This window comes from Mycobacterium bulgaricum (genome assembly GCF_041287165.2).
Taxonomy (GTDB): Bacteria; Actinomycetota; Actinomycetes; order Mycobacteriales; family Mycobacteriaceae; genus Mycobacterium; species Mycobacterium bulgaricum.
This window is the reverse complement of record NZ_JBGGKV020000004.1, coordinates 172,269-229,131: the sequence shown is the minus strand read 5'-3', so window position 1 is coordinate 229,131 and position 56,863 is coordinate 172,269. Positions and strand designations below refer to the sequence as shown.

The window sequence follows — 56,863 nt, the reverse complement described above, 5'->3', positions numbered from 1 at the left end:
CGGGACTGTGGATCCTGCTGCTGGCCAAGGGCGGCGGGGACACCGCCGTCAGCGCCGAGCCGTGGGTGCCGCGGTCGCGCAGCCACGTCGTCACCTTCCCGCAGGACCTGACCGACCGCGCCGACATGAATTCGGCCGTGGTCGATCTGGCGCGGCGCACGCTCGCGGAGGTGGTGGAGCAGCGGCGTATCGTCACCCGTGTCGCAGTCACCGTGCGTACGAAGACGTTCTACACCCGAACCAAGATTCGCAAGTTGACGACACCGACCACCGATCTCGGCCCGATCGTGGAGACTGCGCTGGATCTCCTCGGCCATTTCGAGCTAGATCGTCCGATCCGCCTGCTCGGGGTGCGTCTGGAGCTCGCCATGGACGACGTCGCAAGCCCTGTTGTCGCCGCGGGCGGCTAGCGTCGGGTCCATGCTGCAGACAGTCGCGATCCGCGGATACCGCTCACTGCGCGACCTGGTCTTGCCGTTGCGCGGGCTCACCGTCATCACCGGCGCCAACGGCACCGGCAAATCGTCGCTCTACCGCGCGCTTCGACTGCTCGCCGACTGCGGCAGCGGCGAGGTGATCGCGTCGTTCGCCCGTGAGGGCGGCGTCGAATCGGCGAGGTGGGCAGGTCCCGAGCACCTCAAGGGCGCACGACGCACAGGGGCCGCGCAGGGCGGGCCGCGCACCAGATCGGTGTCGATTGAACTTGGTTATGCCTCAGACGATTTCGGTTATCTGATCGACCTCGGCCTGCCGCAGGCGCGAGAGACCGCGTTCGCCCGCGACCCCGAAGTCAAGCGGGAACTGGTGTTCGCGGGCCCGGTCGCCCGCCCCGCGACCACGCTGGTGCGCCGGGTACGTGGACTGGTCGAGGTCGCCGCCCAGTCCGGACGTGGTTTCGACGAACTCGCCCGCAACCTGCCGGCGCACCGCAGCGTCCTCACCGACTGGGCCGGTGCCGCACCGGAACTCGTGATGGTCCGAGAACGCTTGCGGGACTGGCGATTCTACGACGGCTTCCGCGCCGACAGTCACGCACCTGCCCGCCTCCCGCAGGTCGGAACTCGTACGCCGGTGTTGGCTGACGACGGGGCCGACCTGGCCGCCGCGGTCCAGACGATTCTGGAGACCGGGACAGACGACCTCGCCCGGGCTGTCGCCGCGGCGTTCGACGGCGCGACGGTTTCGGTGTCGATCACCGACGGCCTGTTCGACCTCCAGCTGCACCAACGTGGCATGCTGCGCCCGCTGCGCAGTGCCGAGATTTCTGACGGCACACTACGTTTTCTGCTCTGGGCAGCCGCCTTGCTGAGCCCTCAGCCACCGTCGCTGATGGTGCTCAACGAACCGGAAACTTCGCTGCACCCGGACCTGGTGCCTCCGCTGGCCGAGCTGATCAATGCGGCGGCCAACCGAACGCAGGTCGTTGTGGTCACGCACTCCGCGCCGCTGCGGGAACGACTCGGCGCCGAACCGATCGGATCCGACGGCGACGCCTGGGAGATCGAGCTCTACAAGGACTGGGGTGAGACCAAGGTCGCAGATCAGGGGTTGCTGACGACGCCACAGTGGGACTGGGGTAAGCGGTAACCTCAGCCGCGCTTGGCTTTTGGCCGCAGCACGCGTGTGAAGATCGGGTTCACCTGCTTCATCGCCACGCTGTAGGGACCCCACATCGTGCGCTTGAACAGATACAGCGCGCGGATGTCGGAAGACGTGTAGATCAGGTAGCGGTTCTTCGCGACGCCCTGCAGGATCTTCTCGGCGGCGAAGTCCGGTGACACCGCATGTCCCGAGAAACGGCCGATCCACTTCTGCACTCCCGGATCTTCGCGGTCGACGCCGGCGATGTGGACCGTGTCCACCAGCGGGGTCCGCACCGCTCCGGGCACCACCACCGACACTCCGATCCGGTACCGGGCGAGGTCGAATCGCAGAACTTCGGAAAGTCCGCGCAGACCGTACTTGCTCGCGCTGTAGGCAGCGTGCCACGGCAGCGCCACGATGCCGGCGGCCGAGGACACGTTGACGAGGTGGCCGCCGCGGCGAGCCTTCATCATCGGCGGGATGAACGCCTCGATGACGTGGATCGGGCCCATCAGGTTGATGTCGATGAGCGATTTCCAGTCCCGGTGGGTCAGCGTGTCCACGGTGCCCCATGCCGAGATGCCGGCGATGTTCATCACCAGATCCATCGCCGGATGCGCCGCGTGGATGTCGTCGGCGAACGCGACCACCGCGTCATAGTCCGAGATGTCGAGCGTCCGATGTTCGGCCACCACACCGCCGAGGGCCCGCGCATCGGCGACCGTCAGCGCGAGACCCTCGGCGTCCCGGTCGGTCAAATAGAGCTCGGCGCCCTGGGCGGCGAGCTTCAGCGCCGTCGCACGCCCGATCCCACTGGCGGCCCCGGTCAGGAAGCACCGCTTGCCGGTAAAACCGTCAGATCCGTTCCGCTGCGCCATATGAGGTGACACTACCGTCGCGACGTCGGCGTCCAATGAAGCCCGACGGCAGGCGCGCACGCAATACGATTCGGAGATGATCAAGAACGGCACCAGATTGCAGAGCCAAGTCTGCGATACGCAGGTCATCGTGGTCCGCAGCGCCGACAGCCTCGACGATCTGCGTGCCGGTGGCGCTGCGATGATCGCCCTCGATGCCGAGAAGGACGCGTCGCTGTCGCTGGATCCGGAACTGTCCGGCGGCAACGCGATGGGGAAGCGTTACGTCGACGACGGCGGCGCCGAAGTCCTGGTGACCAAGGCCGGCGCGGGGACGCTGACGGTCGGATCGACTCCGCTGTCACTCAAGGAGGCGAAGCCGCTGCCGGCGAGCGACTAACCCACCGACGAGCGCTTGCGCGAGGAGCGACTAACCCGACGAGCGCTTGCGCGAGGAGCGACTAGACCTCAGGGCGCAGATTGTCCCCGCCCCACAGACTGCTCAACCAGAGGCGCTCGACGATCTCGACGGCACGCGAGGGGTCGTCGCGACCCACGAACGCGCTGTCGTGCGACAGCGACATCGACGTCACCGCGGTGAGGGTCCGAACCAGTGCGGTGAGGTCCGAAGAGATCGGCCGCGCCCCGCTGTCCTGCTCCACCAGTCCGACGATCTTCTCGACGACCGACTCCTGGAAGTCGTCCATGATCTCGCGAATCTGAGCATCGGTGCTGCGGGCGAGATTGCAGGCGCTCATGATCGGGTCGTTCAGCGCGAAAACGGTCGCGGCGTAGCCCACCATGCGCTTGGCGAAGTCCGACGGAGACTCCCCTGCCTCGCGCGGGGTGTAGTGGTGGGTCAGCTGGTCCAGTTCGGCCATCGCCTCGGCGACTATGACGGCAAGCACGGCGTACTTCGAGTCGAAGTAGAAGTAGAAGCCCGAGCGGGCCACGCCGGCGCGCTCGCTGATGGTGCTCACCGACAGATCGGCGAACGACTTCTCCTGCAGGAGTTCGCGGACCGCGGTGACGATGGCATCCCGCTGCCTGTCACCCCTGCTGCGGCGAAGGTCGGTCGGTTCGGCCGTCATGGCTGTCAACCTTGGCATCGCAGCACCTCCGACACAAACTCGTCGAAACTTGACAGGCGTCAAGTGCGTCTACCAGGATATGACGAAAGTGACATCGACCACAGCCCTTAGTTTTAGGAGTGCTCGGATGCCGGCGATCTCGACGGTGGATTATCTGCTCGACCAGGCGAAACGGCGTCTCAAGCCGACGCCGGTGACCATCCCGGGGATGGGCGCGATCGAAAAGCGCCTGCTCGACAAGCAGTGGGACGAGATCATCCTCGCCGAGCCGCCCGCGGGCAGCGGCCTCAAGGCGGTCAAGGGCGACAACGGACTCCCGGTCGTGGCGCACATGATCGAGATGTTCCGAGGTGGACCGGACTTCATCCTGCACCAGTACCGCAAGTACGGACCCATCTACTACTCGGGCTCGCAGGTGCTGCCTGCCGTGGGCGCGCTGGGCCCGGACGCGACCCAGGCGGTGTTCTCCAACCGCAACAAGGACTTCTCGCAGCGCGCGTGGGACCCCGTGATCGGACCGTTCTTCGAAGGCGGCCTCATGCTGCGCGACTTCGAGGACCACATGTACCACCGCCGGATCATGCAGGAGGCGTTCACCCGCAGCCGGCTCACCGGGTACGTGGAGCACATCGATCAGGTCGCCTCGTCGGTGATCGCGCACGACTGGGTCGCCAACGACCGCCGCTTCCTGTTCTATCCGGCGGTCAAGGAGCTGACGCTCGACATCGCCTCCGTCGTGTTCATGGGCCACAAGGCCGGCACCGACAAGCAGCTCGTGACGACGGTCAACGAGGCGTTCACCACCACCACCCGCGCGGGCAATGCGATCGTGCGCAAGCCGGTGCCGCCGCTGAGCTGGTGGAGAGGCATCCGCGCCCGCAAGACGCTGGAGGACTACTTCAACGCCGGGATCGCCGAGAAGCGGCGCTCGGAAAGCACCGACATGTTCAGCGTGCTGTGCCATGCGCAGGACGAGGACGGCCAGAGCTTCACCGACCAGGACGTCGTGAGCCACATGATCTTCCTGATGATGGCGGCCCACGATACGTCGACGTCGACCCTGACGACGATGGCATACCACCTCGCAGCCAACCCGGAGTGGCAGGACCGCTGCCGCGAAGAGTCCGAGCGGATCGGTGACGGTCCGCTGGACATCGAGGCGCTCGAGAAGCTCGAGACGTACGACCTGGTGATCAACGAGGCCCTCCGCATGGTGACCCCGCTGCCCTTCAATTTCCGTCAGGCCGTACGTGATACGGAGCTGCTGGGCTACTTCATCCCGGCCGGCACCGCGATCATGACGTGGCCTGCGCTGAATCACCGGCTTCCCGAGCTCTGGACGGATCCGGAGAAGTTCGATCCGGCACGCTTCGCCGAGCCCCGCAGCGAGCACAAGAAGCACCGGTATGCGTTCGCGCCGTTCGGCGGCGGAGCGCACAAGTGCATCGGCATGGTGTTCGGCCAGCTGGAGATCAAGACGGTCATGCACCGGTTGCTCCGCAAGTACCGGCTGGAGCTTCCGCACGCCGGCTACACCCCGCTCTACGACCACGGCGGCATGGCCGTGCCCGTCGACGGGATGCCGATCGTCCTGCGTCCGCTGCACTGACCGCATGACCGAACATCGCGATCGAGTCGCCGACACCGGCGTCGTAGCGCTGGCCGCGATGCGGATCGGCATCGGCGCGCTGGCCTGGGCGCGACCGGAGGTGACCGCCAAGCTGTTCGGGTTCTCGGACCCGGACGGGCAGGCACGCTACGTGTGGCGGCTCTTCGGCGTGCGCGACGTGTTGGTCGGGCTGGGCACGGTGACCTCTTCGGGACCGACGCGGCGCACCTGGGCGCGGGTGGGTCTGCTCTGCGATGTCGCCGACGGCGCGGCAGGCGCGCTGGGTCGCGACGACGTCAAGCCGGTGAGCGCCGCCGCGATGATCGGGGTGCCCGCCGCCGCCGTGGCGTTCGGCTCGTGGGCGCTGGGGCGCCGCGGCTGACCAGTCGCCGAAGGTGTGCGATCGCTAGTGCCGGCGCTGTCTCAGCGCGGCGAGCAATCGGTGCTCGGCGTCTTCTCCCGGCGCGACGCCGGTGGGGATACGGAAGAGGAAGAACAGACCGAGCACCCACCAGGCCGCGAACAGCACCCAGGGTTGGATGGCGAGGAATGCCGGCATCCCTGGCAGGTACAGGCTCAGCAACCCGATACAGAGCACGACCGCCGCGCCCCCGATCAGTAGGCCTCCGTTGCCTTTTCCGCCGACCCGCAGCGGCCGGTCCATCGCCGGCTCCCGGCGCCGCAGGATCAGGAAGACGACCGCAACCAGCAGGTAGGCGATCACGATGCTCGGCGAGCCCGAGTCGACGAGCCACCCGAGCATCGCCTCCCCCAAGAACGGTGCGACGAAGGACAACCCGCCGATGAACAACAGTGCGTTGACGGGCGTCCGGAACCTCGGGTGCAGCTTGCCGAACCACGCGGGCAGCATGCCGGACCGCGCCATCGAGTACATCAGGCGAGACGCGCCGAGGAGCAACGAGTTCCACGACGTCAGGATTCCGGCGATACCCCCCGCGATCAGGATCTTGGCCATGAAATCGCTGCCGAACAGGTCACCGAACGCGTCGGCGGTGACGATGTCGGCCTCGGCGAGCTGACTCGCAGGCATCGCCGACGAGGTGGTCGCGATGACGATCAGGTAGAAGATCGTCGCCAGGATCACCGCGACGACCACCAGGCGCCCGATCTGTCGGGCCGGCACGTTCACTTCCTCCGCGGACTGCGGGATGACGTCGAATCCGACGAACAGGAAGGGCACCACGACGAGGACAGCGAAGAAGCCGGCCGCACCACCGGTGAAGAGAGGCTGCATGTCGGCGGCGGACCCTCCGGTGAACGCGCCGACGATCAGTAGCAGGGCGATGACCAGAAGCAGCAGCACCACGAAGGTCTGGGCGACGCTGGCCGGTTTGACGCCGAGGATGTTGACGGTCGTGATGGCGACCGCCGCGATTGCGCCGACCAGTGCCCACGTGAGATGGACCTCGCTGCCGGCGACCTCCCACAGCCGAATGTGGTTCAGCTCGGGGAACAGGTACAGCGCCGTTCTGGGCAGAGCGACCGCCTCGAAAGCCACGATGGTCACATAGCCGCCGACGATGCCCCAGGAGCCGATGAACGACCACCGGGGGCCCATGCCGCGGAGCAGAAAATTGTGTTCACCGCCCGCTTTGGGCATCGCGGCGGTGAGTTCGGCGTAGGTCAGACCGACCACAGCCATGATCACACCGCCGGCGGTCATCGCGAGCACAGCACCCAACGTGCCGGCCGAACCGATCCAGTCGCCGGTGAGTACTACCCAGCCGAAACCGATCATGGCTCCGAAGCCAAGGGCGAGCACGTCCCAGTTGCCGAGCACTTTCAGCAAGGACGTATCCGCGGGCGGCTCGGCCTGTTTCGTCTCCATCGCACGACGCCTTTCCTGGTTCGTCCTGGCTGCCGCTCGGGGCTGAATTCACGCTAAGCCCTCCCGTGCAAGCCCGTGGCCCAAACAGCGGTGCTTCGGTGAGAGACCCACCGTCAAGGTCGCGCATCCGGATGCTCTCGGTGGACGCAGCGCCGCATATCGCCGGAAGCACCTGTTCGGTGTCACCGGACGTGGTGTCTAGGCAGCCAGCAATCGGTTGGCGCAGGCGATAACCGCCCGCAGGGCCGAGTCGGTGGGGTCGGCTGACCATCCCATCGCCCACTGATCGCTGCCGTCGCGGCTGCCGCGGATGAAGGTTGCGGTGTGCTCGCCCGCGGGCAGTTGGTGGAACGCGATCATCTCGACGGCAATCCCTCGTGCGTGGAGCATCTCGGTCAACGCCGCCACGGGCCCGCATGCCGCCGCCCGCGAGGTCCCGATGGTGTCACCTAATGCCAGCGTCGCCTGGTAATTGCGGGCCTGCGGGCCGAGTCGGCTCGACGGACGCTCGCCGTCGGTGCAGTCCCACTGCCCCAGCCTCAACGGACCCGCCGACGGCGCGTACTCGTCGACGAACTCGTCGAAGGTCTTCGCCTCGGCCGACTCGCGCAGGGCGCGCGGCAGCCTGCCGTTCACGTGGGCCGCGAAAGAGGGCGGTGGAGTGGTGGCGACTGGAGAGTTCATGTGCCGGCCTTCTGATCCGAAGAGAAGCGACCGACGGTGTAGCGACGACCCACAGCGGGGGGTCGGTCAGGATCAGACCCCGCTGCGGGTTGCTACTACGAGTCGCCTCGGCACGTCAGCGATGCTAGACCGCACTGCGGGCGCATGCAAATAGTTATGCACGCGCGTTGCGCGCGGCAGCCTTGTTTCAGTGAGAAACCTCCTTTTTGCCCCGCTCCGGGCGCATGTCAGCGCAGCAAACTCGCGCTTTGGGCTGTCAAGATCGCCAACTGCTCGTACGGTACGCAACCCCCACGACGGTCCGGAAAACGATCACGGAGTCCGCTGTGCGAGAACATGTTTGGCCACAATGCGGTTGTATGGTCTGAAAACGCTGGTAGAACATCGCTTCTCACGAGCGCGGGACGCGAGTTTCGCCAAAGTTTGGCAAATAAGGTTTAGCCGTATCCCTGCGGGCTATCGATTGCTCGCGGAAGCAGACGCTCCGCACTACGGGAGGAAAACATGCATAAACCATTCATCATCGGCACGGCAGCCCTGGCCCTGCTGTTCGGCGGCACCGGCATCGCGAGCGCCACGGATACGGCCGTCCCGGCCGCGACCACGACCGTCGTCGCCCAGGAGGTCGAGCAGGAGGACGGTGACAACACCGGCCTGTGGGGCCTCGCCGGGCTGCTCGGACTCGTCGGGCTCGCCGGCCTGAAGCGTCGCAGGGACACCGACGTCCGCGTGAACCCGAACGCCGGCACCGTCAACCCGCCGCGCGTCTAGCCGCTGTCGCGCCAACCCCGTCGGTCCGCGCCGGCGGGGTTCGCGCGGTCTGCCCGCCGCACCTCGGCGAGCACGGGGGTGCAGACTGTGCCGGGTGTCTTGGTCGCAAGCGGTGCTGCTGTTCGCGGCCGGAATCCTCGGTGGGCTCTGCGGCAGCATCGCGGGTCTGGCTTCGGTGGCGACGTACCCGGCTCTGCTGCTGACGGGCCTGCCGCCGGTGACCGCCAACATCACCAACACCGTGTCGCTGGTCTTCACCGGGGTCGGGTCGATTTGGGGGTCGCGGCCCGAACTTCGCGGGCAGGGAACGTTTCTGAAGCGGATCCTGCCGTTCGCGGCCGTCGGCGGAATCGCGGGGGCGGTTCTGCTGCTGTCCACCCCTGACGAGGGATTCGAGAAGGTCGTTCCGGCGCTGTTGGCGTTCGCATCGATGGCCATCGTCCTCCCCGTGCGGCCCCGCCGGGACGGACGCGTAGAGCGGCCGCGCCTCGCGCTCGCCGTGCAGGGCATCGCGGTGTTCGCCGTCTGCATCTACGGCGGTTACTTCGGCGCCGCGGCCGGCGTGCTGTTGCTTGCGCTGTTCCTTCGCATCGGGGGCGAGACTCTGGCACATGCCAACGCCGCGAAGAACGTCGTGCTCGGTACCGCCAACGGCGTTGCGGCGCTGATCTTCGTCGTCGTCGCCCCCGTCCAGTGGCATGCCGTCATCGCGCTCGGGCTCGGCTGCCTGCTGGGCGGCAGGCTCGGCCCGGTGGTCGTGCGGCATACGCCCGACAAACCGATGCGGATCGCCGTCGGGATCGCGGGCATCGCGCTCGCCGTCAAGCTCGGCTACGACACCTATCTGCATTGAGGATCGGGCTCCGGTCACACAAAAGGGTTGTCGCCCTTCGACACTCGCGTTCCGAGTTCGATGAGATTCTCCGCTGATGCGTGTAGGCGCTCCCCCGCTTCGGCACTGGCCTGTCCGGCGAGGTAGCGCGACCACGTGCCCTCGATGACGATCGCGAGTTTGAAGCAGGCCATCGCGATGTACCAGTCGAGTCGCGACGTGCGGCGACCGTCGGCGGCCAGGTAGGCATCGATGAGCTCCGACCGTGTCGCGAGCCCACCCAGCGCGGCCAGTTCCGACCCTGCATCGATCGGGTTGGGTCCGTCGGGCCAGCAGACCAACATCCATCCCACATCGAGAAGCGGATCACCGACCGTGCACATCTCCCAGTCGATGAAGGCCGCCAACTCCGGGACGTCGCGCCGCAGCAGCACATTGTTCAGATGGCAGTCCCCGTGCATGATTGCCGGCTCGGTGTCGTCGGGCCGCTGCGTGTCGAGCCATTCGCCCAGCACGTGCACCGACGGGAACGATTCGGGCGCGTAGTTCTCGTGCCGGTAACTCTCGAGGAGGCGCATGAACTGCGGAACCTGGCGCGCGAGAAAGGATCCCGGCCGCTTGATGGCCGCCAGCGGACTGCCTTCCCACGGCACTCTGCCGAGGGCGGCGAGGCTCGCCGCGTAGGAGGCTCCGACGCGGCGGCGCATCCCTGCGTCGCGTACGTAGGCCTGGTCGACCTCGGTGCCCGGATTGAAACCGTCGATCGCCTCCATCAGGTAGAAGACCACCCCCAGCACGTCGAGGTCGTCGCACCCGGCAATCAGTCGCGGATGGGGCACGTCGGTGCCTTTCAGCGTTTGCAGCACCGCGATCTCGCGTCGCATGGTGTTGTCGCTCGTCGGCCGGGGGTGGGGCGGCGGACGACGCAGCACCATCGGATTCCCGTCTACGTTCAGGCGCACGACGATGTTCTGCGAACCGCCCGTCAGGGGCTCGATGTCCGTGACCGACGTCCCGATCCGGATTCGGCGAACCCAATCCTGCAGCGCATCCTGTTCGGTATCCGACAGCGTCACCTCCACTGGCATACCGCCATCGTGTCAGGTTCTGCGACCGGCCGTTCGCAAATTACGTCGCGACAACGCCGAACGAATCGGGCGCGCTTGCGGACGCTGCGCGTCGCTCAGCGCGCCCGATTCCCCTGACTACTTGGGGGCGAAGCGCTGCCCGGCGTCCAGCCTCAGGCACTGGCCGTTGAGCATCGGGTTCTCGACGATGGCGAGCGCCAGCTTGGCGTACTCCTCCGGCTTGCCGAGACGCTTCGGGAACGCCGCATCCTTGGTGAGCACCGACGCGAACTCATCGGGAATCCCCTCGGTGAGACCGGTCGCGAACAGACTCGGCGCGATGGCGAGTGCGCGGATGCCCAGGCTGCCCAGATCGCGCGCCATCGTCAGGCACATGCCTGCGACCGCGGCCTTCGTCGCGGTGTAGGCCACCTGCCCGATCTGGCCTTCGAAGGCCGCGATCGAGGACGTGTTGATGATGACGCCGCGCTCTTCGGCCTCGTCGTCGACGGGATCGTTCTTCGACATGTGCCATGCGGCGAGGCGGCTGACGTTGAAGGTGCCGATCAGGTTGAGGTCCACGGTCTTGCGGAAGGAGTCCAGGCTGTGCGGGCCGTCTTTCTTGATGGTTCGTTCGCCGACGCCGCCACCGGCCGTGGTCACCGCGATGTGCAACCCCCCGAGGGCTTCGACCGCCGAGTTGATCACCGATTCGGTGCCGTCGAAGTCGGTCACGTCCACCTCGTGGAACGTGCCGCCGATCTGATCGGCGACTTCCTTGCCCTTGGACTGCGGGCGATCCAGAATCGCCACGCTCGCACCGCGCTTGGCAAACGCCTCCGCGGTCGCCCGCCCGAAGCCCGACGCACCGCCGACGACGATGGCCTTCTTGCCCTCGATCTCCATCTGCTCCCTTTCGCCAACTTTCCAATACACGGATGATCTGTAAAGCTCATCTGCAACCTAGCCGATGACACCTTTCGGTAAGGATTTCGGGTTCGCCGCGGCGGTAATTTGGCAGCATGACCTCGCTGGGCGCCAGAGCAATGGGCGGCATCGCCGCCGCGACAGTCGCGGTCGGCGTTGCCCAGCTGGTCGGGGCCGCATTCGGCCCCACCGCCGACGTGCGCACCGCCGTCGGCTCCTCGGTCATCGAGCTGACCCCCGGCCCCGTCAAAGAGTGGGCCATCGACACGTTCGGCACCGCGGACAAGCTTTTCCTCTCCGTCATGGTGCTGGTGACGATCGCCGTCCTGGCCGCGTTCGCCGGGATGGCGGAGTCACGGCGCAGACCGATCGGCAGCACGGTGATCGTGGCGGCCGCCGGCCTCGGCTGCGCCGCGGTGCTCTCCCGCGCGGGCGCCACACTCGTCGACGTGGTTCCGACCCTCGTCGGCGCCGCGTGCGGGGTGGCGGTCCTGCGTCTGCTGGTGTCGGGACGATTCGACGACGCCCGCGACGAGGCCGGCACGGACCGGGGCAGGCGGCTCTCGTTGGTGACGCTCGGGCTGCTCGGCGCCGGCGTGGCCAGTGGGGTGGCCGGCGTGGTGATCAGCCGGCTGACGTCGTCGGTGGCAGGCGACCGCGATGCGTTCGCACTACCGCGGGTCGACAGGGCGGCACCGCCCATTCCGGAAACCGTGCAGCCGCAAGGGGTTACGCTGCCGTCGTTCGTCACGAGCAACGACGCGTTCTACCGTATCGACACCGCGCTGTCGGTACCCCAGCTCAGCCGCACCGACTGGCAGTTGCGGATCCACGGCATGGTCGATCGCGAGGTCACCCTGCGCTACGAGGACCTGGACCGGTTCGAGGTCGTCGAGAAGGTGGTGACGCTGACGTGTGTCTCCAATCCCGTTGGGGGTGAGCTGATCTCGACCGCGACCTGGACCGGGTACCGCGTGAAGGACATCCTGGCCGAGGCAGGTGTGCAGTCCGACGCCGACATGGTGCTGTCGATGTCGGTCGACGGGTGGACGGCCGGAACTCCGGTCGAGGCGCTCACCGGCGAGGACGCCCTGCTGGCGATCGGCATGAACGGCGAGCCCCTGCCGGTCGAGCACGGCTACCCCGCCCGGCTGGTGGTGCCCGGGTTGTACGGGTATGTCTCGGCGACGAAATGGGTGACCGACCTCGAGGTGACCCGTTTCGACCGTGCGGAGGCGTACTGGACGCGGCTGGGCTGGTCCCCGCGCGGTCCGATCAAGACGGAGTCGCGCATCGACGTCCCCCGCAGCGGCGAGGACGTCGCTGTCGGACCGGTGACGTTCGGTGGCGTCGCCTGGGCGCAGAACCGCGGGGTGCGCAACGTCGAGGTGCAGATCGACGACGGTCCCTGGGAGCAGGCGTTGCTGGGTGACAGCTACTCCGGAGACACCTGGCGACTATGGAGCTTTCCCTGGGAGGCGCGGGAGACGGGATTCCACAAGATCACCGTTCGCGCCACCGACAACTCCGGTTACACGCAGACCTCCGAACGGGTCGACCCGGTACCCGACGGAGCGACCGGCTGGCATTCCATCACCTTCGCCGTCAAGTGACGTGTCGGTGGCCCATGCCAGGGTGGTGAGGTGCTGCTGATCGATGTCGCCCGCGCTTCCTCGGAGGTTGCAGCGACGTCCGCGCGTCTGGCGAAGATCGCCAGGATCGCCGACCTATTGCGATTGGCCGACGACCCGGACGATGTCCGCGTCGTGGTGTCATGGCTTTCCGGCGAGCTCACGCAACGCCAGATCGGGGTCGGCTGGGCATCGCTGCGCTCCGTACCGGACGCCGCCGCCGAACCGTCGCTGGCGGTTGCCGACGTCGATGCGACGTTCGGCGAGATCGGCAGCATCGCGGGCAAGGGTTCGCAGGCACGGCGTACGGAACTACTCGCCGCGCTGTTCGCCTCGGCGACCGACGTCGAACAGACTTTTCTCCGTCGGCTGCTCACCGGGGAGCTGCGCCAGGGCGCGCTCATCGGCGTCATGGTCGACGCCGTCGCCAAGTCCGCCGAGCTACCCGCCGCCGCGGTCCGCAGGGCCGCCATGCTGGGCGGCGATCTGCCCGCGGTCGCGGCTGCTGGGCTCGCCGGAGGGGAGGACGCCCTCGAGCAGTTCACCCTGCAGGCAGGTAAACCGGTCGGACCGATGTTGGCACAGACCGCGACCGGTGTCGCCGACGCAGTCGAACGTCTCGGCGGCACCGCGATGTTCGAGGCGAAGCTGGACGGGGCCCGAGTGCAGATCCATCGCCGCGGCGATACGGTATCGGTCTTCACGCGCAGCCTCGACGACGTCACCGCACGCCTGCCCGAGGTGGTCGAGGCGACACTGGCTCTTCCGGTCACCGATCTGATCGCCGACGCCGAGGCGATCGCGCTGCGGGCGGACGGACGTCCACACCGCTTCCAGATCACCGCGAGTCGATTCGGACGCCGGGGCGGAAATGCCTCAGAACACAGCCAGAAATTGTCGGTGTTCTTCTTCGACATCCTGCACGTCGACGGGGTCGACCTGCTCGATCTGCCTGCCGCGGACCGTATCGCCAAACTCGACGCGATCGTGCCGGCCACCCAGCGCGTCGACCGCGTGGTCACGTCGGATCCCGGGACCGCGCAGGACTTCCTCGACAGGACCCTGGCCGCAGGCCACGAAGGGGTCATGGCGAAATCCCCCACAGCACCGTACGAGGCCGGCCGGCGCGGTGCCGGTTGGCTCAAGGTGAAACCCGTTCACACCTTCGACCTCGTGGTGCTGGCCGTGGAGTGGGGTTCGGGCCGGCGGACCGGCAAGCTCTCTAACATCCACCTCGGCGCCCGCGACCCCGAGACGGGCGGTTTCGTCATGCTCGGCAAGACATTCAAGGGCATGACGGACGAGATGCTGGCGTGGCAGACCGACCGATTCCTCGAGATCGCCGACGGCTCGACCGACGGTTATGTCGTCAAGGTGCGGCCCGAGCAGGTCGTCGAGATCGCGTTCGACGGCTTGCAGACCTCGACGCGTTATCCAGGCGGTATGGCGCTGCGCTTCGCCAGGGTCCTGCGCTACCGCGACGACAAGACGGCTGCCGAGGCCGACACCATCGACACCGTGCGCGCCCACTACGAACGCGCCAACTGACCCTTAGTACGGGGTTTCTGCACATCCTGTGAACGACCGGTGACAGTATCGGTCAAGGCAGAAAACACAGTCGAGCCGACGAGGGAGAGACTGAGCGATCATGGCCACACCCACCGCCGCGTCATCGGAACGATTCGAAGAGGTCGACGGCGACGTCACCTATATCCGGACGGACAAAGAGCTTCCGCCGGTCGCGATCATCGACCGCTCACCGATCACCACGAAGCACAAGATCATTTTTGCGATCATCGCCGTGTTCGGTGCGATCGCGTGGGCGATGATCGCGTTGTTCCGCGGTGAGACTGTCAACGCCGTCTGGTTCGTCATCGCAGCCATCTGCACCTATGTGATCGGCTTCCGGTTCTACGCCCGGCTGATCGAGATGAAGGTCGTCAAGCCGCGCGACGACAATGCCACGCCGGCAGAGGTTTTCGAGAACGGCACCGACTACATGCCCACCGACAGAAGGGTGCTCTTCGGGCATCACTTCGCCGCGATCGCCGGGGCAGGGCCGCTCGTCGGCCCGGTACTGGCGACCCAGATGGGATACCTGCCCGGTGCCATCTGGATCATCATCGGCGCGGTCGTCGCCGGCTGTGTACAGGACTACCTCGTGCTGTCGATCTCGGTGCGGCGCCGGGGCCGGTCGCTGGGACAGATGGCGCGTGACGAGCTCGGTGTCGTCGGCGGCGTGGCGGCGATCGTCGGCGTGCTGGTGATCATGGTGATCCTGCTCGCCGTGCTCGCGCTGGTCGTCGTCAACGCACTCTCGGAAAGCCCCTGGGGAGTTTTCTCGATCGCGATGACGATCCCGATCGCGATCTTCATGGGACTTTATCTGCGATTCCTGCGTCCGGGCCGCGTCTCGGAGGTCTCGCTGATCGGCGTCGTGCTGCTGCTGCTCGCCGTCGTGGCGGGCGGATGGGTGGCCGAAACGTCGTGGGGCACGGAGTGGTTCACGCTGTCGAAAGTGGCCCTGTCGTGGTGCATCATCATCTACGGCCTCGCGGCGTCGGTGCTGCCGGTGTGGCTCCTGCTCGCTCCGCGCGATTACCTGTCGACGTTCATGAAGGTCGGCACCATCGCGCTGCTAGCGGTAGGCATCCTGCTGGCCCGTCCCGTGATGGAGGCACCGGCGATCTCGACGTTCGCCGGCAGCGGCACGGGACCGGTCTTCGCCGGATCCCTGTTCCCCTTCCTGTTCATCACGATCGCATGCGGTGCGCTGTCGGGTTTCCACGCGCTGATCTCATCGGGCACCACCCCGAAGCTGCTCGAAAAAGAAAGCCAGATGCGGCTGATCGGCTACGGCGGCATGCTGACCGAGTCCTTCGTCGCGATCATGGCGCTGATCACCGCGGCCATCCTCAACCAGCATCTGTATTTCGCGATGAACGCCCCGGCGGCGTCGACCGGGACCACCGCTCAGACCGCCGCCGACTACGTCAACGGACTCGGCCTCTCGGGTGACCCGATCACCGCGCAGGAGATCGACGATGCCGCAAGGAGCGTCGGCGAGAGTTCCATCGTGTCCCGCACCGGTGGTGCTCCGACGCTGGCCTTCGGCATGTCGGAGGTGCTGCACAAGGTGTTCGGGGGCGAAGCTCTCAAAGCGTTCTGGTACCACTTCGCGATCATGTTCGAGGCCCTGTTCATCCTGACCACCGTCGATGCAGGCACCCGCGTCGCGCGCTTCATGCTCTCCGACGGGCTCGGCAATCTCGGCGGACCACTCAAGAAATTGCAGAATCCCAGTTGGCGCGTCGGCGCGTGGATCTGCAGCGTGATCGTCGTCGCCGCGTGGGGGTCCATCCTGCTGATGGGCGTCACCGACCCGCTCGGCGGCATCAACACCCTCTTCCCGTTGTTCGGCATCGCCAACCAGTTGCTGGCCGCCATCGCGCTGACGGTGGTGACCGTGGTGATCATCAAACGCGGTCTGTTGAAATGGGCGTGGATACCGGGGATTCCGCTGCTGTGGGATCTCACCGTGACGATGACGGCGTCATGGCAGAAGATCTTCTCCGGAGATCCGAAGGTCGGGTACTGGACCCAGCACTTCCAGTACCGCAACGCCAAGGACGCGGGACAGACCAGCTTCGGGGCGGCCAAGGATGCGGGCCAGCTCGACGCCGTCATCCGCAACACCTTCATTCAAGGCACGCTGTCGATCATCTTTGCCGTACTCGTTGTCATCGTGTTCGTGGCCGGGGTGATCGTGGCGCTCAAAGCCATTCGAGGCACCGGCAATCCGCTCAGCGAAGACGCCCCGGTGCCGTCACGTATGTTCGCCCCGTCGGGCATGGTGATGACCAAGGCGGAGAAGGAGGTGCAGAGACAATGGGACGCACGACCGGACGCGCACGCCAGGCCCTCGGTCAGATCGGGTGGTACTGGAAGTCATTGATGGGCGACAACCACTATCAGCGCTACCTCGAGCACCACGCCAGGACCCACGCCGACGGAGAGGCGATGTCGGAGCGCGAGTACTGGCGGCACCGTCATGCCGCAGCCGACGCCAATCCGGGCGCCCGCTGCTGCTGATCGCCGCGCGTATACTGTCGGCCATACGGTAAGCACCCATAGAACGGGACGGCGATGAACAAAGACGACATGATCCTGATCAGCGTGGACGACCATGTCGTCGAACCGCCCGACATGTTCAAGAACCACCTTCCCAAGAAATACCTCGACGAGGCCCCCCGGCTGGTGCACAACGAAGACGGCTCGGACACATGGCAATTCCGCGACGTCGTCATCCCCAATGTGGCCCTGAACGCGGTGGCCGGACGGCCCAAAGAGGAGTACGGCCTCGAACCCCAGGGCCTCGATGAGATCCGCCCCGGCTGCTGGAAGGTCGACGAGCGGGTCAAGGACATGAACGCCGGCGGCATCCTCGGTTCGGTGTGCTTCCCGTCGTTCCCCGGTTTCGCCGGCCGACTGTTCGCGACCGAGGACCCGGACTTCTCGCTGGCCCTTCTGCAGGCCTACAACGACTGGCACGTCGAGGAGTGGTGCGGCGCGTATCCGGCGCGCTTCATCCCGATGACGCTCCCGGTCATCTGGGATGCCGAGGCGTGCGCAAAGGAGATCCGCCGCAACGCAGAGCGCGGCGTACACGCATTGACCTTCAGCGAGAATCCGGCAGCGATGGGCTACCCGAGTTTCCACGACGACTACTGGACTCCGGTGTGGGAAGCTCTCGTCGACACCGACACCGTCATGAACGTCCACATCGGCTCGTCGGGTCGGCTCGCGATCACCGCGCCGGACGCACCGATGGACGTGATGATCACGCTGCAGCCCATGAACATCGTGCAGGCGGCGGCAGATCTGCTGTGGTCCAAGCCGATCAAGAAGTATCCCGACCTCAAGATCGCGCTGTCCGAGGGCGGCACGGGCTGGATCCCGTACTTCCTGGAACGGGCCGATCGCACCTATGAGATGCACTCGACATGGACGGGCCAGGACTTCGGAGGGAAGCTCCCCAGCGAGGTGTTCCGAGACCACTTCCTGACCTGCTTCATCTCCGATCCCGTCGGTGTCGCGCTACGCAACGAGATCGGAATCGACAACATCTGCTGGGAAGCCGACTACCCCCACAGCGATTCGATGTGGCCGGAGGCGCCCGAACAACTCGACGAGGTGCTCAAAGCCCACAACGTGCCCGACGTCGAGATCAACAAGATGACCTACGAGAACGCCATGCGCTGGTACCACTGGGATCCGTTCACCCATATCTCAAAGGAACAGGCCACCGTCGGCGCACTACGCAAGGCCGCCGAGGGGCACGATGTCTCGATCCAGGCGCTGTCGCACCACAAGGAAGGTGAACGCGGAGGCGGCGCCGGGCATTTCGACGCACTGCAGGCCGCGGCCAGGGGCAATTCCGGCGACTGAGAGCTAGCCCGACACCGAGTACCTGATGGGCAGGTGCTTGAGGCCGCCGACGAAGATCGTCGCGGTGTGCGCGGGCGTGCCTGCCAACTCCACCGACTTCAGCCGGGGCAACAGCTCCGCGTAGAAGCTGTTGATCTCCATGCGTGCCAGCGCCGCTCCCAGGCAGAAATGCACACCGTAGCCGAACGCGACGTGCTTGTTCGGATCTCGGCCGACGTCGAAGCGGAACGGGTCGACGAAGATGTCCTCGTCGCGATTCCCCGACGGGTAGGACAGCAGCACCGACTCCCCCGCCGCGATCGGTACACCGCGAACAACGGTGTCGTGCTGGGCCGTTCGCATGAACTCCTTCACGGGGGTGACCCAGCGGATCATCTCCTCGACCGCCAGCGGGAGCAGTTCGGGATTCTGCTGCAGCCGCTGCAACTGCTCGGGGTTCTCACACAGCGCCTGGAGCCCACCCGAGATGGTCGCGCTGGTGGTGTCGTGCCCGGCCGTCGCCACGATCAGGTAGTAGGACACCGTGTCGATGTCGGACAGCGGTTCGCCGTCGACGCGGGCGTTGGCGATCGCCGACGCAAGGTCTTCGGTGGGCTGTGCGCGCCGCGAGGCGGTGATGTCGTTGAAGTAGGTGAACATGTCGAACAGCGCGAGCCCGCGCTCCTCCATGGTCACCCCGCGCTGCAGTTCGGCATCGTCGTTGCCGAACAGTTCCTGGGTGTAGGTCAGCATGCGGGGAAAGTCGGATTCTGGGATGCCGAGCAGCGACATGATGACGTAGAGCGGGAAGTTGACGGCGACCTCTTGCACGAAATCGCATTCACCGCCGCGGTCGGCCATCTGGTCGACGAACGACTTGGCCAGCTCGTCGACGCGAACCTTCAACGCGCGCATGGCCTTCGGACGGAACCAGTCAGCCCCGATCGCCCGGATCTTGCGGTGCTGCGGATCGTCCATGTGGATCAGCGTGCTGATCGCCATGGCCGCGTGCTGCGCGTCACCCTCGGCTGTGGTGAGCACCGGCCTCGGCGAGTTCGTGAAGGTCGCGTTGTCGCGTTCTATGGCCATGATGTCGGCGTGCTTGGTGATCGCCCAGAACGGGTTGTACCCCTCCGCGTCGACCCATGACACGGGAGCGTGTGCCCGCAGGTGGGTCATGGCCGCGTGCAGCCGTGCCTCGTCGGCGTAGGCTGTCGGGTCGGCGGAGACCTTGCCCGCCTCGTCCGCAATTCTCACGGTCATATTGACTCCTCACCCAGCTCACTTACCAGCGCCGTCACCGCCGCCTCGTCGAGAGACGGCGGAAATCCCACCAGGACACGGTCGATCAGACCGTCGCACCGGTCCCGGATCGTGCGCACCACGTCGTCGAGCGGCGCGACGACGGCGAACTCCGCGAGCATCGTGTCGTCGATCAGCGAGCCCATCGCATCCCATTCACCCTCACGTGAGAGCCGGTGCAATTCGGTCTGCAGGTCGCCCCAGCCGTGCAGTTCGAGCACTCGGCGGTACGCCGGGGTCGACGCGTAGAAGGCGATCTGCTTGCGGGTCGGGACCGAGTTCTGCATCAGCTCGGTCTCGTCGCGGCCCGTCACCACGAACAGCGGGCTGGCCACCTCGATGTCCTGCCGTTGCCTGCCGGCCCGTTCGATCCCGCGCGTCAGCGTCGGGAGCGTCACCTCACGGAAGTACCGCTGCGTCGAGAAGGCATGCGCGATAAGCCCATCGGCGACCTCACCGCACATCTCGGTCATCCGGTCGCCCACCGCGGCGACGAAAACCCGGGGGTCGCCGTGGGAATGCGGCTGCGGGACGAACATCGGCGTCATCAGAGTGTGGCTGTAGAACTCGCCGTCGAACGCCAGTCGCGTACCGTCACGCCAACACGCCCAGATCGCGTGCAGCGCGGCCACGAACTCTCGCATCCGGGCGACGGGCTTACCCCACGGCATGCTGAACCGCTTCTCGATGTGCGGCTTGATCTGAGAACCCAGCCCCAGCATGAGGCGGCCTTGGGAGAAGTCCTGCAGGTCCCAGCCGATCTGCGCGACGGTCATGGGGTTGCGGGCGAAGGCGACGGCGATGCTGGTGCCCAGCTCGATGCGGCGGGTGTGCTCTGCGGCCAGTGTCAGCGGCAGGAAGGGGTCGTGATTGATCTCCGCCGTCCAGCAACCGTCGTAGCCCCGGCGTTCGAGCGTTTCCGCGGCGGCGGGGACGTGGGACAGTTGACTGACGACGGCAGCGTCGACCTTGAGGCCGCCTCCCGCACCCATGCTGAATGAAGCTACAGTAAGCAATTCAGTAAGGTCAACGTTGCGACGTGTCGCACGCCGAACACAACGTCGCGCGTCGTCGAGGACAGGAGTCTGACATGGCCAAAGCCGAGGACTGGGCGGAAACACTCGACGAGTTGAACCGGCGCCGTGACCATTCCCGCGGTATGGGTGGCGACGAACGGCTCGCCAGGCATCACGGCAAGGGCAAACTCGACGCCCGCGGCCGGATCGCCCATCTCCTGGACAAGGGCTCTTTCCGCGAGTTCGGGACCCTCGTCGGCGGCGACATCGCGGCCGACGGGATCGTCGCCGGTTCGGGGCTCGTCGACGGCAGGCCGGTGATGATCGGCGCGGAGGACTTCACGACCCTCGCGGGCAGCATCGGTCCGGGCGGCAACGCCAAGCGCTACCGGCTCGCCGAACTGGCCCTGCGCGACCGCGTCCCGATGGTGATGTTGCTGGAGGGGGCGGGGTTCCGGCCCAGCGGCGAGCACTACGGCCGCACGCCCACCGATCTGCTGGCGCAGGCCCAGTGTTCGGGCAAGGTCCCGACCGTGAGCGGGCTGTTCGGACCGTCCGCCGGGCACGGTGCGCTGGTCGCACCGGTCTGCGACTGGACGATCATGACGACCCAGGGTGCGATCTTCACCGCGGGCCCGCCCGTGGTGAAAGAGTCCACCGGCGAGGAGATTTCGAAGGAGGACCTCGGTGGGCCGTCCGTCGCGCTGGCCAGCGGCGTGATCCACAACCTCGGCGAGGACGACGCAGCGGTGCTCGACGACATCCGCCGCTACCTGTCGTACTTTCCGTCGAGCGCCTGGTCGTATCCGGCGTCGGCGCCGGCCAGCGAGTCGACCGGACGCCGCTCGACGCCGGAGCTGCTCGAGATCGTGCCGCGGGGCAACCGTCAGGTGTACGACATGCGCGCGGTCCTCGACGTCGTGTTCGACGACACCGACTGGTTCGAGGTGCAGCCGAAGTTCGGCAAGGCCATGATCACCGCGCTGGCCCACCTGGGTGGGCACCCCGTCGCGGTGGTGGCCAACCAGCCCAAGGTGCTCGCGGGCTCTATCGACGCCGATGCCGCCGACAAGGCAGCGCATTTCATCATGGTCGCCGACGCGTTCCATCTGCCGATCGTGTTCCTCGCCGACAACCCCGGGATGCTGCCGGGCAGCCGATCCGAGAAGACCGGCGTATTGCGCAGCGGTGCAAGGATGTTCGCGGCCCAGACCGCGGCGACGACACTGAAACTGCACGTGACGCTGCGCAAGGCGTACGGCTTCGGGTCGATGGTGATGTCGCTGCTCGGATTCGACAATCAGAGCGCGACGTTCGCCTACCCGGGCGCGACGATGGGCGCGATGAGCGCGGCCGCGCTGAGCAAGGCCTCGCACGCCACGGAGGACATCGAGGCCAAGCTGCGTCAGGCCGAGGTGGACGCGTCGTTCCGGTCGGCAGGCCACCTCGGCTTCGACGACCTCATCCACCCGGAGGAGACCCGCGACGTGCTCCTCGATGCGCTGGAGCGCGGACTGTTCAGCCGCCAGGCCGCGGCGCAGCCGGTCACCCGCACGACCATCACCCCCTAGGCCCCTTTGCGATTTCGGCGCGGAAAACGTCGCTGAGCGGCGAAAAGCGCGCCGAAATCACTCGACGCTGGCGCGGTAGGCCGTGACGATCGGTTCGAGTTCGTCGGGTGTGGCGCCGTGCATGATGACCGCGTCGGCGCCGTAGTCGAACTCCTTGCGGACGCGGTCCACGCATTGCTGCGCCGACCCGGTCGCCGACGGCTCCAGCCACTCGTCGGGGATCAGCGTGGCGATGTGCTCGATCTGCTCGGCGGTCGCTTTGTGGTCGATACCACCGGGAACCGACTGCACGACGGGGTCATCGCGGAACCGTTGCAGCACAGCAGGATCCCAGCCGTTGGTATTCACCAGCAACTCGCCGTAGCCCTGCAGGTAGGTGGCAAGCCGCGCGACGGTCTTCTTCAGCCGCAACTCTTCGGGAAGATGATCGCCAACCGTTGCGAAGCACGACCACACCCGGACCGATGCCGGGTCGCGGCCCGCCTGCTCGGCGGCGTCCTTGACGATCTTCACCGCGCGCTGCAACGTCTCCGGTGTGAAGTAAGTGTGCAGGATGACGTCGTCGAACTCCCGCCCGCCCAGGGCCAGCGTCTGCGGACCGAACGCGACGAGCGCGAGCCGAATGTCTTCGCGGAACTCAGGATCGAGGAACAGCACCTGGTACTTGCCGATCGGCCCGTCGTGGTTGAAGATCAGCTCTCCGTGCCAGAGCTTGCGCATCACCTGCGCGAAGTCCTCCATCTGCGCGGTGGTCACCGCGGGCACGCCGAAGGCGTTGTACATCGCCGCGATTCCGCGGCCGAGCCCCAGCGTGAACCGGCCGCCGGAGAGCCGGTGCATCGTCGTCGCCCAGGATCCGGTGATCAAGGGGTGCCGGGTGTTGTGATTGGTCGCTGCGGTCGCGATCTGCATTCGGCTGGTCACCGCGAGCGCCGCGCCGGTCAGTGACGACGCCTCCTTGACGTTCCACCGTTCGGAGATGAAGCCGGTGCCGAAACCGAGTTCCTCGCCGCGGCGGGCCTCGTCCATGAGCGTGGCCGGCCCCTCACCCCCGGCGCCGGCCAGCAGGTAGTAGCCGAGTTCGTCCAACGTCCGTGTCATGACCAGATCCCTTGCTTGTAGCCGCAATTCCAGACTTCGGTGATCCTGCCATCGACCACCCGGAAGATCTCCATGCTCGCGACCGTGGCCTCGGTGCCGTCCTTGAGCTTCATCGGCGACTGGTACACGATCGCGACGTGTTCACCGTCCTCGCCGGCGACCACGAGGTTGAGGTCGAAGCGGATGGTCTCGAACATGTCCCAGTGGTCGACCACGCGGGCGACGGCCTGTTCGTGGGTCAGCGTGGTGGACTCCCCCACGTCGTGGCGGATCACGGTTTCGCCGAGCAGCTCCTCGGCGAGGGGGAAGTCACGCTCGTTCCACACCACCAGGTTGTAAAGCTCCACCACCTCGCGGGCCGAACGGGTCACCTTCGACCTCCCTCGCTTATTTGACGGCGCGCAACTAAGTTAGCCCTCGGGCATCTAACATGCAACGATGCCCTCCCCGACCAGGGGCTTGACCCAGCCCCAGCGCCTCGAGATCTCCGGCCGCAGGCTGCTGGAGGCCGCTGTGCAGCTGATCGGCGAAAAAGGCTGGGATGCAACGACAGCTGCGGAGATCGGCCGCCGCGCGGGTTACAGCCGCGCGATGGTGCACGCCCGCTTCGGCAGCAAGGACGCGGTCCTGGACACGCTGTTCGCGACCGAATACGAGAGGAAGCTGGCCCCGGCGCCCGACCCCGCATCGAGCGGCATGGCTCGGGCCCTCGCGCACGTCGACCGCATCGCGGTGCTGTACTCCGAGGACCGCGATCTGCTACGCGCGATCTTCGTGCTGACCTTCGAGGCCGCCACGGCCACATCACAGGCACGTCCCTATATCCAGATGTGGCTGCGGCGGGCGGCGCAGACCGTAGAGACCGGTCTGCGCGCGGGCGTCGCTGACGATTCAGTGCGGCGCGACATCGACATCGACCGTACTGTCCACGATTTCGGCGCGGCGGTGCTGGGCACGGCGTACCAGTGGATCATGGCCGCGTACCCGTACGACATGGCCACCGAGCTCGAGTTCGTGCGCGCGAGGCTCATCCGCGACTACGGATCGATTCCGGATCGACCGATCTGAGCAGGCGCTCCGAGGCTCGCTGCACACCCGGGGCAAAGAGATGCCCCACGTGGCTGCCGCGGTGCCAATGCAATTCGCCTCCCCAGCGTTCGTGGAGCACCTCCGCGGGTTCGCGGCCCGCCATCTGGTCGTGCGACGCACCGACGATCAGTCGTCGTTCCGGCGGCGCCGTCGGTTCGACCGACTGGTAGTCGACCGCAGACATCACCTGTTCGACGACATCGGAGCGCAACAGCGCGATGGTGTCGTCGACCGACGGACCCCAGCGACCCAGGTGCGCGGCGATCATCGCGTTCAGACCGAAGATCGGGGTGAACACCGCGACGGCATCGACCGGCTCGAGGTGCGAAACCAGCCCGGCGACAGGGCTTCCCATCGACACCCCGGCCACGGCGATCGCCGTGGCCTGTGGCCGCAGCCACCGTAGGAGCGCCCGCACTTCCGAGACGACGCGCATCATGCCGGCGACATTGGCCAACGGGTCCATCGTGGGATATGAGGGCCATGCGTTGCCGCGGACCCCGCACCCCGGTTGCACCGGCAGGGCGACGTTGAATCCGAGGTCTTCCTGGATTCGCCGCGCACGGGAGAACAGCAGGTCGATGGGCTGGCCCTGCCCCGCACCGTGTATCCAGACCAGCCAGGGCCGACGGTCGTCACCGGCCCGGCACAGGTGCACGACGGCGGTCGCCGGACCTCCGAACCCGGCGCGCACCAGTGAATCCGGGAGATCGGGGTCGTGGTCGAACGTCATCTGTTCGTAACTGCGGCGGCCGAACCGGCGCCGTTCCAGCGATTTCACTTGCACGGGGTCCGGCGCGGTATTCGCGCCCACCACCCCGAGTGCGGCGACCTCGGATGCTGCCGGGGCACACGAGCCCGCCGAACGCTCCAGCATCGGCGGTGGCGCCGTCAGCGTCATACCCGTCAGCGCCAGTTCGTCGAGCGTGACCTCGCCGAGCCGGCGGACATCCCGCCACGACAACGGATTGAAGTCACCAGACGCGGTGACGGCACGGTGCGCCCGCGGCAGCACCCCGGCGAAATCGGCGCCGATCCGCAAGACTCGTTCTGTGGTCTTCACGCGAGCTTGAACCCCGTGTAGCCGCCCGCGGCGATCTCGTCGCAACGCCGCCGGTACTCGGGGATCCCCGCGGTATAGCCCATGTACATCCGCTTCTTGCCGGGCACGTTGCCGCCGTTGTACCAGGAGTTGCACGACGGATGGACCAGCACTGTCGGAGCCACCAGCGCGGTGGCCTGCTCGATCCATTCGTGCTGCGCCTCCGGGAGCGCTTCGATGGTCCGGTAGTGGTGCCGGCGGAGATGGTCGATGCAGACGCCGATCCATTCCACGTTCTGCTCCAGTGCAGCGACGAAATTCGAGGCAGCAGAGGGGCTTCCGGGTCCCTGGATGGTGAACAGATTCGGAAAACCCGCCACGGCCAGCCCGAGGTAGCTCAATGGTCCCTCCTCGGCCCAGAAGTGCCGCAGCGACGCACCGTTGCGACCGCGAATATCGATGCGGCTCAGCGCGCCGGTCATCGCGTCGAAGCCCGTGGCGTAGACGATCGCGTCGAGCTCATGCACGCCGCTCTGCGTCTCGATGCCCGCGGGCCGTACCGAGACGATCGGGTCGGTACGCAGATCGACCAGGCTCACATTGTCGCGGTTGTAGGTCTCGTAGTACCCCTGGTCGATGATCGGCCGCTTGCACGCGAACGGGTGACTCGGTGTCAGTGCCTTTGCCGTGTCGGGGTTTTCGACGATCCGTGCGATCGCCTCGCCGTAGAGCTCGGCCGCCATCCGGTTGGCCTCGATGTCGAAGAACAGGTCGCCCCAATTGAGGGCTCCCATGATGCCGCCCTCCTCGACGGCGCGGCTGCGCTCTTCGCGCGAGGCAGACTTCAGCGGCGGTTTGACGAGCATCTCCAGCAGGACAGAGAACGCACTCAGCCGTGCCGCGCCGACGGGATGCTCGCGCTGCGCGGCGCGGATCTCCGGATAGCGGGCTTTGAGTTCGTCGAGCTCCCCCGGTGCGAACGGCCGCACTTTCCACGGCAACGTGTAGGCCGGCGACCGCTGGAAGACGCTGAGGTGCGCAGCTTCCCGGGCGACCACCGGGATCAGCTGGACGCCGGTGGACCCCGTACCGATCACCCCGACCCGTCTGCCGGTCAGGTCGACACCGCCGACGGGCCAGCGGCTGGTGAACAGCGATGTGCCGGTGAAGGTGTCCATACCCGGGATCGTGGGTTCCAACGGAACCGACAGGATTCCGGTCGCCGCGATGACGAACGGCGCCACGAACGACCCGCCGGACTCCGTCGTGACCGTCCATTCGCACGCGTCCCCGTCGAAGGTCATCGCGACGACATTCATGTCGAACGAGATGTCGCGGCGCAGGTCCAGTCGGTCGGCGACGAAGTTGAGGTACGCCTCGATCTCGGGCTGCGCAGGCATCGTCTCGGTCCACACCCACTCCTGCTGGATGTCGTCGGAGAAGCTGTACGAGTACTCGATGCTCTCGATGTCACACCGTGCGCCCGGATAGCGGTTGAACAGCCACGTCCCCCCGACGTCGTGCGCCTTCTCCAACACCAGGACGCTCAGCCCGAGTTCGCGGAGGTGATGTAGCGCGTAGAGCCCGGAGAAGCCGGCACCGACGACGATCGCGTCATAGCGCATGGGGTCACGTTCGATCGTCACTGTTCCTCCGGGCTCGCGATACTGTCGCTGTTACAGTATCGGTGTCCACAGGACTGTGTGGGCGGATCTGAGGAGACGTCATGAAAGTTCCGTTCACCTGGAAGGTCACCGGCTGGTTCATGATCGGGTGGTCGGCGGAGTTCGAGGTCGGCGACGTGAAGGCGCTGAAGTACCTCGGGGAGGACCTCGCCGCCTACCGCGATGAATCGGGTGAGCTCCACGTCCTGGAAGCCCACTGCAAACACCTCGGCGCCCACATCGGCCACGGCGGCACCGTCGTCGGCGACTGCGTCGAGTGCCCGTTCCACGGATGGCGGTGGGGCCCCGACGGCTCCAACACCTACATCCCTTATCAACCCGATCGCCCCAACCGCGGCCTGAAGCTGCGGTCCTACCCGGTCAAAGAGCAATACGGCTGCATCTTCATGTGGTACCAGCCCGCAGGCAAGGAACCGCAGTGGGAGTTGCCGGACATCTTCGGTAAGTTCCCCCAGTTCGAAACCGACGCGGGCGCCTACTACCGGCCCTACCCCGAGTTCTCCAGCCGCGCCGACGCCATCCCGGTACACCCGCAGATCGTCGCTGAAAACGGCCCTGACAGCTCACATTTCCGCTACGTGCACGGCGCATCGGTGACGCCGGTCTGCCTGCACTGGGAGAACGTCGACGAGGAATGGCGATTCCTGACCGGCTGGCCCGACGCCCGCAGCGACGACCCCGACAAAATGGCGCTGCGCATCCACAGCCACTTCTCCGGACTCGGTTTCGCGATGAGCGCCTTCGAAGGATCGTCGAACCACCGCCTGATCTTTGCGTGCACACCCGTCGACGACGAGGTGTCCGACATGTTCTATTCGATCTGGTGGCCGAAGCTGCCTGGCGAGACCTCCGACGTACCACCGCCCGAGGTCATCGAGAAAGTGGAACGGCAGTTCCTCAAGACCGTCTGGGAGGACTGCGACATCTGGCGCTACCAGAAGTACATCGAACATCCGGCGCTGGCGAAGATCGACGCCAAGCCCTACATGGCGTTGCGCAAGTGGGCTCAGCAATTCTACGAGGTGCCGCCGGTCGGCGAACCCGTCCAGACATGACAATCCCGCTCGCCGAACTGGTCGCCCCGGGGCACACCGCGGTGGTGACCCAGGAGTGCCAGGGCGCGGTCGTCGGCCCCGACGCGGGGCTGGCGGCGCTGGCCGACGAGGCGCGCCGGGAGGCCCTGCCGAACATCGCCAGGCTGCTCCCGGTCGCGCGCGAGAAGGGCGTGGACGTCGTGCACTGCCTCGTGCAGCGGCGCGCCGACGGACGGGGCGCCAACCACAACGCGAAACTGTTCGCCGTTGGGGCCTCCGGCGTGGACATCACTCCGGGCAGCGCAGGCACGCAGCTGGTCGCTGAGATAGAGCAGCAGCCAAGCGATCTCGTGCTCTACCGGTGGCACGGCCTCGGGCCGATGGGCGGCACCGATCTGGATGCGATCCTGCGCAACCTCGGCGTGACGACGATCGTCGCCGTCGGCGTGTCGGTCAACGTCGCGATCCCCAACCTCGTCATGGACGCCGTCAACGCCGGCTACCGGGTCGTCGTGCCCCGCGACGCGGTGGCCGGAATCCCCGCGGACTATGCAGCGGCCGTCATCGACAACACGCTGACGCTGCTCGCGACGATCACCACCACCGACGACCTGATCACGGCATGGAATGACAACCATGAGTAGACAACTTTCGCCCAACTGTCCACCCATGCAAGCGGCCCGTCTAGAGTCCATCGCATGACCGAGTCGATTCAGTTCACCGTCCCGGCCGCCGCCGATGCCGTCGCAGCGGTCATCGGCGATCGCGAGTTCATCGTCCAGGGCGACCGGCGGTTCACCTACACCCAGATCGTCGAGCGCTCGAACCGGCTCGCCAATTTCCTGCACTCGCAGGGACTGGGCTGCCACACCGAGCGGTCGGAGCTGGCCGGCCATGAGGTCGGCCAGGACCTTCTCGGCATCTACGCCTACAACGGGCCCGAGTATGTCGAGGGCATGCTCGGCGCCTGGCGCGCCAGGGTTGCGCCGTTCAACGTCAACTACCGCTACGTCAAGAGCGAGCTGCAGTACCTGCTGTCCGACTCCGGGGCTACGGCGCTGCTGTACCACGCCGCGTTCGCGCCGCGCCTCGCCGAGGTGCTCGCGGACCTGCCTGCGCTGAAGGTCTTGATCCAGATCGCCGATGAATCAGGCAATGAATTGCTGCCCGGCGCAGTCGATTACGACTCGATCGTCGCCGAAGGCACCGCCGAAGCGCCCCCGGTGGAGCCCTCCCCCGACGACCTGTACGTGTTGTACACCGGCGGCACCACCGGCATGCCCAAAGGCGTGCTGTGGCGCCAGCACGACATCTTCATGGCCTCGTTCGGCGGGCGCAGCCTCTACACCGGCGAACTCGCCACCTCCTACGACGACATCGCCAAACGCTGCGCCGAGAATCCAGGCACGAAGCTGATGGTGTTGCCGCCCCTGATGCACGGCGCCGCACAATGGGCCCTGTTCACGGCGATGAACACCGGCCAGACGGTGGTGTTCTCTCCGGTCGTCGATCACCTCGACGTCGACGATGTCGTCGCGACCATCGAGCGGGAGGGGATCCTGGCCGTCACCGTCGTCGGGGACGCGATGGCCCGCCCGCTGGCCGACGTCATCGAGCGCACGAACGCCGATCTGTCCTCGCTCGCGGTGGTGGCCAACGGCGGCGCTCAGCTGACGCCGACGGCAAAGCAGCGCCTCATCGATGTCAAAGAGAATTTGATGGTCGTCGACGGCGTCGGCTCGTCGGAGACCGGTGCGCAGATGACACACATGTCCGCCCCCGGCGCGGTCTCGACGGGTAAGTTCACCGCCGGGCCCGACACCTCCGTTGCCGCAGAGGATCTCAGCGCCATTCTGGAACCCGGCCACGACGGCATGGGCTGGCTCGCGCAGCGCGGTTACGTCCCGCTCGGCTACAAGAACGACGCCACCAAAACTGCCGCCACGTTCCCTGTCATCGACGGCGTGCGGTACTCGGTCCCCGGGGACCGCGCGCGGCATCTCGCCGATGGGGCCGTCGAACTCCTCGGCCGTGACTCGGTGACCATCAACTCCGGAGGCGAGAAGATCTTCGCCGAGGAAGTCGAATCGGCGATCGCCTCGCATCCGTCCGTAGCCGACGTGGTGGTCACCGGGCGGCCCAGCGATCGCTGGGGCCAGGAGGTGGTCGCGGTGGTGGCACTGGCCGACGATGCATCCGCGACGGCCGACGAGCTGATCGAGCACGCGTCGTCAGTGATCGCCCGCTACAAGCTGCCCAAGGCCGTGGTGTTCCGGCCCACCATCGAGCGCAGCCCGGCAGGCAAGGCCGACTACCGGTGGGCCCGGGAGCAGGCCGTCAGCGGGTCCTGAGTCGCCGCAGCCTCTTCCGCGTGCGTCGGTGGGCCATCCGTAGCGCGAGCGCGGTCGTCAGCCGCGTCGAGCGGGTGAACGGTGGCGCGGCGCGACCGGTGATCGTGAACGGCAGATCGCTGCCGACCACCGTGCGGTGATGGCTGAAGGCGTCGAAGCCCGCCTTGCCGTGGTAGGCGCCCATGCCGCTGCGCCCGACGCCGCCGAACGGCGCTGCGGACGGGATCATCTGTGCGGCAAAGTCGTTGCGTGCGACACCACCGCTCCTGGTGTGCCTGACGAAGGTCCGGAAGTCCGCGTCGTCCGGACCGAACCAGTACGCGACCAACGGCGCGGGGCGGCTGTTGATGTATTCGACGACGTCGGAGAGTCGCTCGTAGGGTTCGATCGTGAGGACGGGGCCGAAGGTCTCCTCCGCGGCGATCCGCATGCTGTCGTCGACATCCTGCAGGATCGTGGGCGCTATCTTGCGGCTGCCGCGATCGGGCAGCGTCTCGCCCGCCGGGTTCACCGACTCCACGCGCGCCCCCTTTACGCGCGCGTCCTCGATGAGCCCGACGACGCGGTTGAAGTTGGCCTCGTTGACCGACGAACAGTAATCCGTGTTGGCGACGATCGACGGGAACATGCCTGCGAAGGTGTCGCGGACGACGGCAACGAACTGATCGGTCTGTTCGACAGGGACGAAGACGTAGTCGGGACACACGCAGACCTGCCCGCCGTTGATCATGCGCCCCTGGGCAATTCGGGTGGCCGCGCGGGCGATGTCGGCTGCGGGCCCCACCACGACGGGGTTCTTGCCGCCCAGCTCCAGCGTGACGGGCACGAGATTGGCTGCCGCGGCACGCTGTACGAGCGCCCCCACCGACGGAGAGCCGGTGAAGAACAGGTGATCGAACGGTAGCGCCGCGAAATCCGCTGCGACGTCGGCGTCTCCGGTGACGACAGCGAGCTCTTCGGCACTGAAGTACGCGGACGACAAGCGCTGCATCAGTTCGGCGGTGCGCGGGGTGACCTCTGACATTTTGATCATGACGCGATTGCCCGCCGCGAACGCCGCCGAGGCGGGCAGGATCACGAGGTTGAGGGGGAAGTTCCACGGGCCGATGACACCGACCACCCCCAGCGGAGACGGTTCCACTTCGGCCCGCAGCCCGAAAGCCCGCGCCGGCCGCATCAGCTTGCTCGGCCGCATCCACTGTCCCACATGGGATCTGGTGTGCTCGATCACCGAGATCATGCCCATGATCTCGGTGAACAACGACCCCGCCCGCGGCCGGGTGCCGAAGTCGGCGGCCATCGCGTCGACGAAGTCGTCGGCATTGTCGAGAACCAATGCCATCAGGCGGTCGATCCGATTGCGCCGCAGCGCCACGTCGGGCGGACCGTCGGCCAGGAACGCCGTGCGCTGGCGTTCCAGAACAGCCGCCATCGGTTCCTGCACGCGGGTCGTCACGCCATCGAGCGGCATCGGCATGGGCCAACGGTAACACCGGACCGCCCGTTGTCCCGCGCACGTGAATTGTTTACAGTCATGCTTACTGTCGACCATTCGGTTCAGCCGGGAGTAGGTGCTGCGTGTGACTGGCCAGAGACGCAGGATCGTCGTCGTCGGAGCGGGATCCGGTATCGGCGCAGCCGTCGCGACCCACTTCCACGAGGCCGGCGATCATGTGCTCGCCGTGGACGTGCGACATCACGACACCCCGGCCGCCGAGCATGCGCTGTGCGACCTCCGCGACCCCGACAGCATCACCGAGCTGCTGGACGGAGTGGGCGTCGGGTGGGACGTGCTCGCCCACGTCGCCGGCGTCCCGGGCACGGCTCCGCCGAACGACGTGTTGACCGTCAACTACCTCGGAATGCGCAGGATGGTCGAGGGCATGCTGCCGCTAATGCACCGCGGCGGTGCCGTCGTCGCGGTGGCGTCGATCGCCGGAATCGGCTGGGAGCAGCGCCTCGACGACTTGTCCGCGCTTCTGGAAGCCACCGACGCCGACGCCGTGGCGGCCTGGCAGGCGCGTCAGGACCCGAATTACCCCGTGTACACGTCCTCGAAGCAGGCGGTGATCCTCTACGCCAAGAGGGCAGCGGGCGCGGCGCTCGCGAGGTACGGCGTGCGGATCAACACGGTCAGCCCGGGCCCCGTCGAGACGCCGATCCTCGTCGACTTCGAGAAGGCCATGGGCAAGGACATCCTCGACGTGCTCAGGGACACCTACGGCAGGCATGGGACGGTCGCCGACATCGTGCCGGTCATCGCATTCCTCGGATCCGATGCCGCACAGTGGATCAACGGCCAGGACGTACACGTCGACTCGGGTTTCGTCACGTCGATGACCGCAGGCGCCCCGATCGCCGTCTGACGCGTGCTGTACACGGCATTACTGTAAGAGTTACAGTACCCGGGTGGAGACACCGGTCCAGGACGTCACAGGGGATGAACCCATCGACCTGCGCGACCCGTACCCCATGTTCGCGCGCCGGCGCGACGAGGGCGGGGTGTTCCGCGGCTCGGTGATGGACTGGTCGAAGACACCCGACTCCCTCAAGCCCGAAAACCTCTACGCGGCGGTGTCGTTCGATGCGGTGAATCGGGTGTTCCGCGACGGCAAGGCTTTCAACTCCACGATCTACGACGCGACCATCGGGCTGTTCATCGGTCCGACCATTCTGGCGATGGAAGGCAAACCGCACTGGGAGCACCGCAACCTCGTCTCCGCAGCTTTCAAGTCCCGGTCGCTGACGCGCTGGGAACCCGAGATCGTGCGGCCCGTCGTCAACGAACTGATCGACGAATTCATCGAGACGGGTCGGGCAGACCTGGTGCGCGACTTCACGTTCGAATTTCCGACCCGGGTGATCTCCCGGCTGCTCGGCCTCCCGCAGGAGGACCTGCCCTGGTTTCGCAAGCGCGCGGTCGAATTGATCAGCTACACCATCAAATACAAGCGCGCGTTCGAAGCGTCGGCCGCACTCAAAGACTACTTCCTTGCTCAGATCGACAAACGCCGTTCGGCCCCGACCGAGGACATCATCGGCGACCTGGTCTCCGCCGAAATCGACGGCGAGCGGCTCACCGACGAGGCGATCTACTCGTTTCTGCGGCTACTTCTGCCCGCCGGACTGGAAACCACCTACCGCTCGTCGGGCAATCTGCTCTATCTGCTGCTGACCCATCGTGAGCAGTTCGACGCCGTCGACGCCGATCACGAACTGATCGGCGCGGCGATCGAGGAGGGGCTGCGCTACGAAACACCGCTGACCACCGTGCAGCGATTCGCGACCGAGGACACCGAGATCGACGGCGTGCCGATCCCGGCCGGGTCGGTGATCGATGTGTGCATCGGCGCGGCCAACCGGGACGGAGCACGGTGGGAGCGTCCCGAGGAGTTCGACATCTTCCGAAAGAGGTTGCCGCACATCTCTTTCGCTGCCGGTGAGCACACCTGCATGGGACTGCACCTGGCCCGGATGGAAACCCGGGTGGCCGTCGAGACCCTGCTCACCCGATTGTCCGACATCCAGCTGCTCACCGATGACGACCCGCACATCCACGGTCAGCCGTTCCGGTCGCCGACGGCGATCCCGGTGACGTTCACCCCCGCGGGGTAGTCGCAGTCAGCCCTGCTTGCGCTCGCGGCGGGCAATGGTTTTGGTCTCCAGATACTGCTGAAAGCCCTCGATGCCGCATTGTCTGCCGACACCGCTGCTCTTGTAGCCGCCGAACGGCGCATCGGCACCGTAGAACATGCCGCCGTTGACGCCGAAGGAACCGGTCCGAATACGCCGCGCAATGCTCATCCCCCGCTCGGCGGACCGAGACATCACCGCACCGGCAAGGCCGAACGTGCTGTCATTGGCCAGCCTCACGGCGTCATCGTCATCGTCGAACGGCAACAGCACAAGCACGGGACCGAAGATCTCCTCCTGCGCGATCGCGGCGCTGTTGTCGAGGCCGGTGATGACCGTCGGCGAAACGAAATGGCCGCCGGCCAGATGGTCGGGAAGCCCCTCGACGGGCCCGCCGCCCGCGGTGATCTCGGCACCGTCGCGGCGCGCGCGATCGATCGCGGACAGCACCCGCTCCCGCTGCGCAGCGCTAATCACCGGACCGACCAGCGTGCCCGGATCCACTGGATCCCCAACGGGCACGAATTGATACGCCATGGTGATGTCGGCGACCGCCTGGTCGTACAGCGAGCGGTGGATCAGCATGCGGCTGGTAGCCGCGCACGCCTGCCCGGCGTGCACGCACACCCCCACCGCGGTGGGGACGATGACGGCAGGATTGGCGTCGTCGAGCACGATCGCCGCCGACTTTCCGCCGAGTTCGAGGAACATCCGCTTCATCGTGTCCGCACCCTGGCGCATCAGGAGCTTGCCGACAGCAGTGGAACCCGTGAACGAAATGAGGTCGACGCGCGGGTCGGTGCCGAGCAGACCGGCGACGGCGTTGGACGGCGTCGTGACGACATTGACCACACCCGGCGGGATGTCGGTCTTCTCGGCGATCAGCCGGCCCAGTCGGGTCGCGTTCCAAGGGGTGTGCGGGTCAGGCTTGAGAACGACCGTGTTGCCCGCGGCGAGCGCGGGACCGAGCTTGTTGAGGATGACCTCGATCGGGAAATTCGACGGCGTCACCGCGGCCACGACGCCGGCCGCTTCTTTGACGACGGTGCGGACGTTGCGGTCTCCGAACAGGCCTCCGCCGTCGAGAACGCGCTCCCACTCGAATTCGTCGATGAGCCGCGCCGGGTAGCGCAGCGACTCCGCGAGCGGCCAGTCCAGCTGTGCGGACTCGGTCGTCATCACCGGGCAACCGACCTCGGCGACGAGTTCTGTTCGCAGTGCGTCTTTCTCGCCCTCGATCGCGGCCTGCAACTGGTCCAGGCAGTGCTTACGAAGCGCCCGGTTCCTCGGCCAATCGGTGGTGTCGAACGCCGAGCGGGCCGCGGCGATGGCGCGCTCCATGTCCTGCGCCTCGGCCGCAGCCGTGCCTCCCAGAACCGCGCCGGTGGCCGGGCTGACGTTGTCGAACCGCGCACCGGATGCGGCGTCGACCAGTTCGCCGGCGATGAGCATCCGACTCTCGGCGCCCGCAGCCGCCCGTCGGCCCCACTCGACGCTGGTCTCGGTACGTTCGGCGGGGATCGAGCTCACCTGACACCTCCGGTGGCCATTTCTCGGATGATCAACGGTAAACATTACAGTATCGAAGCTCCGCTAGACTCCCCGAAAGACGTCGTCGTCAGAAGGGGATCGAATTGATCAAGGTGATGGAGGGCGTACGGGTCCTCGAGGTTGCGCAGTTCACGTTCGTCCCCGCGGCCGGGGCGATACTGGCCGACTGGGGCGCCGACGTCATCAAGATCGAGCATCCTGTCCGAGGCGATACCCAGCGCGGCTTCATCAACATGGGCGGCTTCCAACTGGATCCGAACCGCCATCCCCTCATCGAGCATCCCAACCGCGGCAAGCGCAGCGTCGGGATCGACGTGTCGACTCCCGAAGGTCAGGAAGTGCTCTACGAGATCGCCAAGACCGCCGATGTCTTTCTCACCAACTACATGCCTCAGGCACGCCAGAAGAACAAGTTCGACATCGAACACATCCGCGCGGTGAACCCGGACATCATCTACGCGCGCGGAAGCGCCTACGGCGACAAAGGGCCCGAGCGCCTCGTCGGCGGATTCGACGGCACGGCGTTCTGGACACGCAGCGGCGTCGGCCACGCGCTGACCCCCGAAGAGCTCGGCGGCGCCCTGCCGCAGGGTATTCCGGCGTTCGGCGACTCGATCGGGGGGATGAACATCGCAGGCGGCATCTCGGCGGCGCTGTTCCATCGGGAACGCACCGGCGAGGCGGTCGAGATCGATGTGTCACTGCTCAGCACAGCGTGGTGGGCTGCGGGCGCCAGTGTCACCCAGGGGATGGAGACCGGCGAGACGATGCGCTCACTGATGCCCGGTACCACGACGTCGGTCAATCCGTTCATGGCCAACTACCAGACCTCCGACGGCGGCACCATCAACTTGTGCATCGTGAGCCCGACCGGCTACATCCGCGACGCCTTCGAACACCTGGGGCTCCCCGAGCTGGCTGACGACCCGCGCTTCTGCGACGTCATGCCGCTGATCCAGAACGCCGAAGCCGGCGTGCAGCTCATCGCCGAAGCCATCGCCGCGAAGCCGTTCGAATACTGGCGTCAGCACCTCAAGACGATGAAGGGCCAGTGGGCGCCGTTCCAGAGTCTGGTCGACCTGGCCACCGACGAGCAGGCCATCGCCAACGACATGATCGCCGAGGTCGAGGCAAGCGACGGCGGCGCACCGTTCAAGGTCGTCCGCGGGCCCGTGCAGTTCAACCACGAGCCGCTGGAGACGACGCGCGCACCTCAGGCTTCCGAGCACACCGAGATCGTGCTGATGGAACTGGGCCTCGAATGGGACCGCATCGAAGAACTCAAGGACAAAGGCGCCATCGCCTAGCTTTCCCCTCGCCCTCGCCGGAATTGCATTCCAGCAGACCAAGGTCACGTGGGCGCCCGCCGGAATGCAGTTCCGGCGGAAGTCAGACCCGATCCACGCGGACGGGGACGCCCGTCAGCCACGCCATCCCCGACAGTGACTCGACGTCCCCGGGCTCGCTCGAGGTGAGTAGATTGACGTTCGCGCCGCCGGCCTTGTTGGCCAGTTTCCACCCGCCGGTTCCCTTGTGCCCCCAGCCGTGTGGCACGGCGATCACCCCGGGCACGATGTCCTTGGTCAGCGTGATCGGGACCGTGATCGTGCCGTAGGGCGAGCTGACCTGGATCTCACTGCCGTCCGCGATCCCGAGTTCGGCGGCGTCGTCGGCGTTCATCAGGCCGTGGTGACTACGGTCGCCCCGCATCAGCAGCGGCGCGTTGTGCATCCACGAGTTCTCCGAACGAGGTTCGCGCATGCCGATCATCCGCAACGGGAACCCCTCGGTCTCGTCCGGTCGTGCCAGAAGAGCGATCTCGGCCGCGATGTCGTTGTGCGCCAGTTGGATCCGCCCGCGGAGATAGGCGATCGCCTCCCTGAGGACCCCGGTCGGCAGATGCGGTGTCACCACCGTGCCGTGCGCGTGGTCGTGCGAGAGGCGCCCGAATGTGAGCCCGCCACGACGCAGTCCGAAGAGGTCGCCGCCGGCCCCCGCGCGAATCACGACGTCGGCGAACTTCCGTGGCGAGAACGGCATGCCCAGCTTATTCAGCGCTCTGCCCGATGCGGACAGCGCCGCGAACACCGGCGACTCACCCGACATCCGCCGCATCAGTTCCCCCACGATCTCCCATTCCTGCCGCACCTGCCCGGGAGGTTCGACGACCGCTTCGGTCGCCTGCCGGAACGGGGTCGCCTGGAACGGCTGGAACGTCAACGGGAAGTCGTCACGTTCGTACATGGTCGTCACCGGCAGCACGTAGTCACAGCGCGACGTCGTCTCGGTCAGGTAGAAGTCAAGGGCCACAGAGAGATCGAGGGAATCCAGCGCGGCTTCCAACTCGTCGCCGTTGGGCACCGACAGCACCGGATTTCCGGCGCTGATGAACATGGCCCGGATCTGGCGGTCCCCCGGCGTCGTCATCTCCTTGGCCATCAGCGCGGCCGGCTCCGAGCCGATGATCGCGCGGAAGCCGCCGATGCGCGAACGCCTGCGCCGGTACGTGCGGCGCAGCAGCGCGCCCATACCGATGTTCACCAGCCGCTGCGCGGGCAGACCCAACCCGCTGATGACGGAGCCGCCCGGCTTGTCCAGGTTTCCGGCCACGAGGTTGACCACGTCGATGAGGTAAGAGGTCAACGTGCCGTATCGACCCACGCAGGTGCCCAGCCGCCCGTAGACGGCGGCGCGGGGGGTGGCGGCGAGGGCGCGTGCGAGGCCGCGCACGACGTCGGGGTCGACCCCGGTGCGCGGCGAGGTCGCCTCGGGGGTGAACGGCGCGGCCTGTGCCCGCAACCATTCCAGTCCGACGACGAGGGGCGCGATCTCGCGCGTGTGCGCCAGACCCTCGGCGAACATCACCTGCAGCAGCGAGAGCAGCAGCAGCGCGTCGGTGTCGGGCACGATGCCGCACCATTCGAATTGCGCGGCGGTCTCGGTCTTGCGCGGATCGATCACGACGACACGGCCGCCGCGCTTGACGATGTCGTGCATCCGGTCCTTGATGCGCGGCGCGGTGAGAAAACTGCCGTGAGAGACAACAGGATTGGCGCCCATGACGACGAGCAGATCGGTCCGGTTCAGGTCCGGGATGGGCACCGATGTCGGCGTTCCGTAGAGGAGCTGGCTGGCCATCAGCCGGCTATTGGTGTCCTGTGACGACGCGGTGTAGAAGTGGGTGCCGCGCCCGATGCCCTTGATGAAGCCCATGATCGAGAGCACATGCGCGTAGCTGAACGCCCCGGGGTTGCCCATGTACCAGCCGACGGCTCCCGCCCCATGGTCGTGTAGCACCGCGGTGAGACGGCTCGCGATGTCGCTCAGCGCGACGTCCCAACTCACCGGCTCGAAACCGTCCGGGGTGCGCCGCAGCGGCGCGGTGACACGGTCCGGGTCGTTGACGACCTCGGTGAAGGCGATGCCCTTTTGGCAGGCGAACCCGGCCGACAACGGATGCTCCTTGTCGGGCCGCAGCGCGACGAGTTTGCCGTCCTCGACGGTGGCGATCATGCCGCACAGCGGCTCGCAGATACGGCAGAACGTGACTTTGTTCTCGACGTGGGTCGCCATATCGATCCTCTTCTGGGCTGCGCTACTTCGATAGTGTGCGGTGGATGCGCTGGATTGTCGATGGAATGAACGTGATCGGCTCACGTCCCGACGGTTGGTGGCGTGACCGGCACGGGGCCATGGCGGGGTTGGTGGAACGCCTCGAGCGCTGGGCGGCCGCCGAAAGTGTTGACGTCACGGTGGTTTTCGAGCGCCCACCGTCGCCACCGATCGAGTCCGCTGCGGTCACCGTCGCCCATGCGCCCGAGCCGGCGCCGAACTCCGCCGACGACGAGATCATCCGGATCATCGCCGCCGATCCGCATCCCGACCAGATCCGCGTCGCGACGTCGGACCGGACCCTGGCTGAACGCATCCGATCCGTGAATGCGACAGTTTGCCCCGCCGAGCGGTTCCGCGACCTGATCGACCCGCGGTGACCGTCACCGCAGGATCCGCACCGGGACGTGGGACCAACCGGACACGTTCTGCATGCTGACCCGCCTGCAGCCGTCCCACAGCACCTCGTAACGCGGCATCAGGTCCAGCAACTTGTCGAGCGCGATCGCGCTCTCCAGCCGTGCCAGCGCGGCACCGAGACAGCTGTGGATGCCGTAGCCGAAGGCGAGGTTCTGCGCCTCCGAGCGATCGCGGTGGATGTCGAACACGTCGGGCGCCGTCCACGCGTCGGGATCCCGGTTGGCCGACGCGCCCAGCAGGAACACCGGCGCCCCCGCCGGGATCGTCACCCCGTGCACCGTCACGTCGACGTTGGACCGCCGGACGTTGTACTGCACGGGCGCGTCGTAGCGCAGCAACTCCTCGATGGCGACACCGATCTTGCGGCGGTCGGCGAGCAGCTGTTGCCACTGCTCGGGGTGGTGCGCGAAGGTCACTGCGGCGCTGCCGATGAGCTTCGTCACCGTCTCGGCCCCGGCGCCACCGAGCAGTGTGGCGAAACCGGCGATCTCGGAATCCCGAAGCCGATCGATTGTTCCGTCGTCGCGTCGGACCTCCGCGGCGATCAGCGCGCTGATCATGTCGTCGCGCGGGCTCGCACGACGCTCCTGGATCAGCTGGTAGTACATCAGCCACATCTCGGCCATCGCCTGCATGCCGGATTCGGACATGTCGATCTGCCCGGGCTCGCGGTGCAGCGACTCGTCGATCCACAGCCGGACCTGCTGACGGAATTCCTCTGGCACACCGAGCATCTGGGTGATGACGTCGACCGGGAAGTAGACGGAGAAGTCCTGGACGACGTCGAACTCGCCGGCGCCCGCGGCGGACAGGAATCGCTCGACCGTCTCGGTGACCATGATGCGCAGCGCTTCGATCGCCCGCGGCGTGAACACCTTGTTGACCAGGCTGCGCATCGCGCGGTGCTCTGGAGGGTCGATCGAGATGATCATCTTGGCCGGGACCTTCTCGCCCCGGCGGACCATGCCGAGATCCACGCCGTAGGCCGACGAGTAGGTGGCGAAATCCTTGAGCCCGGCAGCGACATCGGCGTGTCTGCTCAATGCGTAGAACTCGTAGGTGTCGTTGTAGTACACCGGCGCTTCGGCGCGCAGCCGCGGATAGCAGGCGTGCGGGTCATCGTAGAAGTCCGCGGAGAACGGGTCGAAGTGCACGTCGGCGCCCCGCGCTGCATCGATGATGGCCACCACCACCTCCTGTAAGCCATCCAGTTGTGCTTTCGAAAAGTGTCACCATATCCTGCTGGTGGCCACCGCGGCACAAGACAGGACGGGACGTGACCGACGCCTACTACGAGATCGTCGACGCTGGCGGCGACCCGCGTGGGGAACGGTTCGCGGCCTCCGACCACGTCATCAGCACGTGGGGATCGTCCATGCAGAACGCCGCCCCGGTGTCAGCCCTTCTGGTCCGGGCGATCGAGCGTTGCGACCCCCGCGACGATGTCCGGCTCAGCCGCGTCGTCATCGACCTTCTCGGACCGGTTCCCGTCACCGACGAATTGTGGGTACGGGCCCGTGTCGAGCGGCCGGGCAGGCAGATCGAACTGCTCAGCGCCGACATGAGCGCACCGGGACCCGACGGGACGCCCCGCGGGTCGCCACCGCCTCGGCGTGGCGGTTCCAGCGCTCGGAGGCGGTCGAGCTGCCCCGGACCCCCAGCGAGCCGATGCGCCCCGTGACGGAGGGCCACCGGCGCCTGCCCGACGACGGAAGCGACCGCACCTACATCCAGAGCCTGGATTGGCGGTGGCTCAACGACATCCTGAACAGCGTGCAGGCCGAGTGCTGGGCGATGCCGCTGGTCGATCTGGTGGCCGGAGAGTCGATGACGCCGTCGCAGCGGCTGTTCTCGGTCGCCGACATCGCCAACGGCATGGGTAGCCGGCTGGATCCGAGCCGGTACACCTTCCTCAACACCGACCTCGCGGTGCACATCCACCGTATGCCGGAAAGCGCGTGGATCGGCGTCCGCTCTGAAAACCATTACGGCGCAGACGGAGTCGGGATGTCCAGGGGAACGCTGTTCGACGAACACGGTCCCGTCGCCGCGATTCAACAGGCACAGCTCGTGCGCCGCCGAGCGTAGACGGAAAGGACTGAGGCCATGCACGACGTCGCGATCATCGGGGTGGGACTGCACCCGTTCGGCCGGTTCGAAGGCAAGACCGCCATGCAGATGGGTGTCGACGCGATCGCCGCCGCGGTCGCCGATGCGGGCGTGTCCTGGAACGACATTCAGTTCGGCGTCGGCGGGAGCTGGACCGTCGCCAACCCCGACGCGATCGTCGGCATGGTCGGGCTTTCGGGCATCCCCTTCACGAACGTCTTCAACGCGTGCGCCACCGCGGCGAGCGCCACCAAGGCGTGTGCCGACGGTATCCGGCTGGGCGACTACGACATCGGTATCGCCGTCGGCCTCGACAAGCATCCCCGCGGCGCATTCACCGAGGATCCCGGCCTTGTCGGCATGCCCAGCTGGTATGCCGAGAACGGCCAGTATCTGACCACGCAGTTCTTCGGCATGAAGGCCAACCGCTATCTGCACACTCACGGGATCAGCCACCGGACCCTGGCGAAGGTGGTCAACAAGAATCTGCGCAACGGGGCGCTGAACCCGAACGCGTTCCGGCGCAAGCCGATGGACGAGGACGCCATCCTCGACTCTCCCATGCTCAACTACCCCCTCACGCAGTACATGTTCTGCTCGCCGGACGAGGGCGCCGCCGCGGTCGTGATGTGCCGAGCGGACCTGGCGCACAGGTTCACCGACAAGAAGCCGGTGTTCGTCCGCGCCGTCGAGGTCCGCACCCGCAAGTACGGCGCCTACGAGGTCAACACCACCTTCGCGCCGGTGGAGGAGGATGTGGCACCGACCGTGTACGCGTCGCGGGCGGCGTTCGAGAAGGCAGGCATCGAACCGTCCGACGTCGACGTGATCCAGTTGCAGGACACCGATGCCGGCGCCGAGATCATCCACATGGCCGAGGCCGGTTTCTGCGCCGACGGCGAACAGGAGAAGCTGATCGCCGACGGTGCCACCGAGATCGGCGGGAGCATGCCGGTCAACACTGACGGCGGCCTGCTCGCCAACGGCGAGCCGATCGGCGCCTCGGGCCTTCGCCAGCTGCACGAGATCGTGCGCCAGCTGCGCGGCGAGGCGGGCGACCGGCAGATCCCCGGCGACCCGAGGGTCGGCTTCGCCCAGCTGTACGGCGCCCCGGGCACCGCGGGCGCGACCATCCTCACCACCTAGCGATTTCGGTGTAGTTGGACAACTGGAGCGTGACCAACTACACCCAAATCACTTGGTCGGCGAGTAGCTGGGCTTGCCGAGGCCGAGTACGTACTGCGCGATCATGTTGCGGAACACCTCGAGTGTGCCGCCGTAGATCCCGACGAGCGGCGCGAACCGGTACACGTATTCGGCGGCGCCGTCGTCGGCGGCGCCATCGGTACCCACCGGCAGCGCCGAGGCCGCACCCAGGATGTCCATCAGATCGGGCGAGATGTCACGCATGGTCTGCGCGAGGGCTACCCGGCCGAAGATGTTGGGAGCAGACAGGGACGCCTCCAACCGGGCCACGCTGCGGCCGAGGCGGTAGGCGACGGCTCCGTCGTCGATGAGCCTGCGTCCGTCGGGATCCGGGACGGTCGACTTCTCCGCGGCCTTGTCCACGGCGGTCGCCATGAACATGGCCTGGTGCATCATGATCGCCACATCCTGCAGGCCGTCGTCCGCAGCGGCCACGTCGCCGTGTTCGGCGTTGAGGGGCTCCCGGACGACGGTCCAGCCGCCGTTGATCTCCCCGAGTCGGTACCGGTCGCCGATTCGCACGTCGCTGTAGTACACGATGTTGGTGCGGTCGCCGTCGACGGTCCGGATGCCCTGGATCTCGATGCCGGGTGTGTCGAGGGGCACCAGAAACATGGTGAGGCTCTTGTGCTTCGGAGCGCTCGGATCGGTGTTGGTGATGAGGAAGACGTACTGGCAGTTGTGCGCCCCGGTGGTGAACATCTTGGAGCCGTTGATGATCCATCCATCGCCGTCCCGCACGGCACGGGTCTTGCAGGTCGCGACGTCCGAGCCGCCCTCGGGTTCGGTGTAGCCGAGGCACATCCGGAAGTGCCCGCTGTACACGCCCGGCAAGACTTCGTCCTTGAGCTCGGGCGATCCGAACTTCTCCACCGACTTCGTGATCATCGCCGTGGTGCCGGACGTCACCCACGGCACATGGGCACGGCGCTTCTCCAACTCCCAGATTCGGCGCTCGACGCGGCTGAAACCCCGCTCTGAGCCGGCCTTCCATTCGCGTTCCAAATACCCCGCCCGGCCGAGTGCCAGATGCACGCCCTCGTCGAAGTTGTCGCCGGTCTCCCGGTCACGCCGGATGACGTCCTCGGTGACGATCTCGCTCAAGAAGGTCCGGACCTCGTCCTGAAACTTCTGCTCGTCGTCAGACAACTCGACCTGTGAGAAATCCATTGCCTAGCTCCGTCCTTCGCGTTCGGCGACGATCCCGGCGATGTACTTCGCCGTCACTCCTGGGTCTCCCCCGGCGACCGCCCATCCCCTGGCTCGCACCAGGTAGGCGGTGGCCGCCGCTTCGGCCGAGACGCCGAGCCCGCCCTGGACGTGGACGGCCATCGTGGCTGCCTTCGCCGCCTCCTCGGCCATGAACACGAACACCGACGGGGCAAGCTCCCGCCGCGCGTCGGGTTCGTTGTCGAGGAACCAGGCAGCGCGGCGGGCCAGGTTGCGGCCGGCCTGCACCGTGATCGCGATGTTGGCGAGCGGATGCGAGATCGCCTGCAGGGTCGAGATCGGGACACCCAGGGTGTAGCGGGTCTTGGAGAACTCGGCGGCAATCGTCATCGTCTCCTCGACGAGGCCGACCAACGCGGCGCCGGTCAACAGCCGCCATTCGTCGAGCGCCCGTTGATGTTCGGCCAGTGCATCAGCGCCGCCCGCCAGCACAGTGCGGCTGTCGGCGGCGGCCGGATCGACCCACGCCATCGGTAGCTTGCCGATGTTGTCGACGCGTGCGGGGCGCGACGAGAATTGGAGGCACACGATGTCGTCGCCGTCGCGGACGATGACGTGGTCGGCGATCGAGCCGGCGGGGATCAGGCGGGTGCCGGACGTGCTGTTTTGTGCGGGGTCGAGTCCGACCAGCTTCGTGCCGTTGACGATGTCGGGTTCGGCAGTGCCCAGCCGGGCCAGCAGTCGGGCGGCCACGACATGGTCGATCCACGGCACCGGCGCCAGCGATCGGCCGATCTCTTCGGCCACCAGTGTGAGATCGACGAGCGTCGCTCCGTCGCCGCCGGCGGACTCCGGCAGCGCCATTGTCGTCGCACCCATCGCGCACAGGCGTTCCCAGAGGTTCTTGTCGAAGCCGGATTCCTCTGCCGCGCGCACGGTTTCGATGGTGCAGCGGGTCGAGAAGAAGTCCTTGTAGGCCGCCTGCAATGACTGGTGGTCTTCGGACAGGCTGTAGTCAAGCCTGCGCAGCTCGTAACGGTCCATCAGGATCCCTTCGGTCCGAAGAAGAATTCGTCGGCGGTGTTGTACAGATAGTTGTCGAGCACGTCGGCTGGAAGATCCAGCGCAAGGGCCTCCGGCACGACGCGACTCTGCCGCAGCACCGGCCAGTCGGACGCGAAGATCACCTTGTTCTTGCCGCGGGTCCGCATGTAATGAAGAAGGCTGTCGGGCAGGCGTTTCGGTGACCACGCCGACGTCATGATGCGCAGGTTGGCGTACTTGATCAGTAGCCGGATCGCGACGTCCCACCACGGATCGGCGCCGTGGATCATGCACAGCTTCAGCTCGGGGAACCGCACGCACACCCGGTCGAGGTGAATGGGGTTCTGCACCTCGCCGGGAATGGGCGGTCCGGGCAACCCCGTGTTGATGCACAGCGGCAGTTCGAGTTCGGCACACTTGGTATAGAGCGGGTAGTACACCGCGTCGCTCGGTGGGTACATGCCGTCGCCCCAGAAGCTCGGCCCCACAGCGGCATAGGCAACGGGAAGGTCGGCGACGACGGAGGCCAGCTCACGCAGCGACGGCATCGGCCGGAGCAGATTCACGCCGCCGATCGCCAGCGCGAACTTGTCGGGCCTCTCCTCGGCGAACGTGCGCGCGGTCACCGACGGTTTGACGAGGTTGTCCATCAGGATGGCCTTCTCGACGCCGTGCTCGGCCATCTCGTCGAGCAGTGCGGGCAGTTCGACCTGGTCGTAGAGCGACGAGGGCCCCTTGAAGTAGTCGTCGCGGACCTTGAGCATGAACTCCGGCTGTTTGGCCGTCTCGCCGAAGTGCACGTTGACCAGGCCATCGATCACTCGCTGCGTCATGGCTGGACCGCCAGCTTGTCCTGCTGCGCCACAAGGCTTCTCGCCCAGCGGTAGTCGGCCTTGCCGTTGCCCAGCCTGCGCACCTTCTCGACGAAGACGAACTCCTTCGGGGCCTTGAACCGTGCCAGTTCCGACGTGCAGGCGCTCAGCAGGGTCTCGGCGGCGATGTCCGCGCCGGGCTGCCTCTGGACCAGTGCCACGATCTCCTGGCCCCAGCGTTCGCTGTCGCGCCCGACGACGAGCGCGTCGGCGACGCCGCCCTGCGCCCGGAGCACCGCCTCCACCTCCTCGACGAAGACCTTCTCACCGCCGGTGTTGATCACCAGCGAGTCCCTGCCGAACAACCGCAACGTCCCGTCGGACTCCAGTGACGCCCGGTCGCCCGACACGACGACACGCAGACCGTCGACCACGGGGAAGGTCTTGCGCGTCGCGGACGGATCGTCGAAGTAGCCGAGTGGAATCCGGCCTTTCCTCACGACCCAGCCGACCTCGGTCTCACCCGGTTCGAGGAACCGGGTGAGGTCCTCGGACACCACCGTGCCACCTTCGCGCAGATCGAACGTCTCGCGGTGGGAGCCGCGCCGGTTGTGCCCGAAACCCATGTTCCCGGTCTCCGAAGAGCCGTACCCGTTGATGATGGTCAGCTGCGGCAGCTTCTCCAGCAGTGCGCTCACGTGTTTGGGATTGGTTGCGGCGCCGCCGGTTCCGATGGCGTACAGCGACGCGAGGTCGTAGTCCCGTCGCTGGAGCTCGGCGATCAGCGGCGCGGCATAGGCGTCGCCGACCATCGTCATCAGGCCCACCTTCTCCCGTTCGGCGGTCTGCCACACCCGCTGCGGGTCGAATTTCGCCCGATCGTCGTAGAGCACGACCGGTAGGCCCGCCAGCGCGCCCGAGAAGACCGTCCACAGGCCTGCGGCGTGCATCAGGGGCGACACCGCGAACCACGCCGGTCCGGTGTTGCCGGTGACCTTCGCGTGGATCTCGGCTGCCGACTCGTGGTCGGCGCCCACCATCGACGACACGTAGGTGTCGCTCTGGCGCCACAGCACACCCTTGGGGCGTCCTGTCGTGCCTCCTGTGCAGTACATGATGAGATCGTCGGGCGAGCCGATGATGCGGTGTTCGGGATTCCCCTGCGCCACCGCATCATCCAGTGAGATGGCATCGCCGAGGCCGGGCAGCTCGCTCCCGTCGTCGACCTCGATCAGCAGTTCGCAACCCGGTGACGGCAGCACATCGGCGAACTTCGCACCAAGCGCCCGGTGGTAGACCACCGCGCGGGGCTTGACGTAGTCGAGGAGCTCGGCCACCTCGCGCGGCGTGTAGTGGTGGTTCACGTTGACCGGCACCGTGCGGGCTTTCAGCGCACCGACGACGACCTCCGGGTACCGGTCGTTGTACATGATCAGGGCGACGCGGTCCTGGCCGCACTCCCAGTTGTCCAGCTCGTCGCGTTCCCGGTGCACTCCGAACCCCAGCCCGGCCAGGAAGTTCGCAAACAGGCGAGTGCGCTGCGCCATCTCGCCGTAGGTGGTTCTGCGCTCCCCGCACACCAGCATCGTGCGGTCCGGTATGACGTCGGCGATGGCATCGACGACATCGCCCAGCGTCCACTGCCCCATGGTCAGGCGGTCGTCACGTGCGCGCCGACAAGGGTGAGCGCGTTGTCCCGCATCACTTTCCGGGTGTCCTCATAGCTGAACTCGGGGAACTGCGGGATGTCCGCGGTGAACGTCATCGGGTCGGCCAGCCCTTCGCCGTGGGGCCAGTCCGAACCGAACAGGATCTTGTCGACCCCGATGGTGTCGGCGAGCACCTGCACATCGTCTTCGTAGTACGGCGCGATCCACACATTGTTCTTGAGCTGCTCGACCGGATCTTCCTTGTAGTGATAAGGGGCGGTGTTGGCGGACTTCTTCAGTCGCTTGATCAGGCGGTAGACGAAGTAGGAGCCGTTCTCGATGCTGGCCACCTTCAGCGTCGGGTGCCGGGTGAAGACCTGGTGCACGATCATCGATGCCATCGCATCGTGAATCGCCCTGTCGTCCAGCAACACCTGGTCCAGGGGATCCTTCTTCCCGAACCCCTCGAACGTCGCCTTGCCGCCCCACAGCGCCGCGATGGCGAGATAGCCGCTGTCGGAGAGATGGAAGACGACCGGCACACCGGCTTCGGCCAACCGCGCCCACACCGGATCGTGCAGCGGATCCCCCAGCGACCGCGGCTTGACCACCCCCGGCACAGGTGCAGGTCGCACGCACACGATCCTGGCCCCTCGGCTCAGCACGAACTCGACCTCTTCCACGGCCTTGTCCGGATCGGCCAGCGAGATGATGGGCGCCGACAGGAATCGATGGTCGGGCCGGTCGAAGCCCCAGTCCTCGTCGAGCCACAGATTGAAGGCGTGTACCGACGCCATGGTCGCCTCGACATCGTGTTTGAGCGCCTCTTCGACACCGCACGCGAAGGTGGGCAGCATGAAGACGGTCTCAAGGTTCTGTCGGTCGAGGATCTTCACGCGGGCATCGCGGTTCTGGTACTCGGGGTGATCGGCGAGGCGGTCGACCTTCATCAGCGACGCCGGGTCGACACCGTCGGGGATCTCACCGCGAAACAGCAGATCCAGACACCCCGGCTCGATGATCGGATCGAACGTCGGGTTCGGGATGAAATGGTTGACGACCCCGCCCATGACTGCGAAGGTCCGCTTCCCCTCGGTGAGCATCTGCACACCGCGCCGCTTGAACTCCTTCGGTAGGTGCCGGGTGAACGAGTCGATCGGCTCGTAGTAGTGGTTGTCCACATCGATCGCCCGGTAGTCCAGGGGCTGCACGTTCTGCTGACTGGTCATGGCGTTTCCTCCTTGAGCGGTGGGAAGCTCGGCGGCCGCTTCTCGAAGAACGCGGTGATGCCTTCGATGAAATCCGGCCGAAGCATCGACTCGTGCATGAGTTTCTCTGCCTCGGCACTGGCCTCGTGGACGTTTCGCTCGGCGTCGCGATACATCTGCCGCTTCATCACGGCGAGCGAGCTCGGTGCGCAATTGCGTGCCATGTCTTCTGCGTATGCGAGGGCCCGTGGCAGCAGATCCTCTACCGCGACCACATCCTTGACGAGACCGAGCTCCTTGGCCTCCTCGGCATAGAACGTGCGGCCCGACAGCAACAGGTCGAGTGCAGCACCCCACCCGACGACGCGCGGCAGGATCCAGGAGATGCCGTACTCGGCGATCAGGCCGCGTCGGGAGAACGCCGTGGTGAATTTCGCGCCTGCAGCCGCGAAGCGCACATCGCACATCAGGGCCTGCGTGAGCCCGATGCCGGCACACGCGCCGTTGATCGCTGCGATCAACGGCTTGCGCAATTCGGTGACGAAATGCGGATGACGTTCGCCGACGAGCTGCGTGACATCCTGCCCGCCGGAGGCTCCCGCGCCTCCGATCGTGTCCAGGTCACCCATGTCGGCACCCGCGCAGAACGCCCGCCCGTTTCCGGTGAGCACGATGACGCGGACAGCGGGGTCGGCCTCGGCGCGGTCGATGCACTGATAGAACGCGCGGGCCAGGCCGCCGCCCCAGGAGTTCATCCGCTCCGGTCGGTTGAGGGTAAGCACCGCGACGCCGCTGTCGAGAAGTCTGTAGAGGACCGGTTCGGCCTTCTCGGCTGCGGGCTCCGCGACGCGATCGACAGCGCTCACGGACAGACCTCCTCAGCTGGACGGATGCTCATACTGTACACCTATCGGTAGCGGCTTCCGCAAATGCTCGAGCGGCCTATCCGTCGACGAGTCCCAGGTTCCTGTACGCAGCGCGAATCTGGTTCTGCGCCAACTCAGGAAGCCTCGCCTGCGGGGGTCGGGAATGCGGGTGATCGCCGATCGGCAGACCGAGTACCGACGCCGCGAATTTGAACGCGCCGCCCCAGTGTGTGAAGTAGTCGGGCCGGCCGGGATGGCAGGTGAACCACGAACCCATGTCGAAGTCGAACCGGTCGAGCCCCGAGTCCCTGGCGTGATCCATCGCCTCGAGGAGCCGACCATCGACGATCAACTGCCAGTACTCCGAAAAGATCGGCCGCTCAGGAGTTTCGAACAAGTATCCCGCCGTCCCCAGCTGCGCGGCACACACGATCCCGTCCCGCAGCCAGCCCGCGCGGTAGACAGTCTTGTCGCATTCCCAGATGACCAGGCCCGGGGCAAGCTCATGCAGCATCCTGCTGGCCGCGGGACGGAAAGCACCCTCTTTGGTGGCGCACACCGCGGGGATCTCCTCATAGATGCGGGCGCTTTCGGCCGGCGTCAGCACATATCCCGACGACGGCGAGTTGAACATGCCGAGCGCGATGTCGGTCCGATCGGCGATGTAGGTAAAGAACCGCAACACCCCCTCCCCGCCGTGGGCCTCCATCATCGGCGTCTGGATGTAGACGATGTCGGCGCCGCACCCTTGCGCGTGACGGGTGAGCTCCAAGCAGTCGTTGGCCGACATCGCCGCCGTGCACGCCTGCACCACCACGTCCGGATTGATCGCACGGGCTTCCTGAATCGCGTGCTCCAACAATTGCTTTCGCTCATCGAGCGTCAGGGCCCAGAACTCGGCGATCCCACTGGTGCACCAGAGCATCGGGTGACGCAGATCGCCGACGCAGTACCGCACGAGCGTCCGGTAGGCGCCCCAGTCGATGTCGTCGCCGTCGGGTCCGCTGAACGGCGTGTACAGCGAGTCCCCGATCCCGCGAAGGGCAACGCGGGCCCACTCTCGAGCGTCTGCCGCAGTTGCCATGGACAACCTCTTCCTTTTACGTGAAGTCGCTACCGCCGTCGACGTTGATGTTCGCGCCGGTCATGTAGGAATTGCGGCGTGACGCCAGAAACGCGACGACAGGCCCGATCTCGCTGGGCAGACCCGCGCGCGGGAGGTGCGCAGGGTGACCGAAGTGTTCGTCGATGGCTTCCATCAGCGCGTAGGGATCGCTGCCGTCCACACCGACCGAATCAGCCCAGCCGACAAGCGCTTCCGAGGCAATGCTGCCCGGCGACACCACGTTGACGAGAATCTCGTCGGGCGCGAGCGACAGCGAGAGGTTCTTCGACACGCTGGTCACCATTGCCTTGGCGGCGGTGTAGGCGGGCAGGATCGCACTCTGGCGCTGTGTTGAGTGTGCAGAGAAGTTCACGATTCGGGCCCACTCCGCGGCCCGAAGCAGCGGCAGCGCCGCGCGCACGCAGTGCACCATTCCCATCGCACCCTCGTCGATGGCCCGGCGCCAATCTTCGTCGCCCAGCTCGTCGAACGTCCCGCGCACGCTCGGACCGACGGCATTGACCAGAATGTTGAGCTGGCCGTCCCAGCGGTCGCTCAGCACGGAAAAGGCCTCGCGGACTTGCGCTTCGTCCACGGTGTCGGCGACGACGCCGAACGCGTCCGGGCTGCCCCGCTCACGCAGTTGCGCGGCGGCGCCGTCCAGCGCTTCCCGGTTGCGGCCCACCACCGCCACCCGGGCGCCGTCGTCGGCGAAGCAGTGTGCGGCCGCCAGGCCCATTCCCCTGCCGCCACCGACGACGACGGCGGAGGCGTTGCCCAGACCGAGATCCATCGGCCGGTGCTCTCAGGTTCCCGTCCAGTTCGGCTTGCGCTTCTCGGCGAACGCCGTGGCGCCCTCCATGGCGTCCTTGGAGCCGAAGACAGGGAAGGCTATCTCGCCCTGCTTCTTCCACATCTCGGCCTCGCTCCATTCGGAGGACTTGACGATGATCTCCTTGGTCGCGGCGACGGCGAGCGGACCGTTGGCAGTGATGCGCTCGGCCAGGGCCAGCGCACCCGCGAGCGCTTCCCCCGGCTCGGTGAGCACGTTCACGAAGCCCCATTGCGAGGCCTCCTCGGCGGTGAAACTGTCACCGGTGAGGGCGAGCTCGAGTGCCTTCTGATACGGGATCCGCTTCTGCAGGCGCAGCAGTCCCCCGCCCGCGGCGACCAGGCCGCGCTTGACTTCGGGGATCCCGAACTTGGCGTTCCTGGCGGCGACGATCAGATCGGTAGCCAGCACGATCTCCGTGCCGCCGGCCAGCGCATAGCCTTCGACCGCGGCGATGACCGGCTTGCGCGGGGGGCGCTCGGTGAAGCCGATGCCACGGCCTTCGATTGCGGGAACCTCACCGGCCATGAACGCTTTCAGGTCCATGCCCGCGCAGAAGTTGCCTCCCGCGCCGGTGATGATCGAGACCGACAGCTCGGGCGAACCGTCCAACTCGTCCATCGCGTCGGCCAGCCCCTGGGCCACGGCGAGGTTGAATGCGTTGCGCGCTTCCGGCCGGTTGATGGTGATGATGAGTACCCGACCCTGACGTTCCAGGAGCACCTCGTCTGCCACTTGTCGCCCTTCACCTTTCGCGTGGGTTACCACCGGGAATGCTGGAAAAGCTCACTATAGGCCTTACAGTAAAAGGGCAGAAGATCGGTGACCGGATCCGATCCGCTGGGCGGCGGTAGAGTCGCCAACGCAAAAGGCGCAGTTCAGACTAATAGCTGCCGATAGGTTCGCGATCACAATTGATGGAGGTGCCCCGAGTGGCAAAGCAGGCGACTGCGGAGAAGCGTCAGCGCCGCGAACGCGGTTCCATCAATCCCGACGACATCATCAAGGGCGCATTCGAACTGGCCGAACAGGTCGGCATCGACAACCTGAGTATGCCGTTGCTCGGCAAGCACCTCGGGGTCGGGGTCACCAGCATTTACTGGTACTTCCGCAAGAAGGACGACCTGCTCAACGCGATGACCGATCGCGCATTGCGCCAGTACGCATTCGCCACGCCCTACGTCGAGGCGAAGGACTGGCGCGAGACCCTCGCGGTGCACGCCCGGTCCATGCGGAAGACGTTCATGGGCAACCCGATTCTCTGCGACCTCATCCTCATCCGGTCGGCGCTGAGTCCGCGCGCGGCCAAGGTCGGAGTCCAAGAAGTGGAGAAGGCCATCGGCAGTCTCGTCGAGGCGGGCCTGTCCCCCGAGGACGCGTTCGACACGTACTCGGCGATGTCGGTCCACGTTCGCGGCTCGGTGGTGCTCCAGCGGTTACGCGACAAGAACCTCGCCGGTGAAGACGGCCACGGCGACATCGACGACACGATGGCGATCGACCCGCAGAGCGCTCCCCTGCTGGCCGCCGTCACGCAAAAGGGACATCACCTCAGCGCATCCGACGATCGCAACTTCGAGTTCGGCCTGGAATGCATCCTGGAGCACGCGGCGCGGCTCATCGAGCAGAACAAGAAGCCGGCACGCAAGGTTGCCGCGAAAGCCGCCGCGACCCGTAAACGCTAGGACCCGCTGCGCCGGAATCCGATTCCGACAGCACCGACCTAGACCTCGATGACGACGCCGCCGCCCTGGCCGCCGCCGGCGCACATCGCGGCGACACCGATGCCGCCGCCACGGCGCTGCAGCTCGTAGACCAGGGTGGTGATCATCCGCGCACCCGACGCGGCGATGGGATGGCCGAGGCTGCAGCCGCTTCCCGAGAAGTTCACGAGCTCGTCGTCGATGCCGTATTCACGCACGGCCGCGATCGGGACGGATGCGAACGCCTCGTTGATCTCCCACAGCGCGATGTCAGACGGCTTGAGCCCGGCGCGATCGAGAACCTTGCCGACGACCTTGACGCCGCCGAGGCCGGTGTCGCGGGGATCGACGCCGACGGCGCCCCAGGCCCGCACCTTGGCCATCACGGTCAGCCCGTTGGCCGCGGCGTAGTCGGCGTCGGCAAGCGCCACACCTGCAGCCGCGTCATTGGTACCGCTGGCGTTGCCCGCGGTGATCGAGAAGCCTTCGATCTCTGGATGCAGCACCTTCAGGCCCGCGAGCTTCTCGACCGAGGTGTCACGGCGCGGTTGCTCATCGACGCTGAAGTCGATGACCGACCCGTCGAACTGCTCGACCTTCAGCGGAACGATCTCGTCGACAAACTTGCCCGCGTCGATCGCGGCGATAGCCCGGTGATGCGACCGTGCGGCCCAGGCGTCCATCTCCTCCCGGGTGATCCCGGCAGCCTGCGCGGTGTTCCAGCCGACGGTGATCGACATGTCTTTGGCGGGCGCGTCCGGGGTCTCGACGTGCGTCGGCGGCATCCATCGTTCTTCGAACTTCAACTCAGGGCCGGGGATGCGCCAGTTGACCAAAGGCGTCATCGACAGCGACTGCACGCCGCCGGCGATCAGCACACGCTCCATGCCGGAGCCGATCTGTGCCGACGCGTTGCCGATCGCGGTCAGGCTGCCCGCGCAGTGCCGGTTGACCGACTGGCCGGGCACGTGCTTGAGGCCGGTGGCATCCGCCGCGTAGCGCGCCAGGTCGCCGCCGCCGTAGTGCGATTCGGCGAAGATGATGTCGTCGATGTCGGCGGGGTCGACCCCGGAACGTCGGACGATCTCCGGCAGCACCGTGGTGATCAGGGTCTCGGGCGGGGTGTTGACCAGCGTGCCCTTGAACGAGCGGCCGATGGCCGTCCTGGCAGCACCGACGATGACGGGTGTAGGCATGCTCTCGACCTCGGTTTCGTGACAGACGGACGTTACAAAAGTAACAGATTGTGTAGCGCCGCCAGAAGGTGAGTCGGGTCACTCACAATTCACGTCCGGCTCGGGCACATGAAAATGCTCATCACGCAGGCGGAACGCTTCCTTGGTCCCGTACTGGGCCCGGGTCTTGACGAAGTTGAACTCGCCGTCGGCGAACTGCAGGTTCGTGCCGTACGCGTGGAAAAGATAACTGGCGACCTCCTCGCCCTGGTAGGCCTGGCTCTGCTCGACAAGCCGGAAGGCCTCCTTGGCGATGACGACGCCGTCGGCGGGCATCTTGGCCGCCTTCTCGGCCCAGTACCGGGCACGCACCGTGACCGATTCGGCTGCGCAGGTCTCGGTGAAGACGCCGAGGTGCTCGACATCGGCGGCCCGGATGATGTCGCCGGTGAGCAGCATGCGGCGAGCCAGGACGGGGCCCAGGCGGTGGAAGAACATGTGCAGGCTGCCCAGTGCGGGCCCGAGAAAGCGTGTCGCGGGCATCCCGATCCTGGTGTCTCGGGCGATGACGGAGATGTCGGTCATCAGCGCCATCTCGAAACCGCCACCCAGCGCGTAACCGCTGATCTCGCCGACGGTCACCTTCGGGAAGCCCATCAGATTGTGGTAGAAGCCGAACGACTTTCGGTCGACGGTGAGGCGGCGCCGCTGACTGGGGCGCGATTTCGTCGGCTTCTCGCCACCCCTCTGCTCTCCGCGCGAGCGCTCATCGCCGCCATACCAGCCGTATGCGTTGTTCATGTCGGCCCCGGTGCTGAACACGCCCTCTGCGCCGCGGAGCAGCACCACCGTGATGTCGTCGTCGTCGGCGACGACGTCGAGGTAGCGCCCGAGCAGATTGCGCATCGACGCGTCATAGGAATTGCGTTGCTCGGGATTGTTGAGCGTGATGGTGGCGATGCGCTTGTCGCGGTCGACCTCGAAGAGCACACGGTCGTCTTCGGCGGTGGTCATGTTCAGCCCTTCAGCTTGAGATCAGTTTGGCGTCAATCGTTTTGTGCTTCGCCCCTGCGCCGGCGGCGAGCGTGCTGCGGCGGGCGAGGGCGAGGTGGTCCTGCGCGAGACGCACCGCCCGGGCGGCATTTCCCTCGACGATCGCGTCGAGCAGCTTTTGGTGATCCCGCAGAGCGGCGCGCATCGTCTTCGGTTCCATCGGATCATCGGGGTGGTGCTCGTCGCTCCACACCGATGACTCGTGCGCTGACCAGATCACTTCGAGCGACCCGATCAGCAGGATCATTGGCTCGTTGCCGCACCGGGAGACGATCGCCTCGTGGAACCTCCGGGCGTTCGGCACATAACTTGCGGGCCTGTCGAATTCGGCGGTCTGCGCATCGATGGCAGCTTGCAGATGAGGCACCACCTCGGCCATGCGGTCCTCGCGGGCGGCGCACATGCCCGCGCAGATGGGCTCCAGGTGCAGCAGGGCCTCGCTGACATCGCCGGGCGTGGCCGAACGCGTCTGCAGCACCATGCCGATCATCTGTGCCGTGCGCTCCGCCGACGGGAGGTGGACGACCGCGCCGCCCACATTGCCCCGGCGCACCGAGATCAGTCCGTCGGCCTCGAGGATGTGGATAGCCTCCCGCACTGCGGGCGGGCTGACCCCGAACTCGGCGAAAAGCGCTTCCTGCGAGGGCAGTACGTCGCCCTCTTTGAGGCGCCCGGTCAGGATGTCGTCACGCAGGCGGGACGCCACGAGGTCGGCGACCCGGGGCTGGCGAATCCGTGATGCTCGCAGCTGAGACGACACTGTTCCGTTGACGGCCTTTCCTTGCTAAGTTGAACAGGATAGTAATCGTAGTACCAACTGTATGGCTATCTGTATAGCTGCGGGAAGGCCCGAGAGGACGGTGGCCCGGTGCGCGACGACGTGGACGCCGGTGCGGTGCGTCCGTCCAGGGACGGTACCGTCCTCCGGATCATCCTCGACCGCCCGAGCAGGCGAAACTCCTTGAGCCACACCATGGTCGACGATCTGGTCGCGATTCTCACCGACGCCGCCTCCGACGACACCCTGCGCGCGATCCACCTCGGCGGCGCGGGTGACGATTTCTGCGCGGGCGCGGACTGGGTGGCGACCAACAGCGGCGACCGTAAACCCCGGCCGGGCAACCTGACCCGACGGATACCCCACACCGCCAATCGCGTCGTGGAGCTGCTCGCGACCATCCAGCTCCCGGTGGTC

At 66.5% G+C, this 56,863-nt stretch carries 52 protein-coding genes and 1 pseudogene (2 of these 53 only partly in view); 25 read left to right on the top strand and 28 right to left on the bottom strand.

All coding sequences use genetic code 11. The annotated features are described in order from the left end of the window. On the top strand, window positions 1–410 hold the 3' end of the coding sequence (locus ACAG24_RS14225; protein WP_370472871.1) for a DNA polymerase IV. 676 nt of this gene lie to the left of the window's left edge; 410 of the gene's 1,086 nt are visible here — the last part of the coding sequence; the start codon falls outside the window, past its left edge; it ends in the stop codon at window positions 408–410. A gap of 10 nt (window positions 411–420) precedes the next feature. Next, window positions 421–1,587, top strand: a complete 1,167-nt coding sequence (locus ACAG24_RS14220; RefSeq protein WP_370472870.1) for an AAA family ATPase — start codon at window positions 421–423, stop codon at window positions 1,585–1,587. Between the two features lie 2 nt (window positions 1,588–1,589). Here ACAG24_RS14220 and ACAG24_RS14215 read toward each other — a convergent pair whose 3' ends face one another. Then, window positions 1,590–2,462 carry an SDR family oxidoreductase gene (locus tag ACAG24_RS14215; protein WP_370472869.1) on the bottom strand — a complete coding sequence of 291 codons (873 nt, stop codon included), beginning with the start codon at window positions 2,460–2,462 and terminating at the stop codon, window positions 1,590–1,592. A gap of 76 nt (window positions 2,463–2,538) precedes the next feature. On the opposite strand from ACAG24_RS14215, the gene ACAG24_RS14210 reads away from it, so the two are divergent. Continuing rightward, window positions 2,539–2,841, top strand: a complete 303-nt coding sequence (locus ACAG24_RS14210) for a hypothetical protein (protein ID WP_370472868.1) — start codon at window positions 2,539–2,541, stop codon at window positions 2,839–2,841. Window positions 2,842–2,902: 61 nt separating this feature from the next. Here the strand turns inward: ACAG24_RS14210 and ACAG24_RS14205 are convergent, their stop codons facing one another. After that, on the bottom strand, window positions 2,903–3,532 hold the full coding sequence (locus ACAG24_RS14205) for a TetR/AcrR family transcriptional regulator (protein WP_370472867.1): 630 nt from the start codon (window positions 3,530–3,532) through the stop codon (window positions 2,903–2,905). A 127-nt stretch (window positions 3,533–3,659) separates the two neighbouring features. On the opposite strand from ACAG24_RS14205, the gene ACAG24_RS14200 reads away from it, so the two are divergent. Further along, on the top strand, window positions 3,660–5,141 hold the full coding sequence (locus tag ACAG24_RS14200) for a cytochrome P450 (protein WP_370472866.1): 1,482 nt from the start codon (window positions 3,660–3,662) through the stop codon (window positions 5,139–5,141). 4 nt (window positions 5,142–5,145) lie between these two features. Then, window positions 5,146–5,523 carry a DUF4267 domain-containing protein gene (locus tag ACAG24_RS14195; protein WP_370472865.1) on the top strand — a complete coding sequence of 126 codons (378 nt, stop codon included), beginning with the start codon at window positions 5,146–5,148 and terminating at the stop codon, window positions 5,521–5,523. 24 nt (window positions 5,524–5,547) lie between these two features. Here the strand turns inward: ACAG24_RS14195 and ACAG24_RS14190 are convergent, their stop codons facing one another. Together ACAG24_RS14190 and ACAG24_RS14185 are read right to left on the bottom strand one after the other, a co-directional pair. Then, the gene (locus ACAG24_RS14190) at window positions 5,548–6,990 is read right to left on the bottom strand and encodes an APC family permease (protein WP_370472864.1); all 1,443 of its coding nucleotides are present in this window, start codon (window positions 6,988–6,990) and stop codon (window positions 5,548–5,550) included. A 198-nt stretch (window positions 6,991–7,188) separates the two neighbouring features. After that, window positions 7,189–7,674 (bottom strand): 2-isopropylmalate synthase, encoded by a 486-nt coding sequence (locus tag ACAG24_RS14185; RefSeq protein ID WP_370472863.1) that lies wholly within the window; start codon window positions 7,672–7,674, stop codon window positions 7,189–7,191. A gap of 504 nt (window positions 7,675–8,178) precedes the next feature. Between ACAG24_RS14185 and ACAG24_RS14180 the strand changes: the two genes are divergently transcribed. Then, on the top strand, window positions 8,179–8,445 hold the full coding sequence (locus ACAG24_RS14180; protein WP_370472862.1) for a WGxxGxxG family protein: 267 nt from the start codon (window positions 8,179–8,181) through the stop codon (window positions 8,443–8,445). Window positions 8,446–8,539: 94 nt separating this feature from the next. Further along, window positions 8,540–9,298, top strand: coding sequence for a sulfite exporter TauE/SafE family protein (locus tag ACAG24_RS14175; protein ID WP_370472861.1), 759 nt, complete (start codon window positions 8,540–8,542; stop codon window positions 9,296–9,298). Window positions 9,299–9,312: 14 nt separating this feature from the next. On the opposite strand, the gene ACAG24_RS14170 is transcribed toward ACAG24_RS14175, so the two are convergent. Further along, window positions 9,313–10,365 carry a phosphotransferase family protein gene (locus ACAG24_RS14170; RefSeq protein WP_370472860.1) on the bottom strand — a complete coding sequence of 351 codons (1,053 nt, stop codon included), beginning with the start codon at window positions 10,363–10,365 and terminating at the stop codon, window positions 9,313–9,315. Window positions 10,366–10,482: 117 nt separating this feature from the next. Further along, a complete protein-coding gene (locus ACAG24_RS14165; protein ID WP_370473076.1) occupies window positions 10,483–11,250 on the bottom strand; it encodes an SDR family NAD(P)-dependent oxidoreductase in 768 nt (255 codons plus the stop codon). Between the two features lie 116 nt (window positions 11,251–11,366). Here ACAG24_RS14165 and ACAG24_RS14160 point away from each other — a divergent pair, with 116 nt between their 5' ends. From ACAG24_RS14160 to ACAG24_RS14140, 5 genes are all read left to right on the top strand, one after another. After that, window positions 11,367–12,884 (top strand): molybdopterin-dependent oxidoreductase, encoded by a 1,518-nt coding sequence (locus ACAG24_RS14160; RefSeq protein WP_370472859.1) that lies wholly within the window; start codon window positions 11,367–11,369, stop codon window positions 12,882–12,884. A gap of 30 nt (window positions 12,885–12,914) precedes the next feature. Then, window positions 12,915–14,450: an ATP-dependent DNA ligase gene (locus ACAG24_RS14155; RefSeq protein ID WP_370472858.1), complete on the top strand. Its 1,536-nt coding sequence runs from the start codon at window positions 12,915–12,917 to the stop codon at window positions 14,448–14,450. Window positions 14,451–14,550: 100 nt separating this feature from the next. Further along, window positions 14,551–16,857 (top strand): carbon starvation CstA family protein, encoded by a 2,307-nt coding sequence (locus ACAG24_RS14150; RefSeq protein ID WP_370472857.1) that lies wholly within the window; start codon window positions 14,551–14,553, stop codon window positions 16,855–16,857. Beyond that, window positions 16,791–16,994: a YbdD/YjiX family protein gene (locus ACAG24_RS14145; RefSeq protein WP_370472856.1), complete on the top strand. Its 204-nt coding sequence runs from the start codon at window positions 16,791–16,793 to the stop codon at window positions 16,992–16,994. The genes ACAG24_RS14150 and ACAG24_RS14145 overlap by 67 nt, the downstream gene beginning before the upstream one ends. Before the next feature lie 54 nt (window positions 16,995–17,048). Then, entirely contained in the window at window positions 17,049–18,350 is a 1,302-nt protein-coding gene (locus ACAG24_RS14140) for an amidohydrolase family protein (protein ID WP_370472855.1), read from the top strand. A gap of 3 nt (window positions 18,351–18,353) precedes the next feature. Here ACAG24_RS14140 and ACAG24_RS14135 read toward each other — a convergent pair whose 3' ends face one another. Together ACAG24_RS14135 and ACAG24_RS14130 are read right to left on the bottom strand one after the other, a co-directional pair. Continuing rightward, entirely contained in the window at window positions 18,354–19,592 is a 1,239-nt protein-coding gene (locus ACAG24_RS14135; protein WP_370472854.1) for a cytochrome P450, read from the bottom strand. Further along, window positions 19,589–20,623, bottom strand: a complete 1,035-nt coding sequence (locus ACAG24_RS14130; protein WP_370472853.1) for an LLM class F420-dependent oxidoreductase — start codon at window positions 20,621–20,623, stop codon at window positions 19,589–19,591. The genes ACAG24_RS14135 and ACAG24_RS14130 overlap by 4 nt, the downstream gene beginning before the upstream one ends. Window positions 20,624–20,721: 98 nt before the next feature. On the opposite strand from ACAG24_RS14130, the gene ACAG24_RS14125 reads away from it, so the two are divergent. Further along, window positions 20,722–22,218, top strand: a complete 1,497-nt coding sequence (locus tag ACAG24_RS14125; RefSeq protein ID WP_370472852.1) for an acyl-CoA carboxylase subunit beta — start codon at window positions 20,722–20,724, stop codon at window positions 22,216–22,218. 57 nt (window positions 22,219–22,275) lie between these two features. Here the strand turns inward: ACAG24_RS14125 and ACAG24_RS14120 are convergent, their stop codons facing one another. Together ACAG24_RS14120 and ACAG24_RS14115 are read right to left on the bottom strand one after the other, a co-directional pair. Continuing rightward, on the bottom strand, window positions 22,276–23,319 hold the full coding sequence (locus ACAG24_RS14120) for a TIGR03857 family LLM class F420-dependent oxidoreductase (RefSeq protein WP_370472851.1): 1,044 nt from the start codon (window positions 23,317–23,319) through the stop codon (window positions 22,276–22,278). After that, window positions 23,316–23,690 (bottom strand): nuclear transport factor 2 family protein, encoded by a 375-nt coding sequence (locus ACAG24_RS14115; protein ID WP_370472850.1) that lies wholly within the window; start codon window positions 23,688–23,690, stop codon window positions 23,316–23,318. The genes ACAG24_RS14120 and ACAG24_RS14115 overlap by 4 nt, the downstream gene beginning before the upstream one ends. Window positions 23,691–23,757: 67 nt before the next feature. On the opposite strand from ACAG24_RS14115, the gene ACAG24_RS14110 reads away from it, so the two are divergent. Beyond that, window positions 23,758–24,387 (top strand): TetR/AcrR family transcriptional regulator, encoded by a 630-nt coding sequence (locus ACAG24_RS14110; protein ID WP_370472849.1) that lies wholly within the window; start codon window positions 23,758–23,760, stop codon window positions 24,385–24,387. Here the strand turns inward: ACAG24_RS14110 and ACAG24_RS14105 are convergent. After that, window positions 24,347–25,471, bottom strand: coding sequence for an alpha/beta hydrolase (locus ACAG24_RS14105; RefSeq protein ID WP_370472848.1), 1,125 nt, complete (start codon window positions 25,469–25,471; stop codon window positions 24,347–24,349). The two genes, ACAG24_RS14110 and ACAG24_RS14105, sit on opposite strands and share 41 nt — an antisense overlap. Next, window positions 25,468–27,075, bottom strand: a complete 1,608-nt coding sequence (locus ACAG24_RS14100; RefSeq protein ID WP_370473075.1) for a flavin-containing monooxygenase — start codon at window positions 27,073–27,075, stop codon at window positions 25,468–25,470. The genes ACAG24_RS14105 and ACAG24_RS14100 overlap by 4 nt, the downstream gene beginning before the upstream one ends. 101 nt (window positions 27,076–27,176) lie before the next feature. Here ACAG24_RS14100 and ACAG24_RS14095 point away from each other — a divergent pair, with 101 nt between their 5' ends. The 3 genes from ACAG24_RS14095 to mig are packed head-to-tail and all read left to right on the top strand — an operon-like array spanning window position 27,177 to window position 30,520. Then, a complete protein-coding gene (locus ACAG24_RS14095; RefSeq protein WP_370472847.1) occupies window positions 27,177–28,190 on the top strand; it encodes a Rieske 2Fe-2S domain-containing protein in 1,014 nt (337 codons plus the stop codon). Continuing rightward, window positions 28,187–28,813, top strand: coding sequence for a cysteine hydrolase family protein (locus tag ACAG24_RS14090; protein WP_370472846.1), 627 nt, complete (start codon window positions 28,187–28,189; stop codon window positions 28,811–28,813). Before ACAG24_RS14095 ends, ACAG24_RS14090 begins: the two co-directional genes overlap by 4 nt. Window positions 28,814–28,867: 54 nt before the next feature. Further along, window positions 28,868–30,520: a medium-chain acyl-CoA ligase Mig gene (mig, locus tag ACAG24_RS14085; protein ID WP_370472845.1), complete on the top strand. Its 1,653-nt coding sequence runs from the start codon at window positions 28,868–28,870 to the stop codon at window positions 30,518–30,520. Here mig and ACAG24_RS14080 read toward each other — a convergent pair. Then, entirely contained in the window at window positions 30,507–31,997 is a 1,491-nt protein-coding gene (locus ACAG24_RS14080; protein WP_370472844.1) for a coniferyl aldehyde dehydrogenase, read from the bottom strand. The genes mig and ACAG24_RS14080 overlap by 14 nt on opposite strands. Before the next feature lie 103 nt (window positions 31,998–32,100). On the opposite strand from ACAG24_RS14080, the gene ACAG24_RS14075 reads away from it, so the two are divergent. Then, window positions 32,101–32,886, top strand: a complete 786-nt coding sequence (locus ACAG24_RS14075; protein ID WP_370472843.1) for a coniferyl-alcohol dehydrogenase — start codon at window positions 32,101–32,103, stop codon at window positions 32,884–32,886. A 43-nt stretch (window positions 32,887–32,929) separates the two neighbouring features. Continuing rightward, a complete protein-coding gene (locus tag ACAG24_RS14070; RefSeq protein ID WP_370472842.1) occupies window positions 32,930–34,135 on the top strand; it encodes a cytochrome P450 in 1,206 nt (401 codons plus the stop codon). Between the two features lie 6 nt (window positions 34,136–34,141). Here ACAG24_RS14070 and ACAG24_RS14065 read toward each other — a convergent pair whose 3' ends face one another. Then, window positions 34,142–35,605 carry an aldehyde dehydrogenase family protein gene (locus ACAG24_RS14065; protein ID WP_370473074.1) on the bottom strand — a complete coding sequence of 488 codons (1,464 nt, stop codon included), beginning with the start codon at window positions 35,603–35,605 and terminating at the stop codon, window positions 34,142–34,144. A 194-nt stretch (window positions 35,606–35,799) separates the two neighbouring features. Here ACAG24_RS14065 and ACAG24_RS14060 point away from each other — a divergent pair, with 194 nt between their 5' ends. Beyond that, entirely contained in the window at window positions 35,800–37,011 is a 1,212-nt protein-coding gene (locus ACAG24_RS14060) for a CaiB/BaiF CoA transferase family protein (RefSeq protein WP_370472841.1), read from the top strand. 82 nt (window positions 37,012–37,093) lie between these two features. Here the strand turns inward: ACAG24_RS14060 and ACAG24_RS14055 are convergent, their stop codons facing one another. After that, on the bottom strand, window positions 37,094–39,277 hold the full coding sequence (locus ACAG24_RS14055; protein WP_370472840.1) for a molybdopterin-containing oxidoreductase family protein: 2,184 nt from the start codon (window positions 39,275–39,277) through the stop codon (window positions 37,094–37,096). Window positions 39,278–39,321: 44 nt separating this feature from the next. On the opposite strand from ACAG24_RS14055, the gene ACAG24_RS14050 reads away from it, so the two are divergent. Further along, complete coding sequence (locus ACAG24_RS14050) at window positions 39,322–39,696, top strand: NYN domain-containing protein (protein WP_370472839.1); 375 nt, start codon at window positions 39,322–39,324, stop codon at window positions 39,694–39,696. Between the two features lie 3 nt (window positions 39,697–39,699). Here ACAG24_RS14050 and ACAG24_RS14045 read toward each other — a convergent pair whose 3' ends face one another. Next, window positions 39,700–40,917 (bottom strand): cytochrome P450, encoded by a 1,218-nt coding sequence (locus ACAG24_RS14045; RefSeq protein WP_370473073.1) that lies wholly within the window; start codon window positions 40,915–40,917, stop codon window positions 39,700–39,702. A gap of 95 nt (window positions 40,918–41,012) precedes the next feature. Here ACAG24_RS14045 and ACAG24_RS14040 point away from each other — a divergent pair. After that, window positions 41,013–41,824 (top strand): annotated as a pseudogene (locus tag ACAG24_RS14040) (thioesterase family protein). An 18-nt stretch (window positions 41,825–41,842) separates the two neighbouring features. Continuing rightward, complete coding sequence (locus tag ACAG24_RS14035; protein WP_370472838.1) at window positions 41,843–42,991, top strand: thiolase family protein; 1,149 nt, start codon at window positions 41,843–41,845, stop codon at window positions 42,989–42,991. Window positions 42,992–43,039: 48 nt separating this feature from the next. Here ACAG24_RS14035 and ACAG24_RS14030 read toward each other — a convergent pair whose 3' ends face one another. The 9 genes from ACAG24_RS14030 to ACAG24_RS13990 form a co-directional block, all read right to left on the bottom strand. After that, complete coding sequence (locus ACAG24_RS14030; RefSeq protein WP_370472837.1) at window positions 43,040–44,221, bottom strand: acyl-CoA dehydrogenase family protein; 1,182 nt, start codon at window positions 44,219–44,221, stop codon at window positions 43,040–43,042. A gap of 3 nt (window positions 44,222–44,224) precedes the next feature. Further along, a complete protein-coding gene (locus ACAG24_RS14025) occupies window positions 44,225–45,265 on the bottom strand; it encodes an acyl-CoA dehydrogenase family protein (protein WP_370472836.1) in 1,041 nt (346 codons plus the stop codon). After that, window positions 45,265–46,098 (bottom strand): amidohydrolase family protein, encoded by an 834-nt coding sequence (locus ACAG24_RS14020; RefSeq protein ID WP_370472835.1) that lies wholly within the window; start codon window positions 46,096–46,098, stop codon window positions 45,265–45,267. The genes ACAG24_RS14025 and ACAG24_RS14020 overlap by 1 nt, the downstream gene beginning before the upstream one ends. Next, the gene (locus tag ACAG24_RS14015) at window positions 46,095–47,726 is read right to left on the bottom strand and encodes an acyl-CoA synthetase (RefSeq protein ID WP_370472834.1); all 1,632 of its coding nucleotides are present in this window, start codon (window positions 47,724–47,726) and stop codon (window positions 46,095–46,097) included. The genes ACAG24_RS14020 and ACAG24_RS14015 overlap by 4 nt, the downstream gene beginning before the upstream one ends. A gap of 2 nt (window positions 47,727–47,728) precedes the next feature. Then, window positions 47,729–48,955, bottom strand: a complete 1,227-nt coding sequence (locus ACAG24_RS14010; protein ID WP_370472833.1) for an amidohydrolase family protein — start codon at window positions 48,953–48,955, stop codon at window positions 47,729–47,731. Continuing rightward, on the bottom strand, window positions 48,952–49,800 hold the full coding sequence (locus tag ACAG24_RS14005) for an enoyl-CoA hydratase (RefSeq protein ID WP_370472832.1): 849 nt from the start codon (window positions 49,798–49,800) through the stop codon (window positions 48,952–48,954). The genes ACAG24_RS14010 and ACAG24_RS14005 overlap by 4 nt, the downstream gene beginning before the upstream one ends. Before the next feature lie 76 nt (window positions 49,801–49,876). Further along, complete coding sequence (locus ACAG24_RS14000) at window positions 49,877–50,884, bottom strand: dihydrodipicolinate synthase family protein (protein WP_370472831.1); 1,008 nt, start codon at window positions 50,882–50,884, stop codon at window positions 49,877–49,879. Between the two features lie 16 nt (window positions 50,885–50,900). Beyond that, window positions 50,901–51,698, bottom strand: coding sequence for an SDR family NAD(P)-dependent oxidoreductase (locus ACAG24_RS13995; protein ID WP_370472830.1), 798 nt, complete (start codon window positions 51,696–51,698; stop codon window positions 50,901–50,903). 12 nt (window positions 51,699–51,710) lie between these two features. Then, window positions 51,711–52,472, bottom strand: coding sequence for a crotonase/enoyl-CoA hydratase family protein (locus ACAG24_RS13990; RefSeq protein ID WP_370472829.1), 762 nt, complete (start codon window positions 52,470–52,472; stop codon window positions 51,711–51,713). 197 nt (window positions 52,473–52,669) lie between these two features. Here ACAG24_RS13990 and ACAG24_RS13985 point away from each other — a divergent pair, with 197 nt between their 5' ends. After that, entirely contained in the window at window positions 52,670–53,422 is a 753-nt protein-coding gene (locus tag ACAG24_RS13985; protein WP_370472828.1) for a TetR/AcrR family transcriptional regulator, read from the top strand. A 38-nt stretch (window positions 53,423–53,460) separates the two neighbouring features. On the opposite strand, the gene ACAG24_RS13980 is transcribed toward ACAG24_RS13985, so the two are convergent. The 3 genes from ACAG24_RS13980 to ACAG24_RS13970 all read right to left on the bottom strand — a co-directional run bounded on the left by ACAG24_RS13980 (window position 53,461) and on the right by ACAG24_RS13970 (window position 56,416). Then, window positions 53,461–54,636, bottom strand: a complete 1,176-nt coding sequence (locus ACAG24_RS13980; RefSeq protein WP_370472827.1) for a thiolase family protein — start codon at window positions 54,634–54,636, stop codon at window positions 53,461–53,463. A gap of 78 nt (window positions 54,637–54,714) precedes the next feature. Further along, the gene (locus ACAG24_RS13975) at window positions 54,715–55,629 is read right to left on the bottom strand and encodes an enoyl-CoA hydratase/isomerase family protein (protein ID WP_370472826.1); all 915 of its coding nucleotides are present in this window, start codon (window positions 55,627–55,629) and stop codon (window positions 54,715–54,717) included. 10 nt (window positions 55,630–55,639) lie between these two features. Further along, window positions 55,640–56,416, bottom strand: coding sequence for a FadR/GntR family transcriptional regulator (locus ACAG24_RS13970; protein WP_370473072.1), 777 nt, complete (start codon window positions 56,414–56,416; stop codon window positions 55,640–55,642). 120 nt (window positions 56,417–56,536) lie between these two features. Here ACAG24_RS13970 and ACAG24_RS13965 point away from each other — a divergent pair, with 120 nt between their 5' ends. Next, on the top strand, window positions 56,537–56,863 hold the 5' portion of the coding sequence (locus tag ACAG24_RS13965; RefSeq protein WP_370472825.1) for an enoyl-CoA hydratase/isomerase family protein. 480 nt of this gene lie beyond the right edge of the window; only the first 327 of its 807 coding nucleotides appear in the window; its start codon is at window positions 56,537–56,539; its stop codon lies beyond the right edge, outside the window.

What these genes read in the sequence shown, in the direction of transcription:
- ACAG24_RS14020 (WP_370472835.1), bottom strand. Translation starts at nt 46,098, where the DNA reads ATGACGCAGCGAGTGATCGATGGCCTGGTCAACGTGCACTTCGGCGAG.
- ACAG24_RS14150 (WP_370472857.1), top strand. Translation starts at nt 14,551, where the DNA reads ATGGCCACACCCACCGCCGCGTCATCGGAACGATTCGAAGAGGTCGAC.
- ACAG24_RS14035 (WP_370472838.1), top strand. Translation starts at nt 41,843, where the DNA reads ATGCACGACGTCGCGATCATCGGGGTGGGACTGCACCCGTTCGGCCGG.
- ACAG24_RS14140 (WP_370472855.1), top strand. Translation starts at nt 17,049, where the DNA reads ATGAACAAAGACGACATGATCCTGATCAGCGTGGACGACCATGTCGTC.
- ACAG24_RS14025 (WP_370472836.1), bottom strand. Translation starts at nt 45,265, where the DNA reads ATGGACCGTTACGAGCTGCGCAGGCTTGACTACAGCCTGTCCGAAGAC.
- ACAG24_RS14090 (WP_370472846.1), top strand. Translation starts at nt 28,187, where the DNA reads ATGACAATCCCGCTCGCCGAACTGGTCGCCCCGGGGCACACCGCGGTG.
- ACAG24_RS14215 (WP_370472869.1), bottom strand. Translation starts at nt 2,462, where the DNA reads ATGGCGCAGCGGAACGGATCTGACGGTTTTACCGGCAAGCGGTGCTTC.
- mig (WP_370472845.1), top strand. Translation starts at nt 28,868, where the DNA reads ATGACCGAGTCGATTCAGTTCACCGTCCCGGCCGCCGCCGATGCCGTC.
- ACAG24_RS14205 (WP_370472867.1), bottom strand. Translation starts at nt 3,532, where the DNA reads ATGACGGCCGAACCGACCGACCTTCGCCGCAGCAGGGGTGACAGGCAG.
- ACAG24_RS14165 (WP_370473076.1), bottom strand. Translation starts at nt 11,250, where the DNA reads ATGGAGATCGAGGGCAAGAAGGCCATCGTCGTCGGCGGTGCGTCGGGC.
- ACAG24_RS14170 (WP_370472860.1), bottom strand. Translation starts at nt 10,365, where the DNA reads ATGCCAGTGGAGGTGACGCTGTCGGATACCGAACAGGATGCGCTGCAG.
- ACAG24_RS14160 (WP_370472859.1), top strand. Translation starts at nt 11,367, where the DNA reads ATGACCTCGCTGGGCGCCAGAGCAATGGGCGGCATCGCCGCCGCGACA.
- ACAG24_RS13980 (WP_370472827.1), bottom strand. Translation starts at nt 54,636, where the DNA reads ATGCCTACACCCGTCATCGTCGGTGCTGCCAGGACGGCCATCGGCCGC.
- ACAG24_RS14030 (WP_370472837.1), bottom strand. Translation starts at nt 44,221, where the DNA reads ATGGATTTCTCACAGGTCGAGTTGTCTGACGACGAGCAGAAGTTTCAG.
- ACAG24_RS14080 (WP_370472844.1), bottom strand. Translation starts at nt 31,997, where the DNA reads ATGCCGATGCCGCTCGATGGCGTGACGACCCGCGTGCAGGAACCGATG.
- ACAG24_RS14200 (WP_370472866.1), top strand. Translation starts at nt 3,660, where the DNA reads ATGCCGGCGATCTCGACGGTGGATTATCTGCTCGACCAGGCGAAACGG.
- ACAG24_RS14010 (WP_370472833.1), bottom strand. Translation starts at nt 48,955, where the DNA reads ATGACCAGTCAGCAGAACGTGCAGCCCCTGGACTACCGGGCGATCGAT.
- ACAG24_RS14185 (WP_370472863.1), bottom strand. Translation starts at nt 7,674, where the DNA reads ATGAACTCTCCAGTCGCCACCACTCCACCGCCCTCTTTCGCGGCCCAC.
- ACAG24_RS14065 (WP_370473074.1), bottom strand. Translation starts at nt 35,605, where the DNA reads ATGCTCATCGCCGGCGAACTGGTCGACGCCGCATCCGGTGCGCGGTTC.
- ACAG24_RS14195 (WP_370472865.1), top strand. Translation starts at nt 5,146, where the DNA reads ATGACCGAACATCGCGATCGAGTCGCCGACACCGGCGTCGTAGCGCTG.
- ACAG24_RS14100 (WP_370473075.1), bottom strand. Translation starts at nt 27,075, where the DNA reads ATGCGCTATGACGCGATCGTCGTCGGTGCCGGCTTCTCCGGGCTCTAC.
- ACAG24_RS14050 (WP_370472839.1), top strand. Translation starts at nt 39,322, where the DNA reads ATGCGCTGGATTGTCGATGGAATGAACGTGATCGGCTCACGTCCCGAC.
- ACAG24_RS14120 (WP_370472851.1), bottom strand. Translation starts at nt 23,319, where the DNA reads ATGACACGGACGTTGGACGAACTCGGCTACTACCTGCTGGCCGGCGCC.
- ACAG24_RS14125 (WP_370472852.1), top strand. Translation starts at nt 20,722, where the DNA reads ATGGCCAAAGCCGAGGACTGGGCGGAAACACTCGACGAGTTGAACCGG.
- ACAG24_RS14060 (WP_370472841.1), top strand. Translation starts at nt 35,800, where the DNA reads ATGGAGGGCGTACGGGTCCTCGAGGTTGCGCAGTTCACGTTCGTCCCC.
- ACAG24_RS14220 (WP_370472870.1), top strand. Translation starts at nt 421, where the DNA reads ATGCTGCAGACAGTCGCGATCCGCGGATACCGCTCACTGCGCGACCTG.
- ACAG24_RS14180 (WP_370472862.1), top strand. Translation starts at nt 8,179, where the DNA reads ATGCATAAACCATTCATCATCGGCACGGCAGCCCTGGCCCTGCTGTTC.
- ACAG24_RS14110 (WP_370472849.1), top strand. Translation starts at nt 23,758, where the DNA reads ATGCCCTCCCCGACCAGGGGCTTGACCCAGCCCCAGCGCCTCGAGATC.
- ACAG24_RS14095 (WP_370472847.1), top strand. Translation starts at nt 27,177, where the DNA reads ATGAAAGTTCCGTTCACCTGGAAGGTCACCGGCTGGTTCATGATCGGG.
- ACAG24_RS14055 (WP_370472840.1), bottom strand. Translation starts at nt 39,277, where the DNA reads ATGGCGACCCACGTCGAGAACAAAGTCACGTTCTGCCGTATCTGCGAG.
- ACAG24_RS13995 (WP_370472830.1), bottom strand. Translation starts at nt 51,698, where the DNA reads ATGGATCTCGGTCTGGGCAACGCCTCCGCCGTCGTCGTCGGTGGCGGC.
- ACAG24_RS14145 (WP_370472856.1), top strand. Translation starts at nt 16,791, where the DNA reads ATGGGACGCACGACCGGACGCGCACGCCAGGCCCTCGGTCAGATCGGG.
- ACAG24_RS14130 (WP_370472853.1), bottom strand. Translation starts at nt 20,623, where the DNA reads ATGGGTGCGGGAGGCGGCCTCAAGGTCGACGCTGCCGTCGTCAGTCAA.
- ACAG24_RS14000 (WP_370472831.1), bottom strand. Translation starts at nt 50,884, where the DNA reads ATGGCAACTGCGGCAGACGCTCGAGAGTGGGCCCGCGTTGCCCTTCGC.
- ACAG24_RS14135 (WP_370472854.1), bottom strand. Translation starts at nt 19,592, where the DNA reads ATGACCGTGAGAATTGCGGACGAGGCGGGCAAGGTCTCCGCCGACCCG.
- ACAG24_RS14190 (WP_370472864.1), bottom strand. Translation starts at nt 6,990, where the DNA reads ATGGAGACGAAACAGGCCGAGCCGCCCGCGGATACGTCCTTGCTGAAA.
- ACAG24_RS14015 (WP_370472834.1), bottom strand. Translation starts at nt 47,726, where the DNA reads ATGGGGCAGTGGACGCTGGGCGATGTCGTCGATGCCATCGCCGACGTC.
- ACAG24_RS14210 (WP_370472868.1), top strand. Translation starts at nt 2,539, where the DNA reads ATGATCAAGAACGGCACCAGATTGCAGAGCCAAGTCTGCGATACGCAG.
- ACAG24_RS13975 (WP_370472826.1), bottom strand. Translation starts at nt 55,629, where the DNA reads ATGACCACCGCCGAAGACGACCGTGTGCTCTTCGAGGTCGACCGCGAC.